This window comes from Mesorhizobium sp. M0185 (assembly GCF_040322175.1).
In the GTDB taxonomy this organism is placed as follows: Bacteria; Pseudomonadota; Alphaproteobacteria; order Rhizobiales; family Rhizobiaceae; genus Mesorhizobium.
Window position 1 is genome coordinate 54,701 of the sequence record NZ_JAMYSY010000006.1, and the last position, 54,320, is coordinate 109,020.

61 protein-coding genes and 1 pseudogene (2 of these 62 running past the window's edge) are annotated in these 54,320 nt (G+C 62.4%); 36 read left to right on the forward strand and 26 right to left on the reverse strand.

Annotated features, from left to right (window positions below):
- The 3 genes from NKJ20_RS07025 to NKJ20_RS07035 form a co-directional block, all read right to left on the reverse strand.
- On the reverse strand, positions 1-1,513 hold the 5' portion of the coding sequence (locus NKJ20_RS07025; protein ID WP_352567997.1) for a tetratricopeptide repeat-containing sulfotransferase family protein. It extends 143 nt beyond the left edge of the window; only the first 1,513 of its 1,656 coding nucleotides appear in the window; the start codon lies at positions 1,511-1,513; the stop codon falls past the left edge of the window.
- 184 nt (positions 1,514-1,697) lie between these two features.
- Positions 1,698-1,964 (reverse strand): DUF1488 family protein, encoded by a 267-nt coding sequence (locus NKJ20_RS07030; protein ID WP_352450489.1) that lies wholly within the window; start codon positions 1,962-1,964, stop codon positions 1,698-1,700.
- Positions 1,965-1,974: 10 nt separating this feature from the next.
- On the reverse strand, positions 1,975-2,157 hold the full coding sequence (locus NKJ20_RS07035) for a hypothetical protein (protein WP_023678406.1): 183 nt from the start codon (positions 2,155-2,157) through the stop codon (positions 1,975-1,977).
- A 367-nt stretch (positions 2,158-2,524) separates the two neighbouring features.
- Between NKJ20_RS07035 and NKJ20_RS07040 the strand changes: the two genes are divergently transcribed.
- Together NKJ20_RS07040 and NKJ20_RS07045 are read left to right on the forward strand one after the other, a co-directional pair.
- The gene (locus NKJ20_RS07040; protein WP_023678407.1) at positions 2,525-2,791 is read left to right on the forward strand and encodes a hypothetical protein; all 267 of its coding nucleotides are present in this window, start codon (positions 2,525-2,527) and stop codon (positions 2,789-2,791) included.
- Positions 2,788-3,033 (forward strand): hypothetical protein, encoded by a 246-nt coding sequence (locus tag NKJ20_RS07045; protein ID WP_023678408.1) that lies wholly within the window; start codon positions 2,788-2,790, stop codon positions 3,031-3,033. The genes NKJ20_RS07040 and NKJ20_RS07045 overlap by 4 nt, the downstream gene beginning before the upstream one ends.
- Positions 3,034-3,171: 138 nt before the next feature.
- Here the strand turns inward: NKJ20_RS07045 and NKJ20_RS07050 are convergent, their stop codons facing one another.
- Positions 3,172-3,573, reverse strand: a complete 402-nt coding sequence (locus tag NKJ20_RS07050; RefSeq protein WP_352450490.1) for a Kazal-type serine protease inhibitor family protein — start codon at positions 3,571-3,573, stop codon at positions 3,172-3,174.
- Between the two features lie 491 nt (positions 3,574-4,064).
- On the opposite strand from NKJ20_RS07050, the pseudogene NKJ20_RS07055 reads away from it, so the two are divergent.
- The 3 genes and pseudogenes from NKJ20_RS07055 (at position 4,065) to NKJ20_RS07065 (ending at position 5,319) form a co-directional block, all read left to right on the forward strand.
- Positions 4,065-4,276: pseudogene (locus NKJ20_RS07055) on the forward strand (cold-shock protein).
- 227 nt (positions 4,277-4,503) lie between these two features.
- Complete coding sequence (locus tag NKJ20_RS07060; protein ID WP_006202521.1) at positions 4,504-4,716, forward strand: cold-shock protein; 213 nt, start codon at positions 4,504-4,506, stop codon at positions 4,714-4,716.
- Positions 4,717-4,908: 192 nt separating this feature from the next.
- Positions 4,909-5,319 carry a BA14K family protein gene (locus NKJ20_RS07065; protein WP_023678410.1) on the forward strand — a complete coding sequence of 137 codons (411 nt, stop codon included), beginning with the start codon at positions 4,909-4,911 and terminating at the stop codon, positions 5,317-5,319.
- A 69-nt stretch (positions 5,320-5,388) separates the two neighbouring features.
- Here NKJ20_RS07065 and NKJ20_RS07070 read toward each other — a convergent pair whose 3' ends face one another.
- The 3 genes from NKJ20_RS07070 to NKJ20_RS07080 all read right to left on the reverse strand — a co-directional run bounded on the left by NKJ20_RS07070 (position 5,389) and on the right by NKJ20_RS07080 (position 7,557).
- Positions 5,389-6,030 carry an MBL fold metallo-hydrolase gene (locus NKJ20_RS07070; protein WP_352450491.1) on the reverse strand — a complete coding sequence of 214 codons (642 nt, stop codon included), beginning with the start codon at positions 6,028-6,030 and terminating at the stop codon, positions 5,389-5,391.
- A gap of 176 nt (positions 6,031-6,206) precedes the next feature.
- Positions 6,207-6,518: a hypothetical protein gene (locus NKJ20_RS07075; RefSeq protein ID WP_352450492.1), complete on the reverse strand. Its 312-nt coding sequence runs from the start codon at positions 6,516-6,518 to the stop codon at positions 6,207-6,209.
- Between the two features lie 145 nt (positions 6,519-6,663).
- A complete protein-coding gene (locus NKJ20_RS07080; protein WP_352450493.1) occupies positions 6,664-7,557 on the reverse strand; it encodes a branched-chain amino acid aminotransferase in 894 nt (297 codons plus the stop codon).
- 250 nt (positions 7,558-7,807) lie between these two features.
- Between NKJ20_RS07080 and NKJ20_RS07085 the strand changes: the two genes are divergently transcribed.
- The 4 genes from NKJ20_RS07085 to NKJ20_RS07100 all read left to right on the forward strand — a co-directional run bounded on the left by NKJ20_RS07085 (position 7,808) and on the right by NKJ20_RS07100 (position 11,735).
- Positions 7,808-8,335, forward strand: coding sequence for a MarR family winged helix-turn-helix transcriptional regulator (locus tag NKJ20_RS07085; protein WP_023678414.1), 528 nt, complete (start codon positions 7,808-7,810; stop codon positions 8,333-8,335).
- A complete protein-coding gene (locus tag NKJ20_RS07090) occupies positions 8,322-9,041 on the forward strand; it encodes a response regulator (RefSeq protein WP_023678415.1) in 720 nt (239 codons plus the stop codon). The genes NKJ20_RS07085 and NKJ20_RS07090 overlap by 14 nt, the downstream gene beginning before the upstream one ends.
- A gap of 50 nt (positions 9,042-9,091) precedes the next feature.
- A complete protein-coding gene (locus NKJ20_RS07095) occupies positions 9,092-10,507 on the forward strand; it encodes an ATP-binding protein (protein WP_023678416.1) in 1,416 nt (471 codons plus the stop codon).
- 205 nt (positions 10,508-10,712) lie between these two features.
- Positions 10,713-11,735, forward strand: a complete 1,023-nt coding sequence (locus tag NKJ20_RS07100) for a glycosyltransferase family 4 protein (RefSeq protein ID WP_352743265.1) — start codon at positions 10,713-10,715, stop codon at positions 11,733-11,735.
- 12 nt (positions 11,736-11,747) lie between these two features.
- Here the strand turns inward: NKJ20_RS07100 and NKJ20_RS07105 are convergent, their stop codons facing one another.
- The 3 genes from NKJ20_RS07105 to NKJ20_RS07115 form a co-directional block, all read right to left on the reverse strand.
- The gene (locus tag NKJ20_RS07105; protein WP_352743267.1) at positions 11,748-12,107 is read right to left on the reverse strand and encodes a tRNA-binding protein; all 360 of its coding nucleotides are present in this window, start codon (positions 12,105-12,107) and stop codon (positions 11,748-11,750) included.
- A gap of 6 nt (positions 12,108-12,113) precedes the next feature.
- Complete coding sequence (locus NKJ20_RS07110) at positions 12,114-12,614, reverse strand: type III secretion system chaperone family protein (protein ID WP_023678420.1); 501 nt, start codon at positions 12,612-12,614, stop codon at positions 12,114-12,116.
- 331 nt (positions 12,615-12,945) lie between these two features.
- Positions 12,946-13,248, reverse strand: a complete 303-nt coding sequence (locus NKJ20_RS07115; protein ID WP_352681125.1) for an accessory factor UbiK family protein — start codon at positions 13,246-13,248, stop codon at positions 12,946-12,948.
- A 131-nt stretch (positions 13,249-13,379) separates the two neighbouring features.
- On the opposite strand from NKJ20_RS07115, the gene lgt reads away from it, so the two are divergent.
- The 6 genes from lgt (at position 13,380) to NKJ20_RS07145 (ending at position 19,272) form a co-directional block, all read left to right on the forward strand.
- Complete coding sequence (gene lgt / locus NKJ20_RS07120) at positions 13,380-14,231, forward strand: prolipoprotein diacylglyceryl transferase (protein WP_352743268.1); 852 nt, start codon at positions 13,380-13,382, stop codon at positions 14,229-14,231.
- A complete protein-coding gene (locus tag NKJ20_RS07125) occupies positions 14,228-15,316 on the forward strand; it encodes a class I SAM-dependent methyltransferase (protein WP_352680832.1) in 1,089 nt (362 codons plus the stop codon). The genes lgt and NKJ20_RS07125 overlap by 4 nt, the downstream gene beginning before the upstream one ends.
- A gap of 154 nt (positions 15,317-15,470) precedes the next feature.
- Complete coding sequence (gene pgeF / locus NKJ20_RS07130) at positions 15,471-16,259, forward strand: peptidoglycan editing factor PgeF (protein WP_352743270.1); 789 nt, start codon at positions 15,471-15,473, stop codon at positions 16,257-16,259.
- A complete protein-coding gene (locus NKJ20_RS07135; RefSeq protein WP_023678425.1) occupies positions 16,259-17,410 on the forward strand; it encodes a M24 family metallopeptidase in 1,152 nt (383 codons plus the stop codon). Before pgeF ends, NKJ20_RS07135 begins: the two co-directional genes overlap by 1 nt.
- Positions 17,411-17,464: 54 nt before the next feature.
- Positions 17,465-18,085 carry a hypothetical protein gene (locus tag NKJ20_RS07140; protein WP_352450502.1) on the forward strand — a complete coding sequence of 207 codons (621 nt, stop codon included), beginning with the start codon at positions 17,465-17,467 and terminating at the stop codon, positions 18,083-18,085.
- Between the two features lie 251 nt (positions 18,086-18,336).
- Positions 18,337-19,272 (forward strand): ribose-phosphate pyrophosphokinase, encoded by a 936-nt coding sequence (locus tag NKJ20_RS07145; protein ID WP_023678427.1) that lies wholly within the window; start codon positions 18,337-18,339, stop codon positions 19,270-19,272.
- Between the two features lie 99 nt (positions 19,273-19,371).
- On the opposite strand, the gene NKJ20_RS07150 is transcribed toward NKJ20_RS07145, so the two are convergent.
- On the reverse strand, positions 19,372-20,253 hold the full coding sequence (locus tag NKJ20_RS07150) for an AraC family transcriptional regulator (RefSeq protein ID WP_352743272.1): 882 nt from the start codon (positions 20,251-20,253) through the stop codon (positions 19,372-19,374).
- 127 nt (positions 20,254-20,380) lie between these two features.
- On the opposite strand from NKJ20_RS07150, the gene NKJ20_RS07155 reads away from it, so the two are divergent.
- A complete protein-coding gene (locus NKJ20_RS07155) occupies positions 20,381-21,631 on the forward strand; it encodes an MFS transporter (protein ID WP_352743274.1) in 1,251 nt (416 codons plus the stop codon).
- A 123-nt stretch (positions 21,632-21,754) separates the two neighbouring features.
- Here the strand turns inward: NKJ20_RS07155 and NKJ20_RS07160 are convergent, their stop codons facing one another.
- Both NKJ20_RS07160 and NKJ20_RS07165 read right to left on the reverse strand, forming a co-directional pair.
- Positions 21,755-22,945, reverse strand: coding sequence for a glycerate kinase family protein (locus tag NKJ20_RS07160; RefSeq protein ID WP_352743276.1), 1,191 nt, complete (start codon positions 22,943-22,945; stop codon positions 21,755-21,757).
- A 1-nt stretch (position 22,946) separates the two neighbouring features.
- Entirely contained in the window at positions 22,947-24,317 is a 1,371-nt protein-coding gene (locus tag NKJ20_RS07165; RefSeq protein WP_352743277.1) for an SLC13 family permease, read from the reverse strand.
- A 262-nt stretch (positions 24,318-24,579) separates the two neighbouring features.
- On the opposite strand from NKJ20_RS07165, the gene NKJ20_RS07170 reads away from it, so the two are divergent.
- Together NKJ20_RS07170 and NKJ20_RS07175 are read left to right on the forward strand one after the other, a co-directional pair.
- Positions 24,580-26,184, forward strand: a complete 1,605-nt coding sequence (locus tag NKJ20_RS07170; protein ID WP_352743279.1) for a sensor histidine kinase — start codon at positions 24,580-24,582, stop codon at positions 26,182-26,184.
- Entirely contained in the window at positions 26,162-26,842 is a 681-nt protein-coding gene (locus tag NKJ20_RS07175) for a response regulator transcription factor (RefSeq protein ID WP_352743281.1), read from the forward strand. The genes NKJ20_RS07170 and NKJ20_RS07175 overlap by 23 nt, the downstream gene beginning before the upstream one ends.
- Before the next feature lie 217 nt (positions 26,843-27,059).
- Here the strand turns inward: NKJ20_RS07175 and NKJ20_RS07180 are convergent, their stop codons facing one another.
- Entirely contained in the window at positions 27,060-27,737 is a 678-nt protein-coding gene (locus NKJ20_RS07180) for an ArsR/SmtB family transcription factor (RefSeq protein WP_352450508.1), read from the reverse strand.
- A gap of 95 nt (positions 27,738-27,832) precedes the next feature.
- Here NKJ20_RS07180 and NKJ20_RS07185 point away from each other — a divergent pair, with 95 nt between their 5' ends.
- The 8 genes from NKJ20_RS07185 to NKJ20_RS07220 all read left to right on the forward strand — a co-directional run bounded on the left by NKJ20_RS07185 (position 27,833) and on the right by NKJ20_RS07220 (position 33,968).
- Positions 27,833-28,327 (forward strand): DUF2938 domain-containing protein, encoded by a 495-nt coding sequence (locus NKJ20_RS07185; RefSeq protein ID WP_352450509.1) that lies wholly within the window; start codon positions 27,833-27,835, stop codon positions 28,325-28,327.
- 244 nt (positions 28,328-28,571) lie between these two features.
- The gene (locus tag NKJ20_RS07190; protein ID WP_023678438.1) at positions 28,572-29,216 is read left to right on the forward strand and encodes a 50S ribosomal protein L25/general stress protein Ctc; all 645 of its coding nucleotides are present in this window, start codon (positions 28,572-28,574) and stop codon (positions 29,214-29,216) included.
- 23 nt (positions 29,217-29,239) lie between these two features.
- On the forward strand, positions 29,240-29,965 hold the full coding sequence (pth, locus tag NKJ20_RS07195; protein ID WP_352743283.1) for an aminoacyl-tRNA hydrolase: 726 nt from the start codon (positions 29,240-29,242) through the stop codon (positions 29,963-29,965).
- A 3-nt stretch (positions 29,966-29,968) separates the two neighbouring features.
- Positions 29,969-30,532: a hypothetical protein gene (locus NKJ20_RS07200; RefSeq protein ID WP_352645069.1), complete on the forward strand. Its 564-nt coding sequence runs from the start codon at positions 29,969-29,971 to the stop codon at positions 30,530-30,532.
- Positions 30,533-30,609: 77 nt separating this feature from the next.
- Positions 30,610-31,713, forward strand: a complete 1,104-nt coding sequence (ychF, locus tag NKJ20_RS07205; protein ID WP_352469740.1) for a redox-regulated ATPase YchF — start codon at positions 30,610-30,612, stop codon at positions 31,711-31,713.
- A gap of 217 nt (positions 31,714-31,930) precedes the next feature.
- On the forward strand, positions 31,931-32,905 hold the full coding sequence (gene corA / locus NKJ20_RS07210; RefSeq protein ID WP_352637247.1) for a magnesium/cobalt transporter CorA: 975 nt from the start codon (positions 31,931-31,933) through the stop codon (positions 32,903-32,905).
- A 134-nt stretch (positions 32,906-33,039) separates the two neighbouring features.
- The gene (locus NKJ20_RS07215; protein ID WP_352743286.1) at positions 33,040-33,501 is read left to right on the forward strand and encodes a MaoC family dehydratase; all 462 of its coding nucleotides are present in this window, start codon (positions 33,040-33,042) and stop codon (positions 33,499-33,501) included.
- Positions 33,498-33,968 (forward strand): MaoC family dehydratase, encoded by a 471-nt coding sequence (locus tag NKJ20_RS07220; protein WP_352743288.1) that lies wholly within the window; start codon positions 33,498-33,500, stop codon positions 33,966-33,968. Before NKJ20_RS07215 ends, NKJ20_RS07220 begins: the two co-directional genes overlap by 4 nt.
- A gap of 46 nt (positions 33,969-34,014) precedes the next feature.
- Here the strand turns inward: NKJ20_RS07220 and NKJ20_RS07225 are convergent, their stop codons facing one another.
- The 4 genes from NKJ20_RS07225 to petA form a co-directional block, all read right to left on the reverse strand.
- Complete coding sequence (locus NKJ20_RS07225) at positions 34,015-34,560, reverse strand: adenine phosphoribosyltransferase (RefSeq protein ID WP_352469734.1); 546 nt, start codon at positions 34,558-34,560, stop codon at positions 34,015-34,017.
- Between the two features lie 213 nt (positions 34,561-34,773).
- Complete coding sequence (locus NKJ20_RS07230; RefSeq protein ID WP_352743290.1) at positions 34,774-35,646, reverse strand: cytochrome c1; 873 nt, start codon at positions 35,644-35,646, stop codon at positions 34,774-34,776.
- 88 nt (positions 35,647-35,734) lie between these two features.
- Positions 35,735-37,036: a cytochrome b gene (locus NKJ20_RS07235; RefSeq protein ID WP_352586768.1), complete on the reverse strand. Its 1,302-nt coding sequence runs from the start codon at positions 37,034-37,036 to the stop codon at positions 35,735-35,737.
- A 16-nt stretch (positions 37,037-37,052) separates the two neighbouring features.
- Positions 37,053-37,613, reverse strand: coding sequence for a ubiquinol-cytochrome c reductase iron-sulfur subunit (petA, locus tag NKJ20_RS07240; RefSeq protein ID WP_352541007.1), 561 nt, complete (start codon positions 37,611-37,613; stop codon positions 37,053-37,055).
- A gap of 281 nt (positions 37,614-37,894) precedes the next feature.
- On the opposite strand from petA, the gene NKJ20_RS07245 reads away from it, so the two are divergent.
- On the forward strand, positions 37,895-38,251 hold the full coding sequence (locus tag NKJ20_RS07245; protein WP_352450559.1) for a cupin domain-containing protein: 357 nt from the start codon (positions 37,895-37,897) through the stop codon (positions 38,249-38,251).
- A 27-nt stretch (positions 38,252-38,278) separates the two neighbouring features.
- On the opposite strand, the gene NKJ20_RS07250 is transcribed toward NKJ20_RS07245, so the two are convergent.
- The 4 genes from NKJ20_RS07250 to NKJ20_RS07265 are packed head-to-tail and all read right to left on the reverse strand — an operon-like array spanning position 38,279 to position 42,951.
- Complete coding sequence (locus NKJ20_RS07250; protein ID WP_352743292.1) at positions 38,279-38,593, reverse strand: DUF6665 family protein; 315 nt, start codon at positions 38,591-38,593, stop codon at positions 38,279-38,281.
- 22 nt (positions 38,594-38,615) lie between these two features.
- A complete protein-coding gene (locus NKJ20_RS07255; protein ID WP_352450518.1) occupies positions 38,616-40,496 on the reverse strand; it encodes an ABC transporter ATP-binding protein in 1,881 nt (626 codons plus the stop codon).
- Positions 40,493-42,382, reverse strand: a complete 1,890-nt coding sequence (locus NKJ20_RS07260; RefSeq protein WP_352615537.1) for an ABC transporter ATP-binding protein — start codon at positions 42,380-42,382, stop codon at positions 40,493-40,495. The genes NKJ20_RS07255 and NKJ20_RS07260 overlap by 4 nt, the downstream gene beginning before the upstream one ends.
- 26 nt (positions 42,383-42,408) lie before the next feature.
- Complete coding sequence (locus NKJ20_RS07265) at positions 42,409-42,951, reverse strand: hypothetical protein (protein WP_352743294.1); 543 nt, start codon at positions 42,949-42,951, stop codon at positions 42,409-42,411.
- Between the two features lie 283 nt (positions 42,952-43,234).
- On the opposite strand from NKJ20_RS07265, the gene NKJ20_RS07270 reads away from it, so the two are divergent.
- From NKJ20_RS07270 to NKJ20_RS07280, 3 genes are all read left to right on the forward strand, one after another.
- Entirely contained in the window at positions 43,235-43,693 is a 459-nt protein-coding gene (locus NKJ20_RS07270; protein WP_352450521.1) for a tRNA (cytidine(34)-2'-O)-methyltransferase, read from the forward strand.
- Between the two features lie 170 nt (positions 43,694-43,863).
- Positions 43,864-44,307, forward strand: a complete 444-nt coding sequence (gene soxR / locus NKJ20_RS07275) for a redox-sensitive transcriptional activator SoxR (protein WP_352743295.1) — start codon at positions 43,864-43,866, stop codon at positions 44,305-44,307.
- A gap of 79 nt (positions 44,308-44,386) precedes the next feature.
- Positions 44,387-44,776 (forward strand): hypothetical protein, encoded by a 390-nt coding sequence (locus tag NKJ20_RS07280; RefSeq protein WP_352743297.1) that lies wholly within the window; start codon positions 44,387-44,389, stop codon positions 44,774-44,776.
- A gap of 36 nt (positions 44,777-44,812) precedes the next feature.
- Here the strand turns inward: NKJ20_RS07280 and NKJ20_RS07285 are convergent, their stop codons facing one another.
- Complete coding sequence (locus tag NKJ20_RS07285; protein WP_023679487.1) at positions 44,813-45,070, reverse strand: hypothetical protein; 258 nt, start codon at positions 45,068-45,070, stop codon at positions 44,813-44,815.
- A 103-nt stretch (positions 45,071-45,173) separates the two neighbouring features.
- On the opposite strand from NKJ20_RS07285, the gene hemF reads away from it, so the two are divergent.
- The 3 genes from hemF to NKJ20_RS07300 all read left to right on the forward strand — a co-directional run bounded on the left by hemF (position 45,174) and on the right by NKJ20_RS07300 (position 47,072).
- Positions 45,174-46,088: an oxygen-dependent coproporphyrinogen oxidase gene (hemF, locus tag NKJ20_RS07290; RefSeq protein WP_352469726.1), complete on the forward strand. Its 915-nt coding sequence runs from the start codon at positions 45,174-45,176 to the stop codon at positions 46,086-46,088.
- Between the two features lie 257 nt (positions 46,089-46,345).
- Complete coding sequence (locus NKJ20_RS07295; protein ID WP_023679489.1) at positions 46,346-46,606, forward strand: DUF1344 domain-containing protein; 261 nt, start codon at positions 46,346-46,348, stop codon at positions 46,604-46,606.
- 280 nt (positions 46,607-46,886) lie between these two features.
- On the forward strand, positions 46,887-47,072 hold the full coding sequence (locus NKJ20_RS07300; protein WP_023679490.1) for a DUF1059 domain-containing protein: 186 nt from the start codon (positions 46,887-46,889) through the stop codon (positions 47,070-47,072).
- A 3-nt stretch (positions 47,073-47,075) separates the two neighbouring features.
- Here the strand turns inward: NKJ20_RS07300 and NKJ20_RS07305 are convergent, their stop codons facing one another.
- The 3 genes from NKJ20_RS07305 to NKJ20_RS07315 are packed head-to-tail and all read right to left on the reverse strand — an operon-like array spanning position 47,076 to position 49,616.
- On the reverse strand, positions 47,076-48,344 hold the full coding sequence (locus tag NKJ20_RS07305; RefSeq protein ID WP_352450523.1) for a CCA tRNA nucleotidyltransferase: 1,269 nt from the start codon (positions 48,342-48,344) through the stop codon (positions 47,076-47,078).
- Positions 48,341-48,973, reverse strand: coding sequence for a CoA pyrophosphatase (locus tag NKJ20_RS07310; protein ID WP_352743299.1), 633 nt, complete (start codon positions 48,971-48,973; stop codon positions 48,341-48,343). Before NKJ20_RS07310 ends, NKJ20_RS07305 begins: the two co-directional genes overlap by 4 nt.
- Positions 48,974-48,986: 13 nt before the next feature.
- The gene (locus NKJ20_RS07315) at positions 48,987-49,616 is read right to left on the reverse strand and encodes a DUF1285 domain-containing protein (protein WP_352456465.1); all 630 of its coding nucleotides are present in this window, start codon (positions 49,614-49,616) and stop codon (positions 48,987-48,989) included.
- 145 nt (positions 49,617-49,761) lie between these two features.
- Between NKJ20_RS07315 and NKJ20_RS07320 the strand changes: the two genes are divergently transcribed.
- The 3 genes in view from NKJ20_RS07320 to NKJ20_RS07330 are tightly spaced (each overlapping or abutting the next) and all read left to right on the forward strand, a layout consistent with a single transcriptional unit that may run on beyond the window.
- On the forward strand, positions 49,762-50,766 hold the full coding sequence (locus NKJ20_RS07320) for an AAA family ATPase (protein ID WP_352450525.1): 1,005 nt from the start codon (positions 49,762-49,764) through the stop codon (positions 50,764-50,766).
- A complete protein-coding gene (locus NKJ20_RS07325; protein ID WP_352743301.1) occupies positions 50,766-51,680 on the forward strand; it encodes a DUF58 domain-containing protein in 915 nt (304 codons plus the stop codon). The genes NKJ20_RS07320 and NKJ20_RS07325 overlap by 1 nt, the downstream gene beginning before the upstream one ends.
- Positions 51,677-54,320, forward strand: partial view of a DUF4159 domain-containing protein gene (locus tag NKJ20_RS07330; protein WP_352743303.1) — the 5' portion only. It continues 179 nt past the right edge of the window; the window shows 2,644 of its 2,823 coding nt (coding positions 1-2,644); its start codon is at positions 51,677-51,679; its stop codon lies beyond the right edge, outside the window. Before NKJ20_RS07325 ends, NKJ20_RS07330 begins: the two co-directional genes overlap by 4 nt.

A 54,320-nucleotide genomic window follows, 5' to 3' on the forward strand; every position in this document is an offset into this window, starting at 1 on the left:
TCTGGTGGAACGACAGCACGGCGTCGTCCCACGGCAGGCCGAGATGGGCGATCAGCGCCCGCGACTGGCCTTCCTGGTCGGCGACGAAATCCTCGTAGCGAACGTCGTGCACGACATCAGGCAGCACGGCGTGCCAGTGCGCCATGATGTCGGTGTACAGATTGTGGAAATCGGCGAGCTCGTCGAGATCGTAGCCGTAGCGATGGCTGTCGCCTCGGAAGTGCACCTTGTAGATCGACAGGCAGGTCGCCGCCGCATCGCGCGCGCAATGGATGATCTTGGCCTTCGGCAGCATCAAATGGATGAAGCCCACCAAGAGGAAATTGCCGGGCATCTTGTCGGTGACGTGCCGAGAACCCGGATAGCGGGCGTGCAGCATGTCGAGATAGGCCTGGCCGGCCTCGGCATAGGCCTTGTCGGGCATGTCGGCGATGCCCCAGGGAAAGCCGCCCTTCATGCTGAGCGGAAACTGCTTGCCGACCGCCGTCTTCAATATGCTGAGCTCGCCGGCGCCATAGACCTGCGGATGGCTGGCGATGATCTGCTCGACCAGCGTGGTGCCGGAACGCGGCATGCCGACGACGAAGATCGGCGTGTCGTCGGCTATCCCGCTCGGCCTGTGCCTTTCAAAAAAGGCCTTGTCGAACACCGCCTTCATCGCCTCGAACTCGCCGCGCGTCTTGCCGGCGTCGTAGTCGATGCCCTGGCGGCGGATCGCGTTGCCTTCGGCGAAATAGTCGAAAGCGCGGCCATAATCCCTGAGGTCGTCATTGGCCTTGCCGAGGCCGAAGGAAAGCTGCATGCGCGCCAGGCTGCCTTGCGGCGCCTTGGCGTGCTCCGCCTCCATGCGGGCAAGCTCGGCGTCGCGCTCCTTCTGGCGCTTGACCTGTGTAAGCATCAGCCAGGCCCTCGCCATGCCGGGGTCCACAGCCAGCGCCTGCCTGAAAAGATCCGCAGCCTCGTCGAGATTGCCCTTTTCCATCAGCCCGACACCCAGGCCGTGCAAAAGATCGGCATCCTTCGGCCGGATCGTCAGCGCCTCGCGAAAAACAGCCAGTGCCTCATCCAGCCGGCCCGCTTCCTGCAGCGTTTCGGCAAGCCCGACGCGGGCGCGGACATGGAACGGGTTACGGCCGATCGTGCCGCGATAAATATCCTCGGCGCCTTCGAATTGGCCGAGCTGCTTCAGCGACGAGCCGAGATTGTCACGCGCCGCCAGCTGGTCCGGCCGAATCGCCACCACCTTGCGGAAGAGATCGGCGGCGGCCGCGACCCGGCCGAGGTCGCGCAGCACGGTGCCGAGATTGTTGAGGAAATCCGGATTGTTCGGTTGCAGACGCACCGATTGTTCGATCAGCGCCAGCCCCTCGGCGCTGCGCCCGGTCTGGTGCAGCAGAAGCCCGAGGAAATGCGCAGCAGCCGGGTGGTTGGCCTTTTGCGCCAGCACCTGTCGGTAAAGCGCCTCGGCTTCCTGCCGGCGCCCGGCCTGGTGCAGCTGCAGCGCCTGCTGCACGTGCTGGTCGAGCCCCAGCGGCGGCTGTCCGCCTGAGCCGTAACGTGCGCCTGCCGGTTGTCTCGGATCTCTGTTGATGGGAAACCTGCCGTGTTGTCCGCCTGCCGCGATCTAGGCCATCGCTGCGGCGCGTGCAAGAGCAGACGGCGGTCGCTACGAAGCAAAACTTCGAACCCGGGGGAGCCTACCGAAAGTCGGCCGGCGTCAGCACATACATGTTCCTGCGGCCGTGCGAGTAGGCTTGGCGCGCAATCTCTTGGATCGACGAACGCTTGGCGTCGAAGGCGCTGAGGAATTCGGCCTCGGCTCCGCTTGCAGCCGGGTTTGCCGCCGAAAGTGCCGCGACCTCGACAAAGAACGGGACTTCGAGCATGCCGTCATGGCCGACGAAACGAATGCGCTTGGCCGCCGCGTCATAGGAGCGGCTGGGATTGGGAAAATTGAGCGTCATGGCTTGCGCGTCAAATCAGGCGGTTGCTTTCGGCAAGCTGGCGCGCCCGCCGCGCCGTGCCGTCGGTGTCGGCAATCCTTCGCCTTGCCGCCTCGTCGCTTCTTATCGTGAGACGCGGCGACAAGACCTTTATCGGCTTTGCGACAGGACTGACTGCAACTGTCGGGACATCCGGTGTTCTTGCGGAGTTCATGACTCTCTTCCTTCCATTGCTAGATAAATACAAATGCCGGAGGAATTTTTTCGGAATTTCTTCAAACAATTTTTGAGGTGCACCGGGACCGTATCATCGTTCTGCAGATAACTATAGAAAAGTAATTTCACGTTGGTAGGGGTAAGAGGCCGAAAACTTCTTGAATAAGCCGTATTTTCAGACTAATGGTAAGAAACCGTTTTGGGTCATGCTTGGCCCCGCGGTGTCAGGGATTCTCGGCCCGCCAAACTTATCCAAATCGCCGACACCTGGTACCGCAATGCAGGCTCCGCTTCCGGGGCAGGCCGGAAAGAAACTTCAAGGCACGAGAACTTCAAGGCACAAGCGAGAACTTCGAGGCACAAGAATGTCTGCTCGCACCACCCATTCCATAGCGCATTTCGCGGCACCTTTCGTGCTTGGCGGGCTGGATGGCGTGCAGCCGGCCGGCGACTATGACATCGACCACGACGAAGAACTGATCGACGGCATGTCCTGGCCTGCCTGGCGCCGCGTCGCCACTTTCATCCATCTGCCGGCAAGGACAGTGAAAAGCGCGACCAGCCAGCTTGTCGCCATTGACCATGCCGAGCTCGACGCAGCGCTTCGGCACGACCAGGAGAATGTCACATGATCCGCTTCCAGCAGAATGCGCGGCGCACGGACACGCCGGCGCATATCTTCACCGTCGGCCAGACCGTCCGCATGAAGAGCCGCACCGGCCTTGCCCAAAAGACCGCGGAGCTGTTCCAGATCAAAAGCCGGCTGCCGGTCAAGGACGGCTCGCCGCAATATCGCATCCGCAGCGATCAGGAGACCTATGAGCGGGTCACCACGGAAGACAATCTCGAACCGGTCGACAACCCGGCCAACTGAGCCGACGCGCCGCAACGCTGCTTCACACGCTGATGATGCCGCAGATCCGCGTCGCCTGCGCATCTCCAACGGGAACGGCGCTGAGCTCTACGCCGGCCCCCAGATGGTGCTTATCCGGCCAGGCTGTAGGTCGGTGCGCTAGCAGGGCCCGTCATCGACGACGCGATAATCCGCCGCGCGGGCTTCGCATTCGTTGGGGAATGTGCGCAGTTCGCCATGGCGACGGGCACAGACTGGGCGGTATTCGCGGGTGCAGAATGTCTGCTCCTCACCGCTACCACCACCGCCGCGGCACTCGCCCTCGCGAATGATGCGGTATCCGGCCCGTTCGGCAAGGCAGGCATTGGCGAAGGTCTGGCGGTCGCCGCCGCGCCGGGCACAGACCGGGTCATATTGCCTAGTGCAGAATTGCGGCCCCGGCCGTGGCGGGCGCGGCCCCGGCCCCTCATCATCCACCACGACGGTGCAGGCTGCGAGAATTGCCGACAGGAACAGGATGGAAAAAACCTGCCGCGGAAAGATTGTCGCAAGAAACCGCATGAATGTTCCCTCCCTTGAAACTCCTGCCTGCACAAATGGTGCCTGGGTCAGGCCGATCCTCGTCATTCCGCTGCCAGATGCAACCCCTGTTTGCAACTGGGCGAGCCAGGGCGGTATTGCGGCGCAAGCCAAGACAGCACCTGCCCCGCTTGCTGGACCATGCCTGGGTGAAGTCTGGCCGATGACCGCGCAGAAAACCGGTACTATCGGTGCGATGCGTCGGGATGCCCCTGTTGGGGCCGCCCGCGGCTGTGTCTTGCAAGCATCACGTTTCCGTGCGATAAATTTTGTGTTCGGGCATTTGCGACCCGGAGAGCGGAACGTTTTGGACGACCTTTCCCCGATACTGTGAATCTCTGACAGCCCCGTTTTCGGCGGGGGGTTTTACCATGCGCCAATGCATGACTGCCGAAGCAACCACCGGGACTTGCCCACGGCGCCAGGCGGCGGGCGGAACCACCAAGACTGACACGGGTGAAGGAGTTTCCCCAATGGCCCAGACCGGCACCGTTAAATTCTTCAACGCTACCAAAGGCTTCGGCTTCATCACGCCCGATGGCGGCGCCAAGGATGTGTTCGTCCACATCTCGGCGATCGAGGCTTCCGGGCTCGCACTCTCGTCGACGGTCAGAAGGTCACCTTCGATGTCGAGCCCGACCGTATGGGCAAGGGTCCGAAAGCGGTCAATCTCCGCGCTGCCTGAAACCACAGCGTGCCGCGCGTCCTTTCGGGGTGAGGATGCTGCAAGGCTTTTGGAGTGAACTTGAATTCTGTAAAGGCGCGGCGGTTTTCGTCGCGCCTTTTGTGTTCCGGGATGCTTGCCCGCACCCGCAAAACTTTCTCTTGCCGATGGCACTAAAATAAAGGACAAATTTCCGTCCGGGCATTTGCCGGCCCGAGACTGGACTTGTGGGATCAAAGGAGCTTCCCATGCCGCAGACCGGCACCGTCAAATTCTTCAATCACGCCAAGGGCTTCGGCTTCATCACGCCGGACGACGGGGCAAAGGATGTCTTCGTCCATATTTCGGCCGTGCAGGCGTCGGGTCTTCCCGGTCTTGAGGATGGGCAGAAAGTGACATTCGACACCGAGCCGGACAAGCGCGGCAAGGGTCCGAAAGCCGTCAACCTGTCGATCGGCTGAACCACCCCCGGACAGAATGGACGTGGGCCGGTCTGGCCTGCGGTGTTTGCCGCACGCTTGAACCGCCCAGTTAGATGAACCGCCTGGTCAAATTTCGTTCAGCCCCCGTTCAGCCACGGTCGCATATTAATCTTCGTTAAAGCCGGACCGCATCCCCCGAAAACGACCCGGGCCGGCACGAAGGAGACCGACATGAACCGAATTTTCAAGACTGCCATCCTGTCCGCCGCGGTCGTTGCGACCACGCTTGCGACCTTGCCCGCGGCCAATGCCGACGAATGGCGCCATCACCGCCGCCACCACGGCCACGGCGACGCCGTTGCGGCCGGCGTGCTCGGCCTTGCGGCCGGTGCCCTGATCGGCGGTGCGCTCGCCAGCCCGCAGCCCCGCTATTACGACCCGGCCTATGATGATGAATACTACAGGCCTGCCCCGGTGCGCCGTTATTACGTGCAGCCGCGCGTGGCCTATGCCGAAAGCTATGCGGAGCCGTGGACCCGCGGCTGGTACGAATACTGCTCGGACCGCTACCGGAGCTTCAACGCCCGTACCGGCACGTTCACCGGCTATGACGGCGAACAGCATTTCTGCACCGCCAATTAGCGGAGGCAGTTTCCCGTCGGAAAAAAGCGCGGTCGCACAGGCCGCGCTTTTTGTTTCCGGCAAGCGCTTTCAGACCAGAAAAGGATTGCTCCGCCGCTCCTCACCAAAACGGCCGCCGGGACCATGGCCGCAGATAAAGCCGATGTCGTCGCCCAACGGCAAAAGCTTCTCCTTGATCGAGGCGATCAGCGCGGCGTGGTTGCCGCCCGGCAGATCGGTGCGGCCGACCGAACCGCGGAACAGCACGTCGCCGACATGGGCGAACTTCGCAGCCCGGCTATAGTAGACGACGTGGCCGGGTGCATGGCCCGGACAATGGAGCACCTCGAACACGTGCGAGCCGAACGAAACGGTCTCGCCTTCGGCAAGGAACCGGTCGGGGACACAGTTGCGCACGGGATCGGTGATGCCGTAGCGCTTTGCCTGGTTCTCGAGATTGGCGAGCAGCGGCCGGTCGGCGGCATGCGGACCGATGATCTCGATACCGAGCGCCTCCTTCAGTTCCATGGCCCCGCCGGCATGGTCGATATGGCCGTGCGTAATCCAGATCGCGCCGGCAGTGATCGCATTGTCCTCGAGCGCCGCCAGCACCTTGTCGATGTCGCCGCCCGGATCGACGACAACGCCTTGCCTGTCGTCCATGTCGAAGAGGATGGTGCAGTTCTGCTGGAACGGCGTGACCGGCACGATGCCGGCGTTGAGCTGACCCATATTCGTCCTTTCACGCTGTCGGAGCGCTGCGCGTCCCCTCGAACGCGTCAGGAGAGCTCCAACCTTGAACCAGGCCCTGATGTAGAGACACACGCGAACGGCGTCCACCGCTCCCACAAACGGCAAACGAAATGGGCGGCCGAAGCCGCCCATTTGAAAACCTGAAACGTCAAAGCTTATTTCTTCATCGCGTTCATGACCGCACCGATGATGCCGGTCAGGATGGCGCCGCCGCCGGCACCGCCAACGATATTTGAAATGTTCAACGCGCTGCCGGCCCCTGCCGCCGTGGCGGCGGCTGCCGGATCGACCGAGCCACCCAGCAGACTGTTGAGGATGGCCGCACCGCCGACGCCGCCGACAGCGCCGCCCAGGATTTTGGTAAGCTGCCCCATCGCCGCAGTCTTGATAGCCGCGCCAACCGCCTGACCACCGATGATACCCGTAATCACCTGAATAATGATCGGAAGAAGCGTGTTCATATCCATATTTCCAGTCCCTCCATAGCTGCCAGCCTCCCGGGCCGACCCCATCATGAGACGCCGAATTGTGTGAAAGTCAAATGCAGAAGCGCTTAAATAAAAGGGGCGGCCCGAAAACCGCCCTTACTAGTTAAAAAAGCTGTGACTTTCGTTATTCTGCAGCGATTGCGTGCTTGGGCTGAACGGCCGCAGAATAGTCATTCATCAGCGTCTTGGCGATTTCGCCGACCTCGAATCGGTATGGACCGATCTCCGAAACAGGCGTCACCTCGGCTGCCGTCCCGGTGAGGAAGCACTGCTGGAAGCCTTCAAGCTCATCCGGCATGATGGCGCGCTCGATCACCTCCAAACCGCGGTCCTTGGCAAGGCCAATAACCGTGCGGCGGGTGATGCCGTCGAGGAAGCAATCAGGCTTGGGCGTATGGATCTTGCCGTCCTTGACGAAGAAGATGTTGGCGCCTGTCGCTTCCGCCACCTGGCCACGCCAGTCGAGCATCATGGCGTCGGCATAGCCCTTGGCCTCGGCGGCATGCTTGGACATGGTGCAGATCATGTAGAGGCCGGCCGCCTTCGATTTCGACGGTGCGGTGCGCGGGTCGGGGCGGCGCCATTCGGCCATGTCGAGGCGGATCCCCTTGAGCTTCTGCGCCGGGTCGAAATAGCTTGGCCACTGCCAGATGGCGATGGCGCAGTTGATCCGACTGTTCTGTGCGGAAACGCCCATCTGTTCGCTGCCGCGCCACGCGATCGGCCGGACATAGGCGTCCTGGAAACCTTGCTTCTTCAACAGCGTGCGGCAGGCGTCGTCGATCTCGGCGACCGAGTAGGGTATCTTGAAGCCAAGCAGGCGCGCCGATTCATGCAGGCGTTCGGTGTGGTCGGTCAGCTTGAAAATTTCGCCCCCATAAGCGCGCTCGCCCTCGAATACCGCGCTGGCGTAGTGCAGCCCGTGGGTCAAGACGTGGATCTTGGCGTCGGCCCATTTGACGAATTCGCCGTTCATCCAGATAAAGCCGTCCAGTTGGTCGAAGGGAACGGATGCCATGGTAACCTCCCGCGGGCGGCAGCCCGCACATCATTGTGTCGTTGCGTGTTTCGTTTCGGCCGCTGTGGGCGGCCATTGTCTCAAAGCGTAGGCGGATATTTAAGGTCTGGCAAACTCAGGAAGTTCCGGAAAAAACGGCTTCGCTTGCCTTTTCGTTCGCAATCCGCCCGAAAAGCTTGCCAAAAATTACCATCGCGCGGAAAATACGTCAATAGTGCTGACATAATTTCCTGCTTCACACGGAGAAAAGATGACGAGCCACGCAGCCGCAGAACCGATCAGGACGGCGATCACCGACGAGGACGGCATCGATTTCGCCATCATCGAGTTGTTTTTCTTCGCCTATCGCGACTTTACCTCCGATCCGGACCAGATCCTGGCCGAATACGGTTTTGGCCGTGCCCATCACCGGGTTCTGCATTTCGTCAATCGCCGGCCCGGGCTGACGGTCGCCGAGCTCCTCGACGTGCTCAAGATCACCAAGCAGAGCCTGGCGCGCGTGCTCAAGCAACTGATCGACACCGACCATATCGTGCAATTGCAGGGCCCTCGCGACCGCCGCCAGCGCGAACTCTACCCGACGGCCAAGGGCCGTGCCCTGGCGCTGGCGCTGGCGCGGCCACAGTCGCGCCGCATCCATGCTGCATTGGAAGATTCCGGAGCCACCGAACGCGCCGTTATCGAACGGTTCCTTGAAGCGATGGTCAATCCGGAACTAAGGGCGCAGATCGACATTGTGCCCGCAAAGATGTCAGGGAAAAACCATGGAGACCATTGAGAGGGTTGATCATCCGACAGCACCGGAAGACGACGCGCCGCATCTGCTGGTGGTCGACGACGACACCCGTATCCGCAATCTTCTGAAACAGTATCTGACCGAAAACGGCTTTCGCGTCACCGTCGCCGGAAATTCCGGCGAGGCGCGCCGCAAGCTCGCCGGCCTCGACTTCGATCTGATCGTGCTCGACGTCATGATGCCGGGTGAAAGTGGCGTCGACCTCACCAAGGCGCTGCGGGCGGAGAAAAACGTGCCGATCCTGATGCTCACCGCACTGTCCGAAACCGACAGCCGGATCACCGGGCTCGAGGCCGGCGCCGACGACTATCTGCCTAAACCGTTCGACCCGCGCGAGCTGATCCTGCGTATCAACAATATCCTGCGCCGCGGCGGCCCCGCGACAACGCCTAAGGTCGAACAGCTGGTCTTTGGCCCCTATACATTCCAGATCGCCAGGCGTGAGCTGAAGCGCGGCGGCGAGGCGCTCAAGCTGACCGACCGCGAGCAGGAAATCCTGGCGATCTTCGCTGCGCGTGCCGGCGAAACGATACCGCGGCATGAGCTTGTCGGCGATGAATCCGAGGTCGGCGAGCGCACGATCGACGTCCAGATCAATCGGCTCCGCCGCAAGATCGAACGCGATCCGTCCAATCCGGTCTGGCTGCAGACAGTGCGCGGTATTGGGTATCGGCTCAGCGTGGAATAGAATGTCGCCGACAGCGGTCCTTTGCCGGGCCGCCGGTGAGCGAAAGACGAATGGCGACCACGCAACTCGAACGGCCGGGAGATGGCGGCTTGAGCGCTCGTGCGACGCGGGCGCTCAAGGCCGTGCCGCGCGCCTGGAACCGTTTCTGGCGCCTGGTGTCGCTTTACATGCCGAAGCGGCTCTATGCCCGCTCGCTGATCATCGTCATCGCGCCGATGATCATGCTGCAGTCGGTCGTCGCCTTTGTCTTCATGGAGCGCCACTGGCAGACCGTGACGCAGCGCCTGTCGCAGGCCACGGTGCGCGACATCGCCGCCATCATCGACCTGATAGAGACCTATCCTCACGACGCCGACTACGCCAACGTCATCCGCATCGCCCAGGATCGCATGCAGCTGAAAGTCGACCTCCTACCGCCCGACCCGCTGCCGCCTCCCGGGCCAAAGCCGTTCTTCTCGATCCTCGACGAGATCCTTTCGTCCGAGATCACCCGCCAGATCAACCGTCCGTTCTGGATCGATACGGTCGGCAATTCCAATATCGTCGAGGTCCGCGTCCAGCTCGAGAACAAGGTGCTGCGCGTCTTCGTGCGCCGCAGCCAGGCCTATGCATCGAACACCCATATTTTCCTGATCTGGATGGTCGGCACCTCGCTGGTGCTGCTGATGATCGCCATTCCCTTCCTGCGCAACCAGATCCGGCCGATTCTGACGCTGGCCGAGGCGGCCGAGAGCTTCGGCAAGGGCCGGCCGATGCCGCGCGATTTTCGCCCGCGCGGAGCCGAGGAAGTCCGCCGCGCCGGCTTTGCCTTCATACAGATGCGCGAACGCATCGAACGCCAGCTCGAGCAGCGTACCGCCATGCTGAGCGGCGTCAGCCACGATCTGAGGACCATCCTCACCCGCTTCAAACTGCAATTGGCGCTTGCCGGGACCAAGGCGGCCGATACCCAGGCACTCGACCAGGACATCGACGACATGCAGTCGATGCTGGAAGGCTACCTTGCCTTTGCACGCGGCGAAGCTTCGGAAGACGCCGGCCAGTTCGATCTCGAAGCCTTCTTCGACAAGCTTCGCGAGGAGGCCGCGCTGCGCAAGCGCAAGCTATCGACCGTGCTTGTCGGCGATCCGCATGTGCATGTGCGCCCCAATGCCTTTGCCCGGCTGCTGTCCAACGTCGTCGGCAATGCATTCCGCTATGCCAAGACGGTGGAGATCAATGCCAATCATGGTCGCGGTTCGCTGCTCGTCACCATCGACGATGACGGCCCGGGCATTCCGCCCGAAAAGCGGGAGGATGTATTCAAGCCGTTCGTGCGGCTGGACGAGGCCCGCAACCTCGACGCCAGCGGCACCGGCCTTGGCCTCTCCATCGCACGTGACATTGCCCGCAGCCATGGCGGCGACATCGTCCTCGAACGCAGCCCGCTCGGCGGCCTTCGGGCGGTGATCAAGGTCCCCGCTTGACGGCAGCGACACCCGGCCTTCATCGGCCCGTCATGAAACCATGGTGAAGAGCGCCAATGAAGCGCGCAATCCTGATTGATTCGGCCCTGCGGCCTCATTTCGACCCCGCACCTGCCCGGGTGCGCTGGTGCGACGCCAGAGCTGCGGCGTGGTCGCCGCTCAGGCGTCGCGGCGAGGCAATGAAGCTTGCCGCCAAGGGACCGCCATGCGCATCCTGATGGTCACCGACGCCTGGCGCCCGCAAGTCAACGGCGTCGTCCACACGCTGGAGCGCCTCTCGGAGACCCTGAAATCCTTCGATATCGAAACGGACTTCCTGACGCCGAATATCTTTCGCACCCTGCCTCTGCCGACCTATCCCGATATCAGGCTGGCGCTGACGACGCCGCACCGCGTGGCGCAGCTGATCGAGGCACGCAAGGTGGACCACATCCATATCGTCACCGAAGGACCGCTCGGCATTATGGCCCGGCGCTACTGCCGCAACGCCGGCCGCCCGTTCACGACCAGCTATCACACACGTTTTCCGGAATATCTGAGCGCGCGCCTGCCGGTGCCTGAAGCATGGGCCTATCGCTGGCTGCGTGATTTCCACAATTCAGGACAGGGCACGCTGGTTGCCACCCAGTCGCTTGCCGACGATCTTGCGGCGCGCGGCTTCACCAAGCTCCGGCCGTGGACGCGCGGCGTCGACACCGATCATTTTCGGCCGGACAAAAGAAAGGACCTGGGATTTCCCGGACCGATCTTCCTCTGCGTCGGCCGCGTCGCGATCGAAAAGAACCTGCCGGCCTTCCTCGACCTCGACCTGCCCGGTAGCAAGTTGGTCGTAGGCGAAGGGCCGGAATTGGCGAAGCTGAAGGCCAGATATCCCGATGCCCATTTCCTCGGCCATCGTCCGAACGACGAACTAGCCGAGATCTACGCCTCGGCCGATGTTTTCGTCTTCCCCAGCCGTACCGACACGTTCGGCAACGTCATCATCGAGGCGCTGGCCAGCGGCACGCCGGTCGCAGCCTATCCCGTCACCGGACCGATCGACATCGTCGGCGACGGCATCGGCGGCGCGGTATCGGACGACCTGCGGCAAGCAGCGCTCGCCGCCCTTCACGTCGACCGCGCCGAGGCGCGGCAACGCGCGATGCGCTACAGCTGGAAGGTCTGCGCGGAAATGTTCATGGAAACGGTCGAAGAGGCGCTGGGTACCACGCGTAAACTGGCCGCCTGATCAGAACTGCGGCTAAAATAACCGACCGCCGTCAGGCACCTTTCGCTCGATGGCGCCCAGCACAACCGCGCCCTCCTCATCCGGAAAGCCAAGCGTCAGCACTTCCGACATGAACGGCCCGATCTGACGCGGCGGGAAATTGACCACAGCGAACACCTGCCGGCCGATCAGGGCTTCGGGCGTATAGTATTTCGTGATCTGGGCCGAGGATTTCTTCACCCCGATCACGGGACCGAAATCGATTTTCAACTTGATCGCCGGGTTGCGCGCCTCGGGAAAAGGCTCGGCCTCGACGATCGTGCCGGCGCGGATGTCGATGCGGTCGAAATCGGCAAAGCTGATCTCGGGTTTTCGCGCGTTGCTCGAAACCATCGACGGTCAGGCGTTTCCGTAGGTTTCGAACAGCACGCCGGCCAACGCATCCTTGGCCGAAGTTCCTGACCAGACGACGAACTGGAACGCCTGGAAATAGCATTCGCAGGCCTCCAGCGCCGACGACAGCAGCACCTCGACCTGCTGGCTCGACGGCTCGACCCCACCGGCCAGCAGCAGCGACTGGCGGAACATGATGGCGCCTTCCTGCTCCCAGAGGTCGAAATGGCCAAATAGCATCTGCTCGTTGATCAGCGAAAGCAGCCGCATCACCTCGAGCGCACGCGCCTCCGGGACCTTGATGTCGAAGGCGCAGGCCAGGTGCAGCGCCTCATAGTCCTCCATCCAGGAGAATGAAACGTGGTAGTCGGTCCAGCTTCCGGCAACAGAGATCGAGATCTCGTCGTCGCCGGCCCGCTCGAAGGACCAATCGTTGTTGTGCGCCACCTGCTCGATAACATCCACCGGATGGATTTCGCGGGAGAATTCGAGTTCGAGAAGTTCCATGAAATGCTTCCTGTCGTTCTGGGAGCGCCACCACACGCTCCGCGGGAGAGGCACACTCGAACAATTCTGCCTAGAACTCGGACGGCCAGGACTTCGTCAACGCAAAGACCCCGGACCGGACCCCACCGCCCGGCGCATGACCCTGCTCCGAATCATGCAACAAATTCAGTCTATTGATCGGGAGTCGCGTGACCAGCCAAATTTTTCGCACTGCGTCATTCGCATGTGGAAAGGCGCTGTCACAAAGATTCACGCAGTACCGGTAAGCGATTCACGACAAAGCGCTTTTTGCGATCCGGCTTTGTGGAAAAGTTTAACGATTTATTTCTTGTTATTTTTTTGCACGCGGCTTTGCCGCAGCCGCAGGCGCTGGTTGACCGGTCAATTCGGCAAGCCTGGCCTCGAGCGCCTCGATGCGAGCGGCGAGGCGGGTGTTTTCTTCCCTGGCCTTCGCCGCCATGTCGCGAGCGGCCTCGAATTCCTCGCGCTGCACCACGTCCATGGAGTTGAGTATGCGCTCGGCCTGGCCCCTGAAGGCGGTCTCCACCTCGCGCCGCACGCCTTGCGCGGCACCGGCTGCATCGGTCATCAGCTTGGCGAATTCATCGAGAATGCGGTTCGGTCCGGTCGCCATGGCAAATCCTCGCTTGGTCGAATTGACGTAGTGGCGCACGATTCGGAATGCAAGCATATGCTTGCCTTGACCCCGCCAAAAGCCTGCCGCATGGTCCGCGCCCGAACCTGATTGGGAACCCGGAGACCCTGTTGAGCGAATATTTGCTGCCGCTGGCCGCCCTGCCCTTTCCCAACATCGACCCGGTCATCGTCCGGATCGGACCGCTGGCGGTGCATTGGTACGGCGTCGGCTACATCGTCGGCATTCTGTTCGCCTGGTGGTATGCCAAGCGCCTCGTCACCAACCCAAAACTGTGGCCCGACGGCACCCTGCCGATGAAGCCCGTCGACCTCGATGACTTCATCGTCTGGGCAGCCATCGGTGTGGTGCTCGGCGGACGCACCGGCTACGTGCTGTTCTACGACCTGCCGCGCTACATTGCCAATCCGCTCGATATCGTCGCCGTCTGGCAGGGCGGGATGTCGTTTCATGGCGGCCTGATCGGCGTCATTCTCGCAATGACGCTGTTTTCCCGGTCTCGTGGCATCCGCACATGGTCGCTGTTCGACGTGGTTGCCGCCGGCGTGCCGGTGGGGCTTGGCCTCGTTCGCCTGGCAAACTTCATCAATTCCGAACTATGGGGCCGGCCGACCGACGTTCCATGGGCATTCGAATTCCCCAATGGCGGCCCATTTGCACGCCATCCGAGCCAGATCTACGAGGCGCTCCTCGAAGGGCTGGTGTTGTTCCTTGTCCTGCGCTTCCTCACCCATTCGCGGCTCAAGCTGAAGACGCCGCGCTTCGTCGGCGGCGCCTTCATCGCCGGCTATGGCGCCTCGCGCATCTTCGTCGAATTCTTTCGCGAGCCCGACCAGCAGCTTGGCTACCTCCTTGGCACGAGCTGGCTGACCATGGGAATGGTGCTGTCACTGCCGATGGTGCTGGCCGGCATCTGGGCGATGGCTACAGCCAAGCCGGTGACAAAACCGCAGCCGGCATGACGCGGCTGAAGACCCGCATCGCCGAGCTGATCGGTGCCGTGGGACCGATCCCCATCAGCGAATACATGGCGCTCTGCCTGTTCGATCCGCAGGACGGCTATTATACGACACGTGAGCCGTTCGGCGCCGCCGGCGACTTCGTCACCGCGCCGGAGGTCAGCCAGATGTTTGGCGAGCTGGTCGCCATCTGGCTCTATCAGGCGTGGCTGGCGATCGACCGGCCGACGCCGGTCGCCATCGCCGAAATAGGCCCCGGCCGCGGCACGCTGATGAGAGATATGCTGCGCACGCTTTCGCGGCTCGATCCGACGCTTACCGCCAGCGCATCGTTCGCCTTGATCGAGACCAGTCTGCGGTTGACCGAGGTCCAGAAACGAACGCTTGCCGGGACGTCGGCCACCATCGCCTGGCATGAGGCCGTCGACACACTACCGCAGGGGCCGCTTCTGATTGTTGGTAACGAGCTGTTTGACGCGGTGCCCATCCGCCAGTTCGTCCGCGCTGGGGCCGGCTGGCGCGAGCGGATGATCGGTCTCGACGATGCGAACCGGCTGCGCTTTTTCGTCGGCGCCGGCTCGCTTGACCCGATGCTGCTGCCGGAGGGTGCCGAGAATGCGCCGCAAGGTGCCATCGTCGAGATGGCGCCAGCCCGCGCCGCCCTGATGGCGGCCATCGCCGGGCGACTTGCCGGATTTGGCGGCGCCGGCCTGTTTCTCGACTACGGTCACCTCCAGCCCGGGATCGGCGACACCTTGCAGGCCTTGCGCAAGCACGGTCATGAGGACGTGCTGGCCAATCCGGGGCAGGCCGATCTCACAGCCCATGTCGATTTCGCTGCCCTCGCGGCAACCGTTCGGGCACACAGCCTCGATGCCCACCTCTCAACGCAAGGTGAATTCCTGCTCAAGATGGGGCTTCTCGAACGAGCTGGCCGGCTCGGCGCCAATGCCGATGAGGCAGCTCGCGAAAAGATCGCGGCCGACGTCGAGCGCCTCGCCGGCCCGCTGGCCATGGGCGAACTCTTCAAGGTGCTTGCCGTCCTCCCCGCCGGCATTGCCGTTCCGCCGTTTCCAAGCACGGATTGACTTTTCGCTGCCGCCTCTCTCACTCTCCCGTCTCCGACTAGCGCCCGACATCAACTGCGCCAGCCTTCAACTGACCAGCCTTCAACTGACCAGCCTTCAACTGCGCCCCTTCAACTCGCTTGACGAAATCGCCCATACGGACAACAAAGCCGCCATGCTGAATCAGACCAAACCGGATCCCGTTCGGTCGCCCTTGCTGGAAACGGCGCAAGGCATCCGCCACGGCTACTTCACGCGAGTCGGCGGCATTTCCAGCGGCATCTACCGGGGCCTCAACATCGGCACCGGCTCGAACGACGACCAGACGCTGGTGCGCGAGAATCGCCGCCGGGTCGCCGAATGGATGGGCGTGCCTGCAAACCATCTGCTGACCGCTCACCAGGTTCATTCGCCGGACGTCGTCATTGCCAGGGAGCCTTTTGCCGGCGAGCGGCCCAAGGCCGACGCCATTGTCACCGACCGGCAGGGCATTGCCGTCGGTGCCTCGACCGCCGACTGCGGACCGGTCCTCTTCGCCGACGCCGAGGCGCGCATTATCGGCGCCGCCCATGCCGGCTGGAAAGGCGCTTTCACCGGAGTGCTGGAAAACACCATCGCGGCAATGGAAAGCCTCGGCGCCCGGCGCGACCGCATCGTCGCAGTGCTCGGTCCTTCGATCGGCCCGCGGAATTACGAAGTCGGACCGGAATTCGTCGCCCGTTTCGTCGACGCCGATGCCGGCAATGCTCGCTATTTCGCGCCCTCCGCAAATGCCGGACACGCGATGTTCGATCTCAACCGCTACACGGTCGACCGGCTGACCAAGGCTGGCGTCAACGCCGAGGGACTTGGCCGCTGCACCTATGCCGAGGAAGAGCTTTTCTACTCCTATCGGCGCAGCACGCATAGCAACGAGCCCGACTACGGGCGGCAGGTTTCGGCAATCGTTTTGGAGGCTGACTGATGGCGCTGCATTTCGAACGCTCGGAATTCGACGCGCGGCGCGATCGACTGATGATCGAGATCGCCGAAAAGAAGCTCGACGCCGTCCTGCTGTTTGCCCAGGAAAGCATGTATTGGCTAACCGGCTACGACACCTTCGGCTTCTGCTTTTTCCAGTGCCTGGTGGTCAAGGCCGACGGCTCGATGGTGCTGCTGACGCGTTCGGCCGACTTGCGCCAGGCGCGCCACACCTCGATCATCGACAACATCGTTTTGTGGACGGACCGCAACGGCGCCAATCCGGCGGTAGATCTGCGCAATCTGCTCAACGAGCTTGACCTGCTCGGCGCCCGGATCGGCGTCGAATACGACACCCACGGCCTGACCGCCTATAATGGCCGGCGCCTCGACGAGCAGTTGCAGACCTTCGGGCAGATCGCGGATGCCTCCGGCATTGTCAGCCGGCTACGGCTGTTCAAGAGCCCGGCAGAAATCGCCAAGGCGGAAAAAGCCGCAAATCTGGCCGACGACGCGCTGGACGCAGCACTGCCGCTGATCAAGCAGGGCGGCGATGAGGCGCTGATCCTCGCCGCCATGCAAGGTGCGATCTTTGCCGGCGGCGGCGATTATCCGGCCAACGAGTTCATCATCGGCTCCGGAGTCGACGCCCTGCTTTGCCGCTACAAGGCCGGTCGCCGCAAGCTCACCAAGAACGACCAGCTGACGCTCGAATGGGCCGGTGTCTTCCACCACTACCATGCGGCAATGATGCGCACGGTGTTGACCGGCAAGGTATCGAAACGCCACCAGGAATTGTTCGATGCCGCCCGCGCCGCGCTACTTGCAGTCGAGAAGGCGATGACGCCCGGTAATACGTTCGGCGACGTGTTCGACGCCCATGCCCGCACCCTCGAAGCCCACAATTTGACCAAGCACCGGCTCAATGCCTGCGGCTATTCGCTCGGCGCCCGCTTCACCCCGTCCTGGATGGATATGCCGATGTTCTATCAGGGTAATCCCGAACCGATTGCGCCGAACATGACGCTGTTCGCCCATATGATCATCATGGACTCCGAAACCGAAACCGCGATGACGCTTGGCCGCACCTATCTGACCACCGAATCCCAGCCGAAGCCGCTGTCCCGCCATGATCTCGACTTGATCGTGCAGTGAATCCATAATGGAAAGAGTGTGAGGGGCGTTCGTCGCCAAGGAGTTTTCAGGCTAATGAGACGATCGCATGTGACGACCGTGTCATTGCTCGTGGCGCTGGCACTGGCGGCCTGCACCAATGCGAAGGACGTTCTCGAACCCTCGGCCATTGCCCCACAATCGACGCAATCGCTCTCCGGAGCCGGAGGTGCCGCAACGCCCCCCGCAACTCCGGCTCAGCCTGCCGGCACCGCGCAAACTGCAGATACAGCGCAGCCTTCCGCTGCAGCAGCCGTGCCGCTCGCCAAAAGCGCGGCTGCCATTGCGCGGACCCGGCTGCAGGTGGCGCCGATCGTCGGCGCCTCGGTAGAAGCCGCGACACCGCTGACCGCCGAGCTTCAGACACGCGCCAGGCAGCGCGGCATCACCTTGGCCGGCAGCACCGACCAGACCCCAACGCATGTGCTCAAGGGCTATTTCTCGACCATGACGGAAGGCAAGGACACTACCGTCATCTATGTCTGGGACATCTATGACCCGGCCGGCAACCGGCTGCATCGCATCAACGGCCAGCAGAAGGCGCCCTCTGTTGGCGGCGGCGAAGGCTGGACGGCGGTCGCGCCGGCGACCATGCAGGCAATTGCCGACCAGACAATCGACCAGTTCGCCACTTGGCTTGGCGGCGGCGCCGGCTGACCTGGAGCATAATTCCGAAAGTGGAATCCGGTTTTCGGAAAAGAGCATGCTCAGACTGAAAGATAGAGCTATCCCGATTCCGTCGGCATGGAACTGGCTCTATCGCCGCATGCTCAAGCCGTAAGCGTTTATTGAGATTAGCCGGCGGATTCCCATTCACGACGCTTGCAATACCGGCGCGGGCCGCTAAAAGCCCGACTAAGAGGCTGGAGTGCTATCGGAGTCTCTCAATCCTTCGCCAGGAACGGTGCATGAAGCTCTTCGCGGGCAATTCCAACAGGGTGCTGGCCGAATCAGTCGCCCGCTACCTCAACATTCCGCTGGGCAAGGCCAGCGTCAGGCGCTTCGCCGACCAGGAAATCTTCGTCGAGATCCAGGAGAACGTGCGCGGCGAGGACGTCTTCATCCTGCAGTCCACTTCGTTCCCGACTAACGATCATTTGATGGAACTGCTCATCATGATCGACGCCTTCATGCGCTCCTCGGCCAAGCGCATCACTGCAGTTATTCCTTATTTCGGCTATGCCAGGCAGGATCGCCGCGCCTCGGGCCGCACACCCATCTCGGCCAAGCTGGTCGCCAACATGATCACGAGGGCGGGCGTCAACCGGGTGCTGACCCTGGATCTCCATGCCGGCCAGATTCAAGGCTTCTTCGACATCCCGACCGACAATCTGTTTTCCGTGCCGGTCATGGCCCGCGACGTAAAGGCGAAATACAAGCAGCTTGCCAATGTCATGGTGGTGTCGCCGGATGTCGGCGGCGTGGTCCGCGCCCGCGCGCTCGCCAAGCGCATCGACGCCCAGCTTGCCATCGTCGACAAGCGCCGCGAGCGCCCCGGCGAATCGGAAGTCATGAACGTCATCGGTGACGTGCGCGGCAAGGATTGCCTGTTGATCGACGACATCATCGATTCGGGCGGCACGCTGTGCAATGCGGCCGATGCGCTGCTTGCCGATGGCGCCACCAGTGTCACCGCCTATACTACCCATGGCGTTTTGTCCGGCGGCGCCATCGCCCGCATCGGCGCCTCGAAACTGCAGGAACTGGTCATCACCGATTCCATCCAGCCGACCCAGGCAGTGCTGGACGCCGCCAATATCCGCGTCATCTCCATCGCCGAACTGATGGGCGAGGCGATCTCGCGCACGGCGACCGAGGAATCGGTGTCGAGCCTGTTCGATTAATGCGTGTCGCGCAAAACTGTGCAGCGGTTTTGCGATAACGACATGCATACAACAAGAACCCAAAGCGCGTCGCATGAGGCCGGTCGAATGCGACGCCCTTCAGGGCTGCGCCTCAGGCCGAGCCGGACCGCTTGTTCGTCGCACACCTTCGCCAGCATCACGGGCGCCCCGCATGTAACCGCGTGGCGAGGCTCCCAGCATGCGCTTGAACATGGTGATGAACGCCGGCACGCTGTCATAACCGAGATCGAGCGCCACCCTCGTGATCGGCTCGCCGTCGGCCAGCCGTGGCAGCGCCGCGAACAGACAGGCCTGCTGACGCCAGGTCGACAGCGACAATCCGGTCTGGCGGTGGAACGCGCGGGTGAAAGAGCGGCGGCTCATGCCGACGATAGCGGCCCACTCGTCGATCGTCGCATGCGGTGACGGTGCCGAGACGAAGCGCCGGCACAGCGTCGCCAACCTTGCATCGGACGGGAACGGAAGGCCGAGCGGCCGTTCCGGCAGGTTCGGGATTTCGTGCAGCAGGAGCTTCATGATCAGCCCGCCTCGCCCCTCCAGCTCGGCGCCTTGCGGCAGCTTTTCCGATTCCACGATCAGGCTGTGCATCAGGTCGGTGATGCCGACGACACGCAACCCGTCCGGCAGGCCGGGAATGGCCTCCGGCATCACATAGACGGACCGCATGCTGACGTCGCCCAGCATCTCGACGGAATGTTCGGTGCCGGCGGGGATCCACATCGCGTGGTCCGGAGGCACCATCCAGCGCCCATGCCGCGTCGTCACCAGCACGACACCGACCAGCGCGTGCAGCAACTGGCTGCGGCTATGATGGTGCCGTGGCACATGGTAGCCGTCCGGATATTCGGTCGGCAGCGCCACTGCCGGCCCTACGGCCTGCTCCAGCCATTGCCAGCGACGCTCATGCAACAGCCCGAGATCGGTGTCGCCCGCTCTGAACATTTCCCTGCCATGCGGCATCAGCTATGGCCCACTTGCGAAACTATTGGACCAAACCACGAAAGAAGTCGCGTGACAAGCAACGTATAAGGCTGCGCCCTATCAGACCGCTGCGGGAGCGCCCGCCAAAAAGACCACGGAGCCTGCCTTGACCGATACCACAGCAACCGCCGACGCCAAGCCGGCAGCGGCCAGCCACATTTCAGCTCAGGCGACGGCCTTCACCGTCATCCTGGCGGTGAGCTTCTGCCATTGCATCAACGATATCATGCAGTCGCTGCTGTCGGCGATCTATCCGCTGCTGAAGGACAATTACGGTCTCGATTTCTGGCAGATCGGCCTTTTGACTTTCACCTTCCAGGTGACGGCATCCTTGCTGCAGCCGGTGATCGGCATGATTACCGACAAACGGCCGATGCCTTATTCGCTGCCCTATGGCATGGCTTCTTCGCTGATCGGGCTGGTCGTGCTGGCCTATGCCGGACACTACTCGCTGCTCCTCATCGGCGCTTCGCTGATCGGCATCGGCTCGGCGATCTTCCACCCGGAATCCTCGCGCATCGCCCGCTTCGCCTCCGGTGGTCGGTTCGGTCTTGCGCAGTCGCTGTTCCAGGTCGGCGGCAATTTCGGCCAGGCGATGGGGCCGCTGCTGGCAGCCTTCATCGTCGTGCCCTTCGGCCAGACCAGCATCGCCTGGTTTGCCGGCGGCTCGCTGATCGGCATCATCGTGCTGTGGCAGGTTGGCGGCTGGTACAGCCGCCTGCGCGCCGCACAGGGCACCCGCAAAGCGGCAGGCTTCGTTTCGCCTTTCCCGCGCCGCAAGGTCCTGGGCGCGCTGGCGGTGCTGACCTTGCTGGTATTGACCAAGAACGCCTACATCGCCAGCCTGTCCAGCTACTACACCTTCTATGCCATCCATAAATTCGGCGTTTCGGTGCAGATGTCGCAGGTCATGCTGTTCCTGTTCCTCGGCGCCTCGGCCCTGGGCATCCTGCTCGGCGGCCCGTTCGGCGACCGCTACGGACAGAAGGCGATGATCTGGTTCTCGATCGTCGGCGTGCTGCCCTTCACCCTGGCCCTGCCCTACGCCAATCTCGAGTGGACAATGGTTCTCACCGTGCTGATCGGCCTGATCCTGTCCTCGGCCTTCTCGAACATCGTCGTCTTCGCGCAGGAACTGGTGCCCGGCCGGGTCGGCATGATCGCCGGCATCTTTTTCGGCTTCGCCTTCGGCATGGGCGGCATCGCGGCCGCCGTGCTTGGCGTCGTCGCCGACATGAAGGGCATCGATTTCGTCTTCCAGGTCTGCTCGTATTTGCCGCTACTCGGGCTGCTGACGGTTTTTCTTCCCAACATGAAGGAGGCGAGGAAGCTCAAGGCGGGGACCACGATCGGCTGAAGTTTGGGTTGGACTTCGGCTTCCCCGCCCACCGGGCAGCGCGAAATTCGGTTCTCGACATAGACTTCGAGCCGGTCAGGGCCGCCGCGTAGCGACATCGCGGCCATTGGCTGACACGCTCCGTCATCTGAACTTGAAAGCACGCGTCGCCCGCATCAGCCGGAATGCCTGCTCGGCAGCGTTCGCCAGCAGCGTGTCGGCGTCACGGATCGCGTCTTCGAGGGAACACGGTCGGCACAGAATGCTGAAGAAGGCATCGATGCCGATGTCGTGGGTCGCCTCTGCACCTGCTCCGATCGTTCCGACCAAGGCGATGACAGGCAGATTGTGACGTTTCGCGCGCCGGGCAATCTCGGCTGGTATCTTTCCAAAGCTCGTCTGACCATCCAGGCCACCCTCGGCTGTCATGACGATGTCGGCGTTTGACAGCCGATGATCGAGATCCATATACCGCAGGATCAGGTCGAAGCGCGGATGCAGCCGGGCCCCAGCAAAGGCGTGAAGTCCGGCGCCGAGTCCCCCGGAAGCTCCTCCGCCGACAAGCGGCGTCACGTCGACGCCGAGGTCGCGGCGAACGACGTGAGCGACATTTTCCATGCCCTGCTCGAGCAAAACCACCTGGTCAGGTGTTGCACCCTTTTGCGGGCCGAACACCCGGGCGACGCCTCTCTCGCCGAGCAGCATGTTGTAGGGATTTACCGCGACGTCGATACGAACATTCGAAAGGCGATGATCACGACTGGAAAGATCGACACGAGCTAGCGATGAGAGGGCCGAGCCGCTCCCCGAAATGGGACGGCCGCCGCCATCGAGCAGACGCACGCCTAATGCTTGGGCCATGCCGGTTCCTGCATCGTTGACACCCGAGTCACCGCAGCCGATCAGAATTCTTTCCGCGCCAAGATCGAGCGCAAAACGAATCAACTCACCAACCCCATAACTTGTAGTGCGGGTCGGGTCACGCATGTCCGTGGGGACGAGCCGGAGCCCGGCAGCCGCCGCGATTTCCAGAACTGCTGTCCGTTTCTTTCTTCGCCCGAGAAAACCGACATTGGCCGCCACGGGTTGTCCCACCGGTCCCGTCACTGTGACGGAATGCAGCTCGCCATCAGACAATTCAACAAGGGTCCGCGTAAAATCCTCGCCACCATCCACCATTGGAAGGCCCAGGATCTTTGCTGTCGGAACGGCATTGCGAACGCCCCGCGCCAATGCAGCGATGACATCACGAACACCGAGGCTCTCCTTAAAGCCGGAGGGTGCGACCAATACTCGAAGCCGTCTTCGTTTCGTCAATCCTTTCTTTTTCGACATTCTACGGCTCTCCAGCAAGTTGCAGATGGAGCGTGTTGAGCAGGGCTCCGGTGGCTGGCCACACGGCGACCGCGAACACGACGATGACGATGAACTGCATCGGCAGCAGGATTGAGCTGAGCAAGGCGAGGTCTTTCGGGCCGTAGCCTTCCTCGTCGACCCCCGCGAAAAGCGCCACCGGTTTCGCGCAGATCGCGAGGGTTTGGCAAAAGCCAGTCGCCGAGACGAGGACAAACATTGCAACGAGAGGGTCGAGCCGCGCTGTTGATGCGAGCATCAGCGCCGGGGGCAGCAGCACCGAGACACGCGCCGTGCGACTGTGGATCACGAGATGACTGAAAAGCCCAAGCAAGGCTAATAAGGAGATAAGCGCCAACGGGCCCAAGCCGGTGCCGCGCAGTGGATCGACAGTGGTCTCGATCAACCACCGATTGAGGCCTGATGCCGTCAGGCCGTCTGCCAAGCAGATCGTCGCCGCCAGAAACAAGAGCAGCTTCCACTCCGCACTCTTGATTGCATCGCCAAACGCCACGGAGCCGACTCCAGGAAGCGTGGCCAAGAGAGCGCCGCCAAGAGCGATAACGGTGGCATCAAGTCCGTGGACAGGTTCGGTCAGCCACGCGATGACAACCCCGCCGGCGATCCAGAGTATCGGCTGCCGTGCCAATCCGGCACCGCCACTAGTCACCGTCGTTGGCTGCAAAAGGGTCATCCGCCGTTCGACCGGCGACAGGAAAAGCCGGAGCAGGCATTCGACCGAAAGGAAGGTGCTCACGGCCGCAAACGGCAGGCCGAAAGCGATCCATTCCAGATAGCTTACTTTCACACCCGAGAGGCGGCCGACCATTTCGATCGCCAGCAGATGGGCGCCGGCGCCGACGGGCGATGCAATGGCCGAGAGCAGGATAACAGTGGGGAACAGCAGCGCGAAGGCCCTTCGCAACCGGGCGCTTCCACAGTGTCCCGCGATCGCCTGATAGGCGGGGATCATCAAAGCTGCGCGACCTGAGGTCGACGGAATGACGAAGGCTGTGGCGATCATGACGGCCGTCAAAGAATAGGCGATTGTGCGAACCGATCGCATGCGCCCCGTCACGAGGCCGAGAACGCGATCTGCGACCCCACTCGCCTTGAAGGTGGCCGCCAATATGAAGGAGGCAAGCAATAGCCAGATCAACTCATCGCCGAGCGCATGAAACAGCGCGCCTGGATCACGGTTGACCAGCAGCGCCATTGCCAATCCGGCGGCGATTGCAACGAAGGCATCGTCGAACCGCGTTAAGGTCCACCCGATGATCGCGACAAGCAGGATCTCGAGCGCTCGCCGGGCGTCGGACGGGAGCGCGGGGAGGCCGAATTCAATGATGGCCACACACAGGGATGCACAGGTTCCGATCAGTGCGGCTCGCCATATCGGCCAGAGCACCGGCGGTGTCCTTTCCCGAAGGGTGGCGTCACTGTCGGTCCGAAAATCTACTTGTGCCAACCGAAACCTCGTCTAGTTCGTCGCCAACGTGGCGATGAGGGCGTCGCACACCCTCCGCTCGAACTTACGAGGTTCCGATTAGACGCTTGGGAGGGCTCCGGTTAGAATTTGGTGAGAGGCATTATCCGATCGCCGGCAGGATTACCGCATGACCGTTCGAGGCCGCATCTTCCTATTTCAAATCGTCATTCTCGCCCTTGTCGGACTGATTTCAGGACTGGCATTCGCAACACTCCAGCTGACAGAGGAATTCGTCCGCCGAATCGACAGCGTCCACGGGCGGTTCGAGGCGCTCGCCGAACTCAATGGGCATGCCAACAATTACACCGAGCAACTCGCTGAAGTCTTGCTGCTTGGGCCCGAGCAAATGCCGGATTTCGAAGCGGCACGAGAAGCAGTGAAATCCGGATTCTACAAGCTGGAGGGCGCCACTCGCGAGGAACTCGGCGCTCTCGGATATTGGAGCGATAGACGCCAGGAGGAGGCCGAACTCAGATTCGTCGGCCGCATCAAGGCGCTGTTTGAGGCGATAGATCGGGCCGCCCAGCGACTGTTTAGCCAGCGAACAAAGGGGGATCCAAAGGGCATCGTAGACGCCTTCCGCAACGATGTGGAGCATCGACTAGAGAACGATCTCGAAGAAATGATTGAAGCCGCTTTGCACGAGGAGCGCAGGGAGGTTGGAGAGGAACTCGCCGGCGTCCGTGGCGCACAATGGCGACTGCTACTGCTGACCGGCGGCTTCGCTGCGTTGCTCACGCTGGGCAGTCTAGGGTTCGGCCTCGTCCTGCGACGATCAATCGCCACACCTGTGCGTGAACTGAACGAAAGCGCCAAAGCCATCGCTGCGGGCAAGCTCGACCATCGCGTTTCCGCGACCGGACGCGACGAGTTCGCTTCCCTCTCGCGAAGTTTCAACAGCATGGCCGAGGCCCTCGAGATCGAACGTGCTGCTCTGATTTCGGTACAGGACCGCTTGGAGGCGGAGGTTCAGTTGCGCACCCGTGAACTGCGGAAAGCCAATGAGCAACTGAGAGCTATCGATAGCCGACGCACACAATTTTTTGCGGAGGCAAGCCACGAACTCCGCACGCCGTTGACGATTCTCCGCGGAGAGGCCGACGTTGCCCTCCGCGGCCAACCGCGTGTTCGACCTTACCGCGAAGCTCTGAGCCGAATCCGCAATTACGCTGAAGATATGGCTCGCAACCTGGGGGACCTTCTGGCATTCGCCCGCTCCGAAGCCGAAAATTTCAGGTTCTCCTTGCACAACATCGATACCGGTGAGGTTGTGAAGGCGGCCGTTCAGGAGGCTTCCGTACTCGCAGGTCCCAAGCAGATATCCGTTGATCTGTCGCTCAACCCAGACCATTGCCTCATTCGGGGTGACGCCCAGCGCCTAAAGCAAGCGCTGCTGATCGGCTTCGACAACGCCATAAAGTACTCAAAGCCATATCAGACGATAGCAGTCGAGGTGGCTGAGCATCATGAAATGCTTGAGATCGCCATCCGCGACAACGGTTCAGGGATCGATGCCAACGATCTCCCGTTCGTGTTTGACCGTTATTATCGCGGGCGTGTCGGCGGGAGGTCCGCAGCCGACGGCCTTGGTGTTGGCCTCGCGATCGCCAAGGAGATTATAGACGGGCACAATGGCACAATCGGCCTTGAAGGAATTGAGCCTTCGGGAACCCTCCTCAGAATCAGACTGCCGCTGGTACATCGCACCCATGATTCGAATCCTGATCGTTGAAGACGACCGGCGTGTCTCCGACTTTCTCCGCCGGGGGTTGGAGGCCGAAGGCTTCCACGTGAGTGTCGCGGAGGACGGTCGCGAGGGACTAGCCATTATTCGTACGGATCCATTCGATCTCGTGATCCTGGACCGTCTGCTTCCCTACCTGGACGGCCTTGAGCTGTGCCGGATCGTGCGATTGGAGCAGCGGCCGGTTCTCATCCTGATGCTGACCGCGAAGGAGACAATTCAGGATCGCGTAGATGGGCTCAAGGTCGGTGCCGACGATTACCTGACGAAACCGTTTGCGTTTGATGAACTGGTGGCCAGGATTGACGCGCTGCGCCGACGCCGTCAGGGTGCAGTGGATCGGCAGTTGCTTCGAGTGAGCCGCCTCAATCTCGACACGAGCGCTCGTCGTTTTGCGGACGGCGACCGGGAAATCAGCCTTACCCGACGTGAATTCGACCTTCTGCATTTTCTCATGCTCAATGCGGGGAAAGTGGTTAGCCGCGAGCGCATCCTCAACAATGTCTGGTCATACAGCTTCGAACCCGGGACGAAGATCGTGGAGGTATACATTCGCTATCTGCGTGCGAAGCTCGGGCCGGATGCATCGGCCAGCATTCAGACGGTTCGTGGGATCGGCTACATGCTGGTCGAGCGGAAGCCATAGAAGGTAGAGCGAAACTCTTTATCGCACCGTTCTCGCCACTCGCTGGAAACCTTCCCTTCCGCAACGCCGGTTCCACCGCTTGTTTCCGAATAGGTGTTCATTGGCTCACTTCCATGCTGCCGGCGCGCGCCGTCCACCCGCCGTGGGCATTGCCCCGCCGCGGTCCCACCTTTCCATTTGTGTTCGGGCTTGGCCGGCGACGCCGATTTGGCGGCCGTTAACCGCTTTCGTAATTCACGCCCTCTACCCCCAGGCCTGCAGCCACCCAGTCGGGGAAGCCGCCTTCGAACCGGCGCGAGGCCCAGCCTCGTGCCCTGAGGATTGCCAAGGCGTCGGCCGACAGAACGCACTGGACTCCACGACAATAGGCGACAACGACCTTTTCCCGTGGGAGCGCCGCAAGCCGCTGCTCCAACTCGTCAGCGGGAATGTTGATCGCACCCGGCAAATGCCCCGCTACGAATTCGTTCTGCGGCCTGACATCGAGCAGCACGACTTCGTCGTTTCGCATGCGGCGCACGAGTTCCTCGCGCGAGATGTTTTCCAACCTGTCCGGCTGGCTGATGCTATCGTTGATAAACTCACGGATCTGCTGGCGTCTGTGGTTTGCAAGATTTCGCAGCGCCGCAAGCACGTTTTCGATTGGGCCATCTGCAAGCCGGTACAGAACGCGTTTTCCGTCTCGCCGGGTCTGCACCAAGCCCGCTCGCTTGAGGTGCTGAAGATGCTGCGACGTATTCGCTAACGCGATCCCGGAAAGTTGCGTCAGTTGTTCGACGGCCAGTTCGCCATCGGCAATGTGACGCAACAGAACCAGCCGGTGGGCATGCCCCAAGGTGCGGGCGAGATCCGCTATTTCGTCGAAGATTGGGTGGTGAACGTCCGCGCTTTTCATATGACATAGCTAGCATCACTCAATCAATCAATCAATATGTTGAATGATTGATTCTTTTTGGCTAGTGTCTGACAAGTGAAACAGGAGATGCCAAAATGTTGGAGTTCGTTGTCCGTGCGGCCGTCATTGGAATCGGCGCGACAGCCCTGATGGATCTCTGGGGATGGTTTCTGAAGCGAATGTTCGCGATTCCACCGCTTGATTACGCCTGGGTCGGCCGCTGGATCGGGCACTTTCCACATGGACGTTTTGCACATGCGAATATCGCACAAGCTGCCCGCGTTCGCGGCGAAACCGCCATTGGATGGAGTGCGCATTACGCGACCGGCATCGTATTTGCCGCAGCGCTGATTGGAGTGTGGGGCCTCGACTGGGCACGGCACCCGACAGTGCTTCCGGCCCTGTTGATCGGCGTCTGCACCATCGTCGCCCCGTTCTTCGTGATGCAACCGGCTTTTGGGATCGGCATCGCGGCTTCGAAAGTTCCCAATCCGCGCACTGCGCGCCTGCGCAGCCTTATGGCCCATCTGTCTTTCGGGGTTGGGCTGTACGTTGCAGGATTGCTTTCGGCACTGCTACTTCCAGCCTGATGGGACACGGTCCATCCCTGGCGCCCTTCCGCCCGCTTGCACCTCGCGCCGCCTTCCGCTATAGAGCCGCCACCCGCGTAGACACCCTTGGAGGCAACGCGGCGGAAGGCCGCCTTCCCGCATGATTCCGAAAAGTGGATTCCGGTTTTCGGACCAGGTCATGCGTTAGCTATGTCGGCTTTCGACGTTTACGGCCCAGCCACGCTGACCGTGAGCGCTCCAGAACAACGCGAAAGGAAATGCCATGAGCCACGATACTTACGAGCTCAAGGCCGAAGCGCGCGAACAGGTCGGTAAGGGGTCCGCCCGTGCAGTTCGCCGCAACGGTAAAGTGCCTGCAGTGATTTACGGCGACAAGCAGCCTCCCCTGGCGATTGCGCTGACCTACAAGGACATCTACTACAAGATCCATGGCGGCGGGTTTCTGACCACGGTCGCCACGATCGATGTCGACGGCAACAAGATCCAGGTTCTGCCCAAGGATTTCCAGCTCGACCCGGTCAAGGATTTCCCTGTCCATGTCGATTTCCTGCGCATCGGCAAGGATACCGAAGTCAATGTCGACGTGCCCGTGCACTTCATCAATGAAGACAAGTCGCCCGGCATCAAGCGCGGCGGCGTGCTCAACATCGTGCGCCACGAGGTCGAGTTCCACTGCCCGGCCAATGCGATCCCGGATTTCATCACCATCGATCTCACCGGTACCGATATCGGCGATTCGATCCACATTTCGGCCATCACCTTGCCGGCCGGCGTCAAGCCGGTGATCTCCGACCGCGACTTCACCATCGCGACCATTGCCGGCTCCTCGGCGATGAAGCCGGAGGCCGCGGAAGAGACGACTGAAGCGGCTGAGCCCGAAGCGGCTCCTGCCGCCGAAGAGAAGTAACCCCTTCCCGCCCGGAGGCGACGATGCTTGTCTTTGCAGGCCTCGGCAATCCGGGCGCGAAATACGCCAACAACCGGCACAATGTCGGCTTCATGGCGGCGGACGCGATCGCCCGCCGCCATTCCTTTTCGCCCTGGTCGAAGAAATTCCAGAGCCTGATCGCCGAAGGCACGCTTGCCGGCGAAAAAGTGATCCTGATCAAGCCGCAGTCCTTCATGAACCTGTCCGGCCAGTCGGTCGGCGAAGCCTTGCGCTTCTACAAGCTCGGCCCTTCGGCGCTGACTGTCTTTTATGACGAGATCGACCTTGCCGCCGGCAAGGTGCGGGTCAAGGTCGGTGGCGGTTCCGGCGGCCACAACGGCATCCGCTCGCTCGACCAGCACGTCGGCAAGGATTTTCGCCGTGTGCGCATCGGCGTCGGCCATCCCGGCGTCAAGGAAATGGTGCACGGCCATGTGCTTGGCGATTTCGCCAAGGGCGACCGCGAATGGCTGGACGTGCTGCTCGACGCGATCGCCGATGGTGCCGGATTGCTTGCCAAGGGCGACGACAATTCGTTCATGAACCGCGTGACGCTGGCGCTGCGCGACAAGCTCACGCCGACAGACGACGACGATCGCCCGCCGCCCAAGGCGCCAAAGGCGCAAAGCCACGTCCGCCAGGCGCGGCCGCAGCAGCCGGCGGCCAAGCTGCCCGAAACCGGCCCGATGGCGGCCATGCTGAAGAAGCTTTTTGGCGGCAAGGACTGAGCCATGGATCTGGATGACATTCAGGAATTGGTCCGTCTCATCAGACAGAAGTATGTTGATTATTTCGTCGCCGCTGCCGGCGAACTTGCTCGCAACAGCCAAGGATCGCATGCGACCGAAATCAAGTTTTCCAACGTCGATTCCTTCTATCGAAATTTCATCGCGGTTGATTTCGTCAGTAATGACGGACAGCCAAATCCGCAATTCATCAACAGCGATTCCTATGTGAAATTCTCTCCGGATATTCACGCCGGGATGGGTGGAATGGATGTCCTCATCTCACCTTTCAGGTGGGATGAGGTTCATTTTAAATTCCCTATAAATGAGCTCGACGGCGATCTCTTCGACGAATGGTTTCGCGGCTGGTTCGATATCGATGGCGAGCGTGAAACATCGGAGACCGTCGGAAACGTCATTCACAGTGCGCAGTTGCTCGACGGGCAACTGACCATCGATTTCGGAACCGCTGAGGTCGACGCGTTCTGGCATCTTCTGCAAATACTGAGCAGGTCCGGCGTTCGTTCGTTGGCGATAGGCACCGATGACATCGCGCAGCGTCTGAATTGAATTGCGCCTTGACGATCATCGGCACTTTCGCCCATAGCCCTGATCAAATTTCGATTTCCCGATAGGACCAGACAAAAATGGGTTTCAAATGCGGCATCGTTGGCTTGCCCAATGTCGGCAAGTCGACGCTCTTCAATGCGTTGACCAGGACGGCGGCGGCGCAGGCCGCCAATTATCCGTTCTGCACCATCGAACCGAATACCGGCGAGGTGGCGGTGCCCGACCCGCGCCTGCAGAAGATCGCCGCGATCGGCAAGTCGAAGGAGATCATCCCGACCCGCATCTCGTTCGTCGACATTGCCGGCCTGGTGCGTGGCGCCTCCAAAGGCGAAGGGCTTGGCAACCAATTCCTCGCCAACATCCGTGAGGTCGACGCCATCGTCCATGTGCTGCGCTGCTTCGAGGATGACGACGTCACCCATGTCGAGGGCCGCATCGATCCTGTCGCTGATGCCGAGACCGTCGAAACCGAATTGATGCTTGCCGACCTCGACAGCCTTGAGCGCCGCATCGTGCAGATCCGCAAGCGTGCCGCCGGCAAGGACAAGGAAGCAGCGACCGCACTTCCGATGATGGAAGCGGCGCTTGAACTGCTGCAGGCCGGCAAGCCCGCCCGCATCCTGCTCAACGGCATCTCGGCTGAGGATCTACGCATCCTGCAGGGGCTGAATCTCTTGACCTCACACCCGGTGCTTTACGTCTGCAACGTCGCGGAAGCCGATGCCGCCACCGGCAACGCGCATACCAGGGCGGTCGAGAAGATGGCCGCCGCGCAAGGTGCCCGCACCGTTGTGATTTCCGCGGCGATCGAGGCCGAGGTCGCCCAGCTCTCGGACGAAGAGGAAATGGAATTCCTTGCAACGCTCGGTCTGGACGAACCCGGCCTGAACAAGGTCATCCGCGCCGGCTACGAGCTGCTCCAGCTCATCACCTACTTTACCGTTGGCCCCAAGGAGACACGCGCCTGGACCGTGCACAAGGGCGCCAAGGCGCCGCAGGCGGCAGGCGTCATCCACACCGATTTCGAGCGCGGCTTCATCCGCGCCCAGACCATCGCCTATGAGGATTTTGTCAGGCTGGGCGGCGAAGTCGCGGCCAAGGAGGCCGGCAAGGCGCGCGACGAAGGCAAGGAGTATGTCGTCCAGGACGGCGACATCATGCTGTTCAAGTTCAACACCTGACCTGGCGAGGGAGCCCAATGGTCACCATTGCCGTCGCTCGATGACAAACTTCAAAGCAGGGTGTCGCAGTGCCTCTTGCGCTGCTTGACGGGCCATCGTGCGGGGTCTAAGGGGCCTCTGCACCGGCCTCGCGCCTCGCCTGCCCGCGTCCGTGCGATGTGACTGACGCGCCCCCTCCAAACGAACGCTCTTTGGCAACAGCAAGGGAGACCCGGCGATGATCAAGGCCTTCGTCGTCGACAATGATCGCCTGCGCCTGGTCGACGATCTCCTGCAAAACAGCGACACTGTCGTCTGGGTCGACCTCTTCAACCCGACAAAGGAAGAAGAGACGACAATCGAGACCTGGCTCGGCATCGCCGTTCCGACCCGCGAAGAGATGGAAGAGATCGAGATCTCGAGCCGTCTCTACGTCGAGGACGGCGCCTACTTCATGACCGCCATTCTGCCTGCGCAGACCGAGGTGAACGATCCGTTGATGTCGCCGGTTACCTTCGTGCTCGCCGGCAGCAGGCTGATCACCGTGCGGTACCACGAACCGAAGGCGTTCAAGACCTTTCCGCTGCGCGCCGAAAAGGTGGCGACCGGTTGCACCAGCGGTGACACCATCCTGATCGGACTGCTGGAGGCGATCGTCGACCGCCTCGCCGACATTCTGGAGCGCGCCGGCCGCGACGTCGAGGCGATCTCGCGCGACATCTTCGAGGCACGCTCGACCAAGGTTTCCAAGCGCAACCGCGACTTCCAGGAGCTGTTGAAAGGCATTGGCCGCAAGGAGGACCTCGCCTCCTCGATCCGCGACAGCCTGATCTCGCTGCAGCGCCTTGCCGGCTTTCTCGCCCATGCCTCCACGCAAAGCAGGATGAGCAAGGACAGCCGCGCTCGCATCAAGACCTTGTCACGCGACGTCCTGTCGCTCGCCGACCACGCCACCTTCCTGTCGCAGAAGATCAGCTTCCTGCTCGACGCGACGCTCGGCATGATCTCGATCGAGCAGAACGCCATCATCAAGATCTTCTCCGTCGCCGCTGTCATCTTCCTGCCGCCGACGCTTGTCGCTTCGATCTACGGCATGAATTTCGACATCATCCCTGAGCTCAAATGGCACTTTGGCTATCCCTTCGCCATCGGCATGATGGTGCTTTCGGCAATCCTGCCCTTCTGGTATTTCCGCCGCCGCGGCTGGCTATAGGGTCGTCAATACCGCGTTGCGGCTTGGGCGCAGCGGGCTGGCGCAATAGAAATTGCTTGACCAAATGCCACGCTGCCTGCATCCGGGACCCGGACCCGTAGCGATCGTACAATCCTGAACAGGATTTCCAGACCATGACCGCAAAGACCTGGGCTTATGAGGATTTTGTCGAGGGCGCTTCGCTCGACCTCGGCACCAAGCTGGTAAGTGCCGCCGAAATCATAGAATTCGCCGGTGAATTCGATGCCCAGCCGATGCATCTCGACGAGGCCGCGGGCCAGGCCAGCATTCTCGGCGGGCTGGCGGCCTCGGGCTGGCACACCTGCGCCATGTTCATGCGCATGCTGTGCGATGCCTTCCTGCTCGACTCGACCTCCCAGGGCGCGTCGGGCGTCGACCAGGTCAAATGGAAACGGCCAGTCCTGGCCGGCGACCTGTTGACCGGCAGCACCACCGTCCTTGCCAAGCGACTGTCCAGATCGAAGCCCCGGCTTGGCCTGGTGACCATGCGCAGCGAGTTGTTCAACCAGCGCGGCGAAGGTGTTTTCGAGCTCGAAAACACCGTCATGTTCCTCACCCGCGAGGGCCGTGCGTGAGCCTCGACGAATTCTTCTGCATCGGTATCACCGTCACGCTCGGTTCACATCGATTCGAACCGGAGGCGATCAAGGCGTTCGCCCGCAAATACGACCCGCAGATATTCCATATCGACGAAGAGGCGGCGAGGAACAGCATATTCGGCGGGCTCTGCGCCTCGGGCTGGCACACCGCCGCCACCTGGATGAAATTGAGCCTCCAGGCTGGCATAGAGGCAGAGGTCGCCCGCTGGCCCGGTCCCGGGCCGGTGCCGGAATTCGGCCCCTCGCCCGGCTTCAAGAACCTCAAATGGCCCAAACCTGTCTATGCCGGGGAAACCGTGACTTTCACCCGCACCGCGCTGGCCCATCGCCCTATCGCCTCGCGACCGGGCTGGCGGCTGCTGACGCTCCGCTCGGAGGCCTTCGATTCGACCGGCGACAAGGTCATCGAATTCGAAAGTGCCGTGCTGGTGAAGGTGGAGTGAGCGGAGTTCTTCCCTACTCCACAAGAAGGGGAGAAGGAAGAAACGCTCAATGCCCCTCAAACCCGATCAGCGTCCTCACCGGTACGCCGAGCGCCTCTAACCTCTCGCGGCCGCCAAGGTCCGGCAGGTCGATGACGAAGCAGGCGGCGAGGATGTCGGCGCCGATCTGCCGCAATAGCTTGACGGCCGCCTCGGCCGTGCCGCCGGTGGCGATCAAATCGTCGACGAGGATTACCTTCTCGCCTGGAGAAACACCGTCTTTGTGCATCTCCATCTCGTCCAGCCCGTATTCCAGGCTGTAGGCGACGCGCACCGTCTCGGAAGGCAACTTGCCCTTCTTGCGGATCGGCACGAAGCCGGCCGAGAGCTGGTGGGCGATGGCGCCGCCGAGGATGAAGCCGCGCGCCTCGATGCCGGCGATCTTGTCGATCTTGAGGCCGGCATAGGGATGCACCAGTTCGTCGATGGCGCGGCGGAAGGCCCGCGCATTGCCGAGCAGCGTGGTGATGTCGCGAAACAGGATGCCCGGCTTGGGATAATCCGGAATGGTGCGGATCGCGGCAAGCAGCGTCTCTTCGAGCGAGGATTTCATCAAGCGGCTCTCCGGGCCTTTCAGATTCGGCTGAAGACGTGAAGGGAATGGGCCAATCGTAACCCGGTGCAGCTAAGTCCGGCTACCGCCATGTGACGCCTGACGGAAAATTGTCCGGCAAAGGGGCCACTCTGCGCCGGCAGCGATGAATCGACATGCCTGCAATGAGAAGGGCGTCTTTCGACGCCCTCGCATTCTCGTAGATCGCAGGGCTCAGTGCGCCACGCCGGCCCACACCTTGCGTTTGGTCAGGTAGACCAGTGCGCCGAACAGCAGCAGGAAGACCAGTACGCGAAAGCCGGTCTTCTTGCGGTCCTCGAGGTGTGGCTCGGCCGCCCACATCAGGAAGGCCGACACGTCACGCGAATACTGGTCGACCGTCTGCGGCGCGCCGTCATCATAGGTTACCTGGCCGTCAGAGAGCGGCTTCGGCATCTTCAGCGACACGCCGGACAGGAAGTACGGATTGTAGTACGTGCCTTCTGGTATGACCATGCCCGCCGGCGGCTGCTGGTCGTAGCCGGTCAGCAGCGAGTGGATGTAGTCGGGGCCGCCCTGGGCATACTGGGTAAAGATATCGAAGACGAAGCGCGGGAAGCCGCGTTCCACCCCGCGCGCCTTTGCCAGCAGCGACATGTCGGGCGGTGCTGCGCCGCCATTTGCCGCCGCCGCCGCCTCCACATTGGGGAACGGCGCCGGGAAATGGTCGGACGGCTTGCCGGGACGATCGAACATGTCGCCGGCATCGTTCGGTCCGTCATGGATCGTATATTCGGCCGCCAGCGTCTTGATCTGCGCATCCGAATAGCCAAGGCCCTCCAGTGTACGGAACGCCACCAAATTCATCGAATGGCAGGCCGAGCAGACTTCCTTGTAGACCTTCAGCCCGCGCTGCAGCTGGGCCTTGTCGTAGGTGCCGAACGGCCCGGCGAAGCTCCAGTCCATTTCCTTTGGTTCGTGTATTGGGAAATGCGTCGGCGCCGCCTCGTTGTGCGCCTCTTCCTGAGCGCGCGCTCCAGTGCCTGTGGCCCCAATGCCCGCGGCCACAAGGCCAAGCAGCGCCAGCGAGGTGAGAATCTTCTTCATGCAAATCCCCTTGAGATTCTCTGACGCGCTGTCATCGTCTCGAGCATGATCTTGTCCGAAAACCGGTTTCCACTTTTCGGGATCATGCTCAGCCTTTGGTTTCCGGCGCGGCCGTGGCGCCGGCAGGATGTCCACCGCCACCCTTGTTCTTCCCGAGTACCGCCTCGGTGATCGAATTCGGCAGCCGCCGCGGCGTCTCGATCAGCCCAAGTACCGGCAGCGCTACCAGGAAGAAGGCGAAGTAGAACAGCGTCGCCATCTGCGCCATGAACACATAGCTGCCCTCGGCCGGCTGCGAGCCCAGCCAGCCGAGCAGGATGGCGTCGGCCACGAACAGCCAGAAGAACAGCTTGTACCAGGGCCGGTAGACTGCCGAGCGCACCTTCGAGGTGTCGAGCCACGGCACCAGGAACAGCATGACAATCGCGCCGAACATGCAGAGCACGCCGCCGAGCTTGGAGTTGATGGGCCCGATATTGAAGGTGATAGCGCGCAGGATCGCGTAAAACGGCAGGAAGTACCATTCCGGCACAATGTGGGCCGGCGTCTTCAGGGGGTTGGCAACGGTGTAATTGTCCGGATGGCCGAGATAGTTCGGCAGATAAAAGACGAAATAGGCGAAGACGAACAGGAACACGATCATGCCGAACCCATCCTTGATGGTCGCGTAAGGCGTGAAGGCGAGCGTGTCGGTCTTCGATTTGACCTCGATGCCGGTCGGATTGTTCTGGCCGACGACGTGAAGCGCCCAGATGTGCAGCACGACGACGCCGGCGATCATGAACGGCAGCAGGTAATGCAGCGCAAAGAAGCGGTTCAGCGTCGGATTGTCGACCGCGAAGCCGCCGAGCAAAAGCTGCTGGATCCAGTCGCCGACCAGCGGGATCGCCGTGAAGAAGCCGGTGATGACGGTGGCGCCCCAGAAGCTCATCTGGCCCCAGGGCAGCACATAGCCCATGAACCCGGTCGCCATCATCAAGAGGTAAATGATGCAGCCGAGGATCCACAGCAGCTCGCGCGGCGCCTTGTAGGAGCCGTAGTACAGGCCACGGAAAATATGGATGTAGACGGCGACGAAGAAGAACGACGCGCCGTTCGAATGCAGGTAGCGCAGCAGCCAGCCCGAATTCACGTCGCGCATGATCTTCTCGACTGAATCGAAGGCGAGAGTGCTGTCGGCCGCGTAGTGCATGGCCAGCACGATGCCGGTCAGGATCTGCGCCGCCAGCATGAGCGCGAGGATGCCGCCGAAGGTCCAGGCGTAATTCAGATTGCGCGGCACCGGATAGGCGATGAAGCTGTCATAGACCAGCCGCGGCAGCGGCATGCGCGAATCGAACCAGCGTCCGATGCCGGTCTTGGGCGTATAGGTCGAGTGTCCCTCGCTCATGGAAATATCCCTTGCCTCAGCCGATACGGATCTTGGTGTCGGAAACGAATTGAAACACCGGCACCGCCATGTTCTCGGGCGCCGGTCCCTTCCGGATGCGGCCGGCCGTATCGTATTGCGAACCGTGGCATGGGCAGAACCAGCCGCCGAAATCGCCTTCCTGGCCGAGCGGGATGCAGCCAAGATGGGTGCAGACCTGGACCATCACCATCCAGGCTTCCTTGCCGGGCGTGGTCCGGTTGGCGTCGGTTGCCGGCGCGTCGGCCGGCAGGTTGGCATTGCGGGCAATTGGATCCTTGAGCTCGGCGAGATTGACCGCCTCGGCGTCCTTCATCTCTTTTTCGGTGCGGTTGCGCACGACAACCGGCTTGCCGCGCCACTTCACGACGAGCGACATTCCTGGCGTCAGCGAAGATACGTCGACCTCAACCGAGGCAAGGGCCAGCGTCGAGGCATCCGGACGCATCTGATCGATGAACGGCCAGGCGACAGCGCCCGCGCCGACCACCGCCGCCATGCCAGTGGCGACGTAGAGAAAATCACGACGGTTGGGATCCTGGGTGTCGGTTGCGCTCACGGGTGCCTGATCCTTTCGCCTTTTCCGTGCCGGCGGCCGAGCCTTGTTCCCCGCTCAATCGCGCCGGCCCGACTGCGCATGGCGAACAGGCTAGCGAATTCCTCCGGCATTTGGGACTTGGGTTTATGCGTGAAGCCTGTTTTTGTCCAGACGGGTGAAGGCACAAGGGCAGATTGTCGCGGGGGCGTAATTCGCACGTCGGAACGATTGGAAAACAGCAGCAAAACCAAATGGCTGCGTTCGCCTCGACAGCTGGCGCTGGCCAGGTTTATCCTTGGCCTATGGCGCATGTCATAGACCGCGACAAATGGGCCGAAGCGCCCGACCGCTGGCCCGACCATTGGCAGGGCGAGCTGCAAGGCGGAGCTTACGGCTCCCGCAGCTGCCTGATCTTCAACTACCTGCCCGAGATCGGCGGCGGCCCCAGGCTGCACAGCCATCCCTATTGCGAGATTTTTATCATCCGGACCGGGACCGGTCTGTTCACCGTCGGCGACCGGCAGATCGAGGCCACAGCCGGCCAGATCCTGGTCGTACCGCCGAACACGCCGCACAAATTCACCAATCTCGGGCCAGGCCCGCTGGAAACCACCGACATACACGAGAACGGCAGCTTCATCACCGAGTGGCTGGAATAACGCTTCCCAAACCGATTCCGGTTCGGATCATGCGCTGGCGCCGAGCCTGGCCAGCACAGCCTTGGGAATGCTGTATTCCCGGATCACCGTGTCGTGCTTGCGCAGGCCGCAGAGTTCGCGCTGGATGAAATACCCGTGCACCGCTTCGGCTGCATCCCTGAGCAGCCGGGCACGGTCGACACTGTCGCAATTCTCGCGCAGCCTCGTCAATGTTTCATCGACGCGCCGGCCGGCGCGGCCGAGCGCGGCCGCCTTCTCGCCGAGGATTTCATGGCCAAGCAGGTCCAACGCGCTCTCCTGCGCGCCGGACCGTCCGAAATTCGATGGCATTCTCACCGCCATGGTCTACTCCGGTTTTTAGAAACTACTCCGCCGGCCGGGTCTCGGCCAGCGCGCTCTCCTCGCTGAACAGGAAGCCGCCGGACTGCCGCTTCCACAGCCTGGCATAGAGCCCGTCGAGCCCGACCAGCTCGTCATGCGTGCCTTGCTCGACGATGCGGCCCTCGTCGAGCACCACCAGCCGGTCGAGTGCCGCAATGGTCGACAGCCGATGCGCGATGGCGATGACCGTCTTGCCTTCCATCAGCCTTGCCAGATTTTCCTGGATCGCCGCCTCGATGTCGGAATCGAGCGCCGAGGTCGCCTCATCGAGCACCAAGATCGGTGCATCCTTGAGGAAGACGCGGGCGATCGCCACGCGCTGGCGCTGGCCGCCGGAGAGCTTGACGCCGCGCTCGCCGACATAGGCCTCGTAGCCGATACGATCGCGATTGTCGCGCAGGCCGAGGATGAACTCGTGCGCCTCGGCCTTCTTCGCTGCCGCGACCACCTCGGCGTCGGTCGCTTCCGGCATGCCGAGCTTGATGTTGTCGCGCAGCGAGCGGTGGAAAAGTGCCGTATCCTGGCTGACGACGCCGATATTGGCGCGCAGCGAATTCTGCGTGACCCTGGAGACGTCCTGCCCGTCAATGGTGATCTTGCCGCTCTCGAGGTCGTAGAGGCGCAGGATCAGATTGACCAAGGTCGTCTTGCCGGCGCCGGACGGGCCGACCAGGCCGACCTTTTCGCCCGGCCGCACGACGAGGTCGATGCCGTCGAGCACGCCGGACCCCTTGCCGTAGTGGAACTCGACATTGCTGACGTCGATACGCCCGCCGCCGACGACAATCTCTTTCGCGTCCGGCGCATCGGTCAGGCCGAGCGGCTGTGAGATCAGCGCCTTGGAGTTTTCCAGCACGCCGAGGTTCCGCAAGATGCCGTTGAGCTGCATCATCAGCCGGCCGAGCAGCATGTTCAGCCGCAGCACCAAAGACAGCGTGAAAGCCACGGCGCCGACTGTGATCGAACCCTCGACCCAGAGATAAACGGCAAAGCAGGCGATCGCCGTGATCATAATGCCCGACAGCATCGTCAGTGCCATGCGCACGCCGGTCAGCCTGCGGGTGAATGGGCGCAGCGCGTCGAGATAGATGTCGAAGCCGTTCCTGATGTAGCGGTCGTCGCCATCGGCCGAGAACAGTTTCAGCGTCTGGACGTTCGAATAGGAATCGACAAGGCGGCCGGTGATCATCGAGCCGGCTTCGGCGGTGGCTTCGGCATGTTTGCGGATTGCCGGCAAATAGCGCCTGGCCAGAAAGCCGAAGGCGGTAATCCAGATCACCACCAGCACCGCCAGCCGGAGATCGAGCCCGGCGACCAGCGCCAGCGTCGTCACCGTATAGACGACCATGAACCAGACGACCTCGATGAAGCTTTCCATCAGATCGCCGGTCGCCTGTCCCGCCTGCCAGACCTTGGTCGCGATACGTCCGGCAAAGTCGTTCTGGAAGAAGGCGTAGGATTGGCGCGAGACATGGCGATGCGCCTGCCAGCGCACCAGATTATAGAAACCCGGCGTGATCGTCTGCTCGTCGACCAGCGCCGACAGGCCGACGACGATGGTGCGGATGACCAGCACCACCGCGATCATGAAGACAAGTTCCGGGCCGGCGGCAGTCCACAACGCGTGCCAGCTGCGTTCGCCGGGAAGCTGGTCGAGGATGTCGACCAGCCGCCCGACGAAATAGAACAGTCCGGCTTCGACTAACGGCGCGATGCCGCCGATCAGCAGCATGGCGAAGAAGGCGATCTTCGCCTGCCCGACATAATGCCAGAGAAAACCCCTGACGCCGGCAGGTGGCCGAAGGTCCGCAGGCTCCCGGAATGGATAGACCCAGTTCTCGAACCAGCGGTAGATGGCAGTCATTCGGCGGCTTCACCCTTGACGAGTGCATCGTTGGCGGCTGCATCGTTGACAGAGGGGCCGTCGTCGAGCAGGAAGCCGCCCGACTGGCGCTGCCAGAGCTGGGCGTAGAGCCCGCCGCTGGCAACCAGTTCCTCATGCGAACCTTCCTCGATGACGCGGCCCTTGTCCATGACGACGAGCCGGTCCATGGCCGCGATCGTCGACAGCCGGTGCGCAATGGCGATGACGGTCTTGCCTTGCATCAGTCTGTAGAGGTTCTCCTGGATGGCCGCCTCGGCCTCGGAATCGAGGGCGGAGGTCGCTTCGTCGAGGATAAGGATTGGTGCGTCCTTCAGCATAACACGGGCTATGGCGATGCGTTGCCGCTGGCCGCCGGACAATTTGACGCCGCGATCACCGACATGCGCGTCGAAACCCTTTCGACCGTTAGAATCCGACAATCCGGCGATGAAATCCAGCGCCTCGGCGCGCCGCGCCGCCTCGATCAGCATCTGGTCACTGGCGTCCGGCCGGCCATAGAGGATATTCTCGCGCACCGAGCGATGCAGCAGCGAGGTGTCCTGCGTGACCATGCCGATCTGGGCGCGCAGCGAGTCCTGCGTCACCGCCGCAATGTCCTGGCCGTCGATCAGGACCTTGCCGCTTTCGAGGTCATAGAAGCGCAACAGAAGATTGACCAGCGTCGACTTGCCGGCACCCGAACGGCCAACGATGCCGACCTTCTCGCCCGGCTTCACCGTCAGCGACAGGCTTTCGATCACGCCCTTCTGCTTGCCATAATGGAAGCGGATGTCCTCAAAACGGATCTCCCCCTTGGTCACGGCAATATCCTTGGCGCCAGGCCGGTCTTCGACGAGGCGCGGCAGCGAGATCGAGGCGATGCCGTCCTGCACCGTGCCGATATTCTCGAACAGCGTGGACATCTCCCACATGATCCATTGCGACATGCCCCAGAGCCGAAGCACGAGGCCGATGACCAGGGCGACGGCGCCGATCGTCACGGCTTGGCCGAGCCACAGCCATAGCGAGATTGCGGTGACCGAAAACAACAGCAGCGAATTCAGGACGTAGAGCAGGCCGTAGAGCTGTGTCACCAGCCGCATCGACCGGTAGACTGTATCGAGAAAGCCGGCCATACCGTCCTTGGCGAAGGATGCCTCGCGCCGCGCATGCGAGAACAGCTTGACCGTCTGGATGTTGGAGTAGCTGTCGACGACACGGCCGGTCATGGTTGAGCGCGCATTGGCCTGCTCCTCGCCGACCTTGCCCAGCCGCGGGATGAAATAGCGCAACAGCAGGACATATCCGGCAAGCCAGACGGCAAGCGGCGCAGCCAGCCGCCAGTCTGCCGAGCCGACAATGAACAGCATGCCGAGAAAATAGACGACGATATAGTTGAGCACATCGATGAGCTTGATGACGCACTCGCGCACCGCGAGCGCGGTCTGCATCAGCTTGGTCGCGATGCGCCCGGCAAACTCGTCCTGATAGAAGCTCATCGACTGCTTGAGCAGGTATCGATGCACCTGCCAGCGGATACGCATCGGATAATTACCCATCAGCGTCTGCTGGTTGAGCAGCGAATGGAACCAGACCGTCGCCGGCAGCGCGAAAACCACGATGAAGGCCATGCCGACCAGCTTCAAGCCTTCGGTCTGCAGGAACGTCTCGCGATTCTGTCCGGACAGCCAGTCGACGATCCGGCCCATGAAGCCGAACATCCACACCTCGGCAAGGGCGATGGCCGTCACCAGTACCGCATCGAGAGCGATGTAGGGCCACGCGCCGCGCGTATAATGCACGCAGAAGGCGATCAGTGTCCGCGGCGGCTCGACCGGCTCCTTGGCAGGGAACGGATCGAGCCTTTTTTCAAACCAGCTAAACATAGAGATGCTCACAATACTGTTTCCGCTCACGCGGCACGCGAACGGACGAGGTGTCCAGACCGCATGGCGTCAAGGACCGGCGATACGGAATCGTCCGCCTCGCCGGTCCTGCTTCGCGCTATATAGGTTGTCGCGGGCCTTTCGCCGACAGTCTCGTTTGACGATGCTGACGACGTTTTGACGATCCGGATTTTCGTGCTGGTTTTTGCACCAGGCCGGATCAGCCTGATGATCCGGCGCACCAGCGACGGCCGGCTATAGTCCGGAACGGCGCGCGAGAAATCGACGTCCGGCAGCATGCCGCGATGCGGACGCCGGCGGGTCTCGGCGTGAACCGCCGTCGAGTAGGTCTCGCCGATCAAAAGCGCCCAGGTCGCAGTCTTGCGCTCGTGCAGGCTTCTTGAGCCGGGTATTCTACAGGGATCGAACATCGGTCCGTCCTCCAGTTGAAGATGCAGATAGAAGGGTGAACCAACCCAGGCCGCGGACACGCGCGGCGCGGCAAAGGTGGCATCGGTCGAAGCGTGTTCAGGTGGGGCGTTCAGCCCCTTCCACAGCTTGAAAAACATCGCAGGATTCCTTCAAAGGCCGAAAAAGGTTTCGGCGGGAATCGGTGCGATTGAAGTCTAGAAGGTCAGGAGAATCGTCGTACCGAAACCGCCGTCGGGCTGGTAAGCCCACGAGAGGGGTGGTGGATGTGCATGGCCATCATGAATTACCCCTCCATCGGTTCGGGTTGACAATGCTGGCCGTATAACCGACTTCGCAGAAAATGACCACCCGCCAGTCCAGGAATTTCCAAAACCGCGAGAGCTCTGTGGCTGATCTGCCACTTATTAGAAAGACGCGGAAATGAACGACCGTCTCCGTATCGCGCTCTACCAGCCTGATATCGCCGGCAACACCGGGACAATCCTGCGCTTCGCCGCTTGCCTCGGTCTCGGCGTCGACATCATCGAACCGGCGGGCTTCCCGCTCGGTGACCGGGCGCTGAAACGCGCCGGCATGGACTACCTCGAAATGGCGGCGCTCACCCGCCATGTCGACTGGCACGCCTTCGAGGACTGGCGCAAGCTTGCCAAGCGGCGGCTGGTGCTGCTGTCGACCAAAGCAGCTGCCGCCTACACGGATTTCGCCTTTGCCGGCGACGACATTCTCTTGTTCGGCCGTGAATCCGCAGGCGTGCCGGACGCCGTTCACGAGGCGGCGGATGCGCGACTGATCATCCCGATGCAGCCCGGCGCGCGCAGCATCAACGTCGCGCTTTCCGTTGCGATGGTGGCGGCCGAGGCGATCCGGCAGCTCCGCTAGGATGTGTACGCGATCGCCGGCCGCAGCGACCAAGGCGTCGTCCTCACGCAACACTGCGTCCTCTCCGGTCATTCTCATCCAGACGCCCATCGCCTTCTCCTGCCGTTTGCATCTTCGAGGCTTCTTCGCTACAAGCTCAACTTAACTTGAGGTCAAGCGGAAAATCGGAGATGGCTGCGGCAACGGAATTAACAGTCGGCCAGGTGGCGATGCGCAGCGGCGTGGCGGTGTCGGCGCTGCATTTCTACGAAGCACGCGGGCTGATCCGCAGCCACCGCACATCAGGCAACCAGCGGCGTTATGGCCGCGACGTGCTGCGACGGGTGGCGATCATCAAGGTAGCTCAGGAGGTCGGCATTTCGCTGGCCGAGATCGGCACAGCCCTTCGATCATTGCCTGAAGGCCGGACGCCGACGCGCGAGGATTGGAACCTGCTTTCGACGGCTTGGCGCGATGACCTCGACCAGAAAATTAGTCAGCTCAAGAAGCTGCGCGACGGGCTGAGCGACTGCATCGGCTGCGGCTGCATGTCGATCAACAAATGTCCGCTGCGGAATAAGAACGACAGGCTGGCAAGGGACGGCGCGGGCGCCCGCAGGCTGGTCGTGCGTTGAAGCCATGACGGTCTGGACGGGTTCAGCGAACTTATCCTGTCCGTTAGTCACTATACAGTCTTGTGAAGTTCATGTGCCCGTGCTTGATACGCCCCTGCAACTAACCTTGGGGGCAGAATTGAAATTTGCATACAAGACTTACGCCGTGTTGCTTGGCGCCATTGTGTTGGCTGGATGCATGCCGAGCGAAGGTGAATGGAATACGGCAAGGACTTTGGTTCAAGGCAGTCCTGCCATGTATAAGAAAGTGCTTACGGAATGCATCAGGCATTCGGAGCAATCGCCTCTCAGTTCGAAGCAGGAAGCTGGCAAGATCATGAATGTCAGCGCAGCCGCGGCGCCACGTGTCTGGTGCGGAAGAACCGTGCGGGCCTTCGCGAATGGGCGCCTGACGTATGCCGAGATGAAAAGAGCGCATCTTGGAACGGGCGACAGAAGCGTGTTTATCAAGATCGTTCAGGGCAGATGAACTAGCCCTGATACGTTCAGCCTCGAGACCGGAGCGTTAATCGGCCGCCGGCAGCCGCCTGATGGTGAATTCGATGACGTCGCCCGGCCGCTCGAACCAGCTTTCGATCTCGGTCCAATAGGCCTGCTTGGGAAAGCGCTCGAACCATTCCTTCGCCTTGAGACGAGCATCGGAGCGCGGCAGCACGAACGTCTCGCGCAGGAAGCCGTCGCGCGGCATGCGCGCGTTCTCGGCGCGCGAACGGTCGAGCCTCTTCTTCAGGCCATCCAGCGGCGGTCTTGCCGGGGTGCGCACGAAAGAACTCCATTCACACATGACCCTTGCACCCAAGAGATTAGGGATCGCGGCCGGAAAAGACGAGTCATTTGTCGGGCGCGCCCGCAACCGGAGACAGGATTTGCAACGACCCGAGATACCGGCGGGGCTGCCAGCCGACATCGAACAGAAGAAGACGAAGGCACGGCTGTGGTTCGAGACGTTGTGCGAGCGCATCTGTGCCAGCTTCGAGCAGATCGAGCAGGACCTGCAGGGGCCGCAGGCTAGCTGGTCGCCCGGCCGCTTCGAAAAGACGCCGTGGCAACGCGATGCCGGCAAGGGCGGCGGCGGTATCATGTCGATGATGCACGGCCGCGTCTTCGAGAAGGTCGGCGTCCACACCTCGACCGTCCACGGCGAGTTCTCGCCCGAATTCAGGAAGCAGATGCCGGGCGCCGAAGAGGACCCCTCCTTCTGGGCAAGCGGCATTTCGCTGATCGCCCATCCGTGGAACCCCAACGTGCCGGCCGTGCATATGAACACGCGCATGGTCGTCACCTCGCGCCAGTGGTTCGGCGGCGGCGCCGACCTGACACCGGTGCTCGACCGCCGCCGCAGCCAGGACGACCCCGACACGATCGCCTTCCACAGAGCGATGCAATTTGCCTGCGAGAAGAACGCCGCGATCGCCGACTACGTGAAATTCAAAGCCTGGTGCGACGAGTACTTCTACCTGCCGCACCGCGACGAGCCACGCGGTACCGGCGGTATCTTCTTCGACTGGCTGCATTCGGATGAGGACAAAGGCGGCTGGGACGCCGATTTCAACTTCGTCCAGGACGTCGGGCGATCTTTTCTCGTCGTCTACGGACATCTGGTGCGCGCCAACTTCAATGACAACTGGACCGATGGCGACCGTGACGAGCAGCTCATCCGCCGCGGCCGTTATGTCGAATTCAACTTGCTTCACGATCGCGGCACCATCTTCGGGCTGAAGACCGGCGGCAATGTCGCCTCGATCCTGTCCAGCCTGCCGCCAGAAGCGAAATGGCCGTAAAATCTCGGTGAGCACGACGTGAGCCGCAATCGGGTCCAAATCCCCAGAATTTGACGGCGAATGTGGCGCAAGGCGCGCCAGAAAATATCTTTTTCGTCTAATATACCATTGTAAAGATTGGGTTATTTGTCGCGTCGGGCCGGGAAACGCCGGCGGTTCTTTACTCCCGAGAGCCGCGACCCGACGTGACCGGACGGCCCATGATTGAATGGGGCACCTTTCCCAAGCGGTGCCCGCATTTTCCAGGAGAGCATGCCATGCGCAAGCTTATTATGACCGCAGCCGCCGCTGCCGTTCTCGCCTCTGGTACTGCCGCATTCGCTGCGGTCAAGCACACCACCGGCACGATCAAAAGCTTTGATGGAACGGCGATGAGCCTAGTTCTGGATAACGGAGCCACCTTTACGTTGCCCCAGACCTTCAAGGATCCTGGCCTGAAGGTCGGCGAAAAGGTCCGCGTCACGTGGGATATGAGCGGCAAGGATAAAATTGCCGAGGCAGTCAAGATCGTGAAGTGATGTCCTGCCCGCTGGAGCAAGACGAGGTCTTACTCCTGGGTGGCGTAAGAGGGCGGAGCAGCGATGCTCCGCCTTTTCGCAACCCGATCACCAGAGGGCCGCGTGTCGGCTTGGACGCACGGCACTCTAAGGCAACCAAAACCGTTCGATCGTGTTATGCTTAGCTGGCCAGCGTGTAGCCCGGATACCGTACGCGGTTTCCGGATCGCGCAATCAAAGGTCTGGAGCTTCCGTGTCAGTGCGCTGCGCGGCGCTCCAAGGAGGAGATGAGGAGAAGCCGATGAAGGAATTCCATTGCGGGTCGCTCGTACCCGGCTGCGAGTGGCACACACGCGCCGAGGAGGAGGCTGAGGTCATGCGCCGTGCCGTCGAGCATCTGCGCGAGACGCACGGCGAGACGGTGATCCGCGAGACGATGATCGAGGCGATCCGCTCGCGCATCGAAAAGGTCCGCGACGCAGCGTGACAGTCAGGATTCGAGTGCCTCCGCGGCGCGCTTGAGCAGCGCGCCGCGATCAAGCGCAAAACCGGACTCGACCCATTCCTTTTCGAGATTCTTCAACGTTGCACCAAGCTTCGGCCCCGGTGATGCGCCAAGCGTCGTCAGATCGGCGCCCTTGACCGGAAAAACAGGGTTTTGCCATTTTGCAGCGAAGGCAAGCAGGCGCGAGAAGCCGCCGGCTTCGAGCAGTGCGTCATTGTCCTCGACCGCGCGGGCTCGAGCGGAAGCGAGCAACAGCCGCAACCGATCGACAAAGCCTTGGCGGTCGCCAAAATAAAGCCTTTTCGCCAACTCTCCTTCGGTCGTTTTCGGATCGACGGCAGCTGTGATCGCCCAATTCCGCAGCCGGCTTGCTTCGCTCACGGAAAGCCTCAATCTCTCGGCAAGCGTTTTCATGCGCGCGGCATCCGGCGGCACGATGGCTTCCAGCCTGAGCAGCGGGTCCGGCGCCCAGGCCAGATCCTTCTCGGTCTTGGTCAGCCCGTGGATGGCATCGATGCCCCATTTCTCGCTTTCCGGCAAAACGGCGGTCAGAACGCCGGCCTGGCGCATCCACAGCAGCGCCCGCGACGGATCTGGCGCTGACAGCAATTTCTTCAATTCCCACCAGACGCGCTCGACCGAGAGCTGGTCGAGCCCCTGCTTCAGCCGGGCACAAGCCTTCAACCCTTCGGCATCCGGCCTGCCGTCGCCATACCATGCGAAGAAACGGAAGAAACGCAGGATGCGCAGATAATCCTCGCGGATACGCGCTTCCGGATCGCCGATGAATCGCAGCCTCCGCGCTTCGATATCGGCGATACCGCCGACCAGATCGACGACCGTTCCATCGGCTTCGGCATAGAGTGCATTGATGGTGAAATCACGCCGCTCAGCGTCGGCTTTCCAGTCGCGGCCGAACGACACTTTGGCGCGCCGGCCGTCGGTTTCAATATCGGCACGCAGCGTGGTGACCTCATAGGCCTTGCCGTGGCCGACCGCGGTGACTGTGCCATGCTCGATGCCGGTCGGTACCGTCTTGAAGCCTGCAGCCTCGGCGCGCCGGATGGTTTCCTCGGGCACCGTGGTGGTGGCGATGTCGATGTCGGCGACCGGCTGGCCGATGAGCGCGTTGCGCACCGCACCGCCGGCGACACGCGCCTCCTCGCCGCCATCAGTCAGCGCGGCGAGCAGGCGCTGCAGGTGGCGTTCGCCGAGCCACCCGGCCTTGCCCGCGATCGACACTGGATCGCTCACGAATAGAGCCTTTCATAAAGCGTACGGATGATGCCCGCGGTGACGCCCCAGATGCGCTGGCCGCCATAGGGCATCTCGTAATAGAACCATTCGAGGTCGTTCCACATGCGACTGTCTCTGGTGTGGTTGGCGGGGTCCATCAGAAAGCCCAGCGGCACCTCGAAGACGGCATCGACTTCGTCGGAATTCAGCGTCAGGCTGAAACCGGGCCGCACAATCCCGAGCACCGGGGCGATGCGATAGCCGCTGCCGGAAACGTAGTCCGGCAGACGGCCGATGATCTCGATGTAATCACTATCGAGACCGATCTCCTCGGATGTCTCGCGCAACGCCGCCGCTTCCGGGCTCGCATCGGTTGGATCGATGGTACCACCGGGGAAAGCCACCTGCCCCGAATGGTTGCGAAGCTTTTCCGCCCGCCTGCTCAAAAGGACCGTGGCTTCATGGCCATGATCGACCACCGGGATCAGCACGGCGGCATCGCGCAGCGCCTTGGCCAGCTTCAGCCTGGGATGGCCCGGATTGAAGCGGTGGTCGCCAAAATCGTCGCCGGCATGCGCCAGCGGCTGCGCCGCGACGCGCTGGCGAAACCCGGCAGCGGAAAACGGCAACGGCATCACCTGATCCATCATAGGCGGTCCATCATGCGCTCAGCCGTTTCAGTTTCTCAGCCGGCATGATCGGATAGACCTCGCCTTTGGAACGGACGGCAAACATCGTCTTGCCACCGATGTCGATCTCTTCGCCGTGCTCGACCAGCTCGTACATCACCGGCCGTGCCACCAGCGCCTCCAGCCGCCCGCGCACCAGCACATAAGGCTTCAGGCCACCTGTCTCGTCCTCATCGACGAAGCGCAGCGGGTGTCCCGCCCCAGCCTCTACCACGTCGCCGACATTGGTGCGAAAGGTGACGATTTGTCCGTCGCCGGCGCCCGACACGTCCATCTCGACGGCAATGAAGGGCGCGTCGGCGACGCGGATGCCGACCTTTTCCACCGGCGTCACCAGGTAGGTTCTACCGTCCGCGTCCTTGCGCAGCACTGAGGAAAAAAGCTGCACCAGCGGCATCCGGCCGATCGGCGTTCCCAGATAGAACCAGGTGCCGTCCTGCTTGATTTCCATGTCGAGATCGCCGCAAAATGCCGGATTCCAGCGTTCCACCGGCGCCGGCCCCTTGCCAGCGCGCGTCGCGCGCGAGACCAGCGCCTCCAGCCCGCGCGCCTCGGTCGCGGCTGTCAGCCTCTCTTCACGATAGTCGGCGGCTTCCGTCATGGTCACGAAATAGTCACTGTTGTTCCGCTTGTCAGCCTAAGTCTGTGATTTAAGTTCATTGCAGGCGCCATGCGAGGCCGAATCGCGGCATTCTCTGCGGCACCAAGGTGCCAAGCGGTGTTTCCAACAGAAGGATCGATGCTGCATGAGCGTTATGATCAAGGAAAGCCCGATCAGCGAAAAGGACATGGTGGCGCAGGCCGAGAAAGCGCTGGCCGACATTTCGAGGGTCCGTGACGGCGTCGGCCGGGTCATTTTCGGCCAGGAAAGCGTCGTCGAGCGCACGCTCGTCGCATTGCTGGCCGGCGGCCATGCGCTGCTGGTCGGGGTGCCCGGCCTCGCCAAGACCAAGCTGGTCGAAACGCTGGGCATCGTGCTTGGCCTCGATTCGCGCCGCATCCAGTTCACACCCGACCTGATGCCATCGGATATTCTCGGCTCCGAGGTGATGGAGCAGGATGAATTCGGCAAGCGTTCGTTCCGCTTCATTTCCGGGCCGATCTTTGCGCAACTGCTGATGGCCGACGAGATCAACCGCGCCTCGCCGCGTACCCAGTCGGCGCTGCTGCAGTCGATGCAGGAATACCACGTCACCATTGCCGGCGTGCGCCATGATCTGCCGTCACCGTTCCACGTTCTGGCGACGCAGAACCCGCTGGAGCAGGAAGGCACCTATCCGCTGCCGGAAGCGCAGCTCGACCGCTTCCTGATGCAGGTCGATATCCTCTACCCCGAGATCGAGGCGGAGCGCCGCATCCTGCTGGAAACCACCGGTATCGAGGATGCCAAGGCTGAAAACGTGCTGCAGCCGGCGCGGCTGAAGGACATCCAGACGCTCATCCGCCGTATGCCGGTGCCGGAAAGCGTCGTCGAGGCGATCCTCAAGCTGGTGCGCTCAGCGCGCCCCGGCCAGGGCAACGCCGATACCGACAAGCACGTCGCCTGGGGCCCAGGCCCGCGCGCCAGCCAGGCGCTGACGCTGTGCACCCGCGCCCGCGCCCTCTATGATGGCCGGCTGGCGCCGTCGGTCGACGACGTCCGCGCGCTCGCCGAGCCGGTGCTGCAGCACCGCATGGCGCTGACCTTCGCCGCCCGCGCCGAGGGCACCACGGTTCGCGATGTTGTGGCGAAGCTCGCGAAAGGGATTTGATGGCGCGCATCGGTGAAGCGCAGGCACCGGCAGCGACGCGCGATGCGCTCGCCAGAGGCCGGTTGCGGGCTTCGTTGGTGCCGGACCTACTGGTCGAGGCGCGCCGCATCGTCAACACGGTAATTGCCGGCTGGCATGGCCGCCGCAAGCGCGGTATCGGCGAGAATTTCTGGCAGTTCCGGCCCTATGTCGAAGGCGATTCTTCGCGCATTGACTGGCGCCGTTCCGCCCGCGACGATCACACCTATGTCCGCGACCGTGAATGGGAGGCCGCCCACACGGTGTGGCTGTGGGCCGATCCCTCGCCTTCCATGCTCTACAAATCGACCGGAGCCAGCGTTTCCAAGGAATCGCGCGCCCTGGTGCTGGCGCTGGCCATGGCCGAGCTTTTGTCGCGCAGCGGCGAGCGCATTGCCTGGCCGGGCCTGACCGACCCGTTCACCGCCCGCAATGGCGCCGAGCGCATCGCGGCGCAACTGATGCACGCCGGCGACCTGCCGGCAAAGCCCGACCTATCCGGCATTCGCCGGTTCTGCGACATCGTCCTCGTCAGCGATTTCCTCGACCCGGTCGAGGACACCATTGCGTGGCTGGACGTGCTCGCCCGCCACGGCGTGCGCGCCCATCTGGTCGAGGTCGCCGATCCGGCCGAGGAAAGCTTCCCCTATGCCGGGCGCACCGAATTCACCGATCCTGAGACCGGCGACAAGCTGACCGCCGGCCGCGCCGAAATGCTGGGCGAGGAATATCGCCTGCTTTATGCCGCTCGCCGCCAGGAATTGGCCGCGTGGTGCAAACGGCTTGGCTGGAGCTTTACCGTCAATCATACCGACCGTCTTGCCTCCGAGGCGCTGGTGCGCATCCACATGGCGATGACCGGCGAAGGCAGCTTTGCCGGGAGGGTCCGCGCATGAGTTGGCTGCCGCTCTCCTTCGGGGCGCCGATGGTGCTGTGGGGCCTGCTGGCGCTGCCGGTGATCTGGTGGCTTCTGCGGCTGACCCCGCCAAGGCCGCAAACCGAGGTGTTTCCGCCGCTCAGGATTCTCGCCCGCGTGCTGAGGCGCGAAGAAACGCCGCAGCAAAGCCCTTGGTGGCTGACGCTGCTTAGGCTGCTGATGACCGCGCTTGTCGTGGCAGCACTTGCCGAACCGGTCTTCAATCCGCGCGAAAAGCTGCCGGCCGAGGGCGCTGCCCTGGCGCTGGTGATCGACAATGACTGGGCAAGTGCCGCCGACTGGGGCAAGCGGGTCGCCACCGCCGAGCGGCTGATCGCCGATGCCAATTCGAACGGCGTGCCGGTGCTCATCGCTTTCACCGCCGAGAAGCCGAATGCCGAGATCGGTCCCTTCGATGCCGCTGCCGCGCTCGACCGGCTGCGCGCGGCAAAGCCGCGGCCGATCCCGACCGACCGCCCCGCCGTCTATGCCCGCGTCGCTTCAGCCTTGGAGTCGCTGCCTGGCGCCAGCGTCGCGGTGCTCGCCGATGGCTTGGCGGCGCAAGGCGACGAAGCCGCCTTCAACACGTTGTTGTCGAAGAACGCGGCACGTGTTGTCTGGGCCGTCTCCGACCGGCTGTCGCTGACCGGCCTGACCGGCGCCGACAACCAGGTCGACGGCTTCGCCCTGACCGCCATCCGCGCACCGGGCGATCCGGCACCTGCACAGGTGACGGCCGGCGCCTTCGACGATAAGGGCCGCCGCATCGCCGACGCGACGCTGACCTTTGCCCCGGGCGGATCCACCGCCACCGGCACGATGGCCGTGCCGTTCGAACTGCGCAACGACTTCGCCTACGTCGCGCTCGACGGCGAGCGCCAGGCCGGTGCCGTCCGCGTGCTCGATGAGAGCTCAAAACGCCGCCGCGTCGGGCTGTTGTCGCAGGCCGAGGCCGACCAGGCGCAACCGCTGCTGTCGCCGCTCTACTACATCCGCCGCGCCCTGCAGCCGTTCGCCGATCTGGTCGAGCCGTCGAGCGTCGATCTCGCCGACGCGATCCCGCAACTGCTCGACCAGAAGCCGGCGATGATCGTCATGGCCGATGTCGGCACCATTCCGGAACAAGCGCGGCAAAGGCTGGTTGACTGGGTCGACAAGGGCGGCACGCTGGTGCGTTTTGCCGGTTCGCGGCTGGCCGCTGCCGGCAATGACGACGATCTGCTGCCGGTCCGGCTGCGCACCGGCGAGCGATCGCTTGGCGGCGCGCTGTCATGGACGGCGCCGCAGCCGGTCACCGAATTCCCGAAAACCGGTCCCTTCGCCGACCTCGCGCCGCCGACCGAGGTCACCGTTACCAGGCAGGTGCTGGCCGAGCCGACGCCCGACATTGTCGAGCGCACCTGGGCCACGCTTGCCGACGGTACGCCGCTGGTGACCGGGATGAGGAAGGACAAGGGCACCCTCGTACTGTTCCACGTCACCCCCGAGGCGACGTGGTCCAACCTGCCGATCTCCGGCAGCTTCGTCGAGATGCTGCGGCGCATCGTACAATTGTCGCGCAACCAGGGCGCGGCTGTCGCCAATGCCGAGGCCGCCGCCACGTCGCTGGCACCCTATCGTATGATCGCCGCCGACGGCACGCTGGTGCCGCCGACGCCGGATGCCAGGCCGCTGGTGCCCGGCGCCGGCCCGCTGCCGGTGACGCTGGAAAACCCGCCCGGCCTCTACGGCTCCGAGACAGGAGTGTTCGCTCACAATCTGCTCGGCGGCGACAGCGCATTCAGGCCGCTGGCCCGGCCTGAAATCACGGTGCCGGTCACCACCATCCAGTATGCCTTCGACGAGCAGCACAACCTCAAAGGTCCGCTTGTCACGGCCGCCCTGGTGCTGATGGTGCTCGACACGCTTGCCGTATTCTGGATGGGCGGCCTGTTGTCGCGCCGGCCGCGCCGTGCCGGCGCTGCGGCGACGGCAGCCGTCCTGCTGATTGCGCTCGGCGCCTTGATTGGCCACGCGGACGTCGCGCGTGCCGACGACGCCAAACCGGGAGATACGGAGGCGATCGGGGACATTTCAAAGACCCGGATCGCCTACGTGCTGACCGGCGAGCCGGGTGTCGATTCGATCAGCCGCGCCGGGCTCGAAGGCCTGACCCGCTTTCTTATCGAGAAAACCGCGCTCGAACCCGGAGCACCGGCCGGCGTCGACATCTCGAAGGACGAACTTTCCTTCTATCCGCTGATCTACTGGCCGATCGATCCCTCGGCCCCGCTGCCCAGCGAGGCCGCCATCGCCCGCATCGACGCCTACATGCAGCAGGGCGGAACGGTCTTGTTCGACACCCGCGACCAGTTCGCCAATGGCATTGGTGCGGATTCGACCAGCCCGGCGACGGAGCGGCTGCGCGACATCCTCGGCAACCTCAACGTGCCACCGCTGGAGCCGGTGCCGTCGGACCACGTGCTGACCAAATCCTTCTACATCCTTCCGGAGTTTCCTGGCCGTTTTGCCGGCAGCCCGCTTTGGGTCGAGGCATCGCTCGAAGCCAGCAACACCGAGAACCGCCCGGTGCGCACCGGCGACGGCGTTTCGCCGATCATGATCACCGCCAATGATTTCG

Excerpts from the sequence above, each read along its gene's own strand:
- NKJ20_RS07030 (WP_352450489.1), bottom strand. The coding sequence starts at position 1,964 with ATGACGCTCAATTTTCCCAATCCCAGCCGCTCCTATGACGCGGCGGCC.
- NKJ20_RS07035 (WP_023678406.1), bottom strand. The coding sequence starts at position 2,157 with ATGAACTCCGCAAGAACACCGGATGTCCCGACAGTTGCAGTCAGTCCT.
- NKJ20_RS07040 (WP_023678407.1), top strand. The coding sequence starts at position 2,525 with ATGTCTGCTCGCACCACCCATTCCATAGCGCATTTCGCGGCACCTTTC.
- NKJ20_RS07045 (WP_023678408.1), top strand. The coding sequence starts at position 2,788 with ATGATCCGCTTCCAGCAGAATGCGCGGCGCACGGACACGCCGGCGCAT.
- NKJ20_RS07050 (WP_352450490.1), bottom strand. The coding sequence starts at position 3,573 with ATGCGGTTTCTTGCGACAATCTTTCCGCGGCAGGTTTTTTCCATCCTG.
- NKJ20_RS07060 (WP_006202521.1), top strand. The coding sequence starts at position 4,504 with ATGCCGCAGACCGGCACCGTCAAATTCTTCAATCACGCCAAGGGCTTC.
- NKJ20_RS07065 (WP_023678410.1), top strand. The coding sequence starts at position 4,909 with ATGAACCGAATTTTCAAGACTGCCATCCTGTCCGCCGCGGTCGTTGCG.
- NKJ20_RS07070 (WP_352450491.1), bottom strand. The coding sequence starts at position 6,030 with ATGGGTCAGCTCAACGCCGGCATCGTGCCGGTCACGCCGTTCCAGCAG.
- NKJ20_RS07075 (WP_352450492.1), bottom strand. The coding sequence starts at position 6,518 with ATGGATATGAACACGCTTCTTCCGATCATTATTCAGGTGATTACGGGT.
- NKJ20_RS07080 (WP_352450493.1), bottom strand. The coding sequence starts at position 7,557 with ATGGCATCCGTTCCCTTCGACCAACTGGACGGCTTTATCTGGATGAAC.
- NKJ20_RS07085 (WP_023678414.1), top strand. The coding sequence starts at position 7,808 with ATGACGAGCCACGCAGCCGCAGAACCGATCAGGACGGCGATCACCGAC.
- NKJ20_RS07090 (WP_023678415.1), top strand. The coding sequence starts at position 8,322 with ATGGAGACCATTGAGAGGGTTGATCATCCGACAGCACCGGAAGACGAC.
- NKJ20_RS07095 (WP_023678416.1), top strand. The coding sequence starts at position 9,092 with ATGGCGACCACGCAACTCGAACGGCCGGGAGATGGCGGCTTGAGCGCT.
- NKJ20_RS07100 (WP_352743265.1), top strand. The coding sequence starts at position 10,713 with ATGCGCATCCTGATGGTCACCGACGCCTGGCGCCCGCAAGTCAACGGC.
- NKJ20_RS07105 (WP_352743267.1), bottom strand. The coding sequence starts at position 12,107 with ATGGTTTCGAGCAACGCGCGAAAACCCGAGATCAGCTTTGCCGATTTC.
- NKJ20_RS07110 (WP_023678420.1), bottom strand. The coding sequence starts at position 12,614 with ATGGAACTTCTCGAACTCGAATTCTCCCGCGAAATCCATCCGGTGGAT.
- NKJ20_RS07115 (WP_352681125.1), bottom strand. The coding sequence starts at position 13,248 with ATGGCGACCGGACCGAACCGCATTCTCGATGAATTCGCCAAGCTGATG.
- NKJ20_RS07125 (WP_352680832.1), top strand. The coding sequence starts at position 14,228 with ATGACGCGGCTGAAGACCCGCATCGCCGAGCTGATCGGTGCCGTGGGA.
- pgeF (WP_352743270.1), top strand. The coding sequence starts at position 15,471 with ATGCTGAATCAGACCAAACCGGATCCCGTTCGGTCGCCCTTGCTGGAA.
- NKJ20_RS07135 (WP_023678425.1), top strand. The coding sequence starts at position 16,259 with ATGGCGCTGCATTTCGAACGCTCGGAATTCGACGCGCGGCGCGATCGA.
- NKJ20_RS07140 (WP_352450502.1), top strand. The coding sequence starts at position 17,465 with ATGAGACGATCGCATGTGACGACCGTGTCATTGCTCGTGGCGCTGGCA.
- NKJ20_RS07145 (WP_023678427.1), top strand. The coding sequence starts at position 18,337 with ATGAAGCTCTTCGCGGGCAATTCCAACAGGGTGCTGGCCGAATCAGTC.
- NKJ20_RS07150 (WP_352743272.1), bottom strand. The coding sequence starts at position 20,253 with ATGCCGCATGGCAGGGAAATGTTCAGAGCGGGCGACACCGATCTCGGG.
- NKJ20_RS07160 (WP_352743276.1), bottom strand. The coding sequence starts at position 22,945 with ATGTCGAAAAAGAAAGGATTGACGAAACGAAGACGGCTTCGAGTATTG.
- NKJ20_RS07170 (WP_352743279.1), top strand. The coding sequence starts at position 24,580 with ATGACCGTTCGAGGCCGCATCTTCCTATTTCAAATCGTCATTCTCGCC.
- NKJ20_RS07175 (WP_352743281.1), top strand. The coding sequence starts at position 26,162 with ATGATTCGAATCCTGATCGTTGAAGACGACCGGCGTGTCTCCGACTTT.
- NKJ20_RS07180 (WP_352450508.1), bottom strand. The coding sequence starts at position 27,737 with ATGAAAAGCGCGGACGTTCACCACCCAATCTTCGACGAAATAGCGGAT.
- NKJ20_RS07185 (WP_352450509.1), top strand. The coding sequence starts at position 27,833 with ATGTTGGAGTTCGTTGTCCGTGCGGCCGTCATTGGAATCGGCGCGACA.
- NKJ20_RS07190 (WP_023678438.1), top strand. The coding sequence starts at position 28,572 with ATGAGCCACGATACTTACGAGCTCAAGGCCGAAGCGCGCGAACAGGTC.
- pth (WP_352743283.1), top strand. The coding sequence starts at position 29,240 with ATGCTTGTCTTTGCAGGCCTCGGCAATCCGGGCGCGAAATACGCCAAC.
- NKJ20_RS07200 (WP_352645069.1), top strand. The coding sequence starts at position 29,969 with ATGGATCTGGATGACATTCAGGAATTGGTCCGTCTCATCAGACAGAAG.
- ychF (WP_352469740.1), top strand. The coding sequence starts at position 30,610 with ATGGGTTTCAAATGCGGCATCGTTGGCTTGCCCAATGTCGGCAAGTCG.
- corA (WP_352637247.1), top strand. The coding sequence starts at position 31,931 with ATGATCAAGGCCTTCGTCGTCGACAATGATCGCCTGCGCCTGGTCGAC.
- NKJ20_RS07215 (WP_352743286.1), top strand. The coding sequence starts at position 33,040 with ATGACCGCAAAGACCTGGGCTTATGAGGATTTTGTCGAGGGCGCTTCG.
- NKJ20_RS07225 (WP_352469734.1), bottom strand. The coding sequence starts at position 34,560 with ATGAAATCCTCGCTCGAAGAGACGCTGCTTGCCGCGATCCGCACCATT.
- NKJ20_RS07230 (WP_352743290.1), bottom strand. The coding sequence starts at position 35,646 with ATGAAGAAGATTCTCACCTCGCTGGCGCTGCTTGGCCTTGTGGCCGCG.
- NKJ20_RS07235 (WP_352586768.1), bottom strand. The coding sequence starts at position 37,036 with ATGAGCGAGGGACACTCGACCTATACGCCCAAGACCGGCATCGGACGC.
- NKJ20_RS07245 (WP_352450559.1), top strand. The coding sequence starts at position 37,895 with ATGGCGCATGTCATAGACCGCGACAAATGGGCCGAAGCGCCCGACCGC.
- NKJ20_RS07250 (WP_352743292.1), bottom strand. The coding sequence starts at position 38,593 with ATGGCGGTGAGAATGCCATCGAATTTCGGACGGTCCGGCGCGCAGGAG.
- NKJ20_RS07255 (WP_352450518.1), bottom strand. The coding sequence starts at position 40,496 with ATGACTGCCATCTACCGCTGGTTCGAGAACTGGGTCTATCCATTCCGG.
- NKJ20_RS07260 (WP_352615537.1), bottom strand. The coding sequence starts at position 42,382 with ATGTTTAGCTGGTTTGAAAAAAGGCTCGATCCGTTCCCTGCCAAGGAG.
- NKJ20_RS07265 (WP_352743294.1), bottom strand. The coding sequence starts at position 42,951 with ATGTTTTTCAAGCTGTGGAAGGGGCTGAACGCCCCACCTGAACACGCT.
- NKJ20_RS07270 (WP_352450521.1), top strand. The coding sequence starts at position 43,235 with ATGAACGACCGTCTCCGTATCGCGCTCTACCAGCCTGATATCGCCGGC.
- soxR (WP_352743295.1), top strand. The coding sequence starts at position 43,864 with ATGGCTGCGGCAACGGAATTAACAGTCGGCCAGGTGGCGATGCGCAGC.
- NKJ20_RS07295 (WP_023679489.1), top strand. The coding sequence starts at position 46,346 with ATGCGCAAGCTTATTATGACCGCAGCCGCCGCTGCCGTTCTCGCCTCT.
- NKJ20_RS07300 (WP_023679490.1), top strand. The coding sequence starts at position 46,887 with ATGAAGGAATTCCATTGCGGGTCGCTCGTACCCGGCTGCGAGTGGCAC.
- NKJ20_RS07310 (WP_352743299.1), bottom strand. The coding sequence starts at position 48,973 with ATGGATCAGGTGATGCCGTTGCCGTTTTCCGCTGCCGGGTTTCGCCAG.
- NKJ20_RS07315 (WP_352456465.1), bottom strand. The coding sequence starts at position 49,616 with ATGACGGAAGCCGCCGACTATCGTGAAGAGAGGCTGACAGCCGCGACC.
- NKJ20_RS07320 (WP_352450525.1), top strand. The coding sequence starts at position 49,762 with ATGAGCGTTATGATCAAGGAAAGCCCGATCAGCGAAAAGGACATGGTG.
- NKJ20_RS07325 (WP_352743301.1), top strand. The coding sequence starts at position 50,766 with ATGGCGCGCATCGGTGAAGCGCAGGCACCGGCAGCGACGCGCGATGCG.